The sequence below is a fragment of the Hydrogenivirga okinawensis genome (assembly GCF_055385515.1).
Genome location: NZ_AP042386.1, coordinates 596856 through 649992, shown reverse-complemented (window position 1 = coordinate 649992; position 53137 = coordinate 596856). Strand labels below are relative to the sequence as shown.

The window sequence follows — 53137 nt, the reverse complement described above, 5'->3', positions numbered from 1 at the left end:
TAAAGGAGAGTTTGCTTTTGTTCACCATCTCAACGGGAGCTATCTTCAGACCACTGACCACCTTCTCCTCCCTCTGAACCTCCTTTGCGGAGAGACGCGGGTGGAGCGCTCCCGATAACCAGACGATAACGGTGGTAACGGGCAGTATGAGAAAAACGATGTACTTGATAGCCGACCTCATCTTAGCACCTCCTTTATTACTCCCGCCTCTAAGAGGGCTCTGCCGTAGCTGAGATTACATTCATATAAGGCTCTTATGTAATCAAACCTCGCGTTCTCAAGCTGGGTCTGGGCGTCTAAGAGATCCACCATCCTCGCAAGCCCGTTGCTGTACCTCTCCTTGAGTATCCTCACCACCTCCTTCGCCTCCCTGAGCCTCTCTTCCGCAGATCTGAGGTTGCTCTTGGCTATCTCGTACTCCGAGTAAGCCTTCTCCACTCCGAAGAGGATAGCCTTCTTAAGGAGCTCCCTCCTGCTCTCCAAGGCTCTCTCCCTTTCCCTGAAGCTCTGCGCCTTTTTGAGCTCCGCAAGGGCGGTATTGAACTTAAGGCTGACGCTCAGACCGAACATGTAACCGCTCCCGTCGGAGCCGAAGGGGACATCTTTATCAAAGAGCTGATAGGAGGCGAAGGCTCCCACCTGAGGTAGCATGTCCGAGAGGGTCGCTCTGTAACCTGCCCTTACCGCTCTGATGAAGTTCTCCATAGCCTTAAGGTCTTCCCTCTCCGAGAGGGCTTTCTGAAGAAGCTCCTCCTTTGATACATCGGGGCAGGCTCTCAGTTCGGGAACTTCGTAGTCCGTGTAGTCCGTGTTGGCAACGAGGGAGAGGGCTTTCTTGGAGGTGTTGTAGTTCTCCTGCGCCTCTTTCCTTTTCTCCTCCGCCTTCTTTAGAAATACCTTAGCTCTTAGAACGTCCGAGAGTAGAGCCATACCGACCTCGTGGAGCTTCTGGGCTATTCTCAGATGCTCCTGCGCGTCCTCTATGTTCTTCTGGGCGGTCTTCAGGGCGGAACGGGAAAGGGAGGCGTTCATGTAGGCTTTGTAGGCTTTAAAGATCACCTCTTCCTCTTTCCTGCCCAACATCCTCTCCTGAGCCAACTTCTTCTCGCGGGTTACCTCTTTGAAGGCTCTTATCTTACCTCCCATCCAGATGGGTATCTCCAAACTCAGGTTGGTCTCAAAGTTGCTCACCGCGTCGGGATCGTTGAGGTTGGAGGGGGTAAAGTCGTTGGGGGTTATGCGCTCCTGATTGAGCTTTGTAAAGAGGACGTAGGCGGGTATGTCCGTCCTTGAAAATCTCTCTTCCAACTTTATCCGCGGGAAGAGGTTAGCCTTTGCGGATTCGTATTCCTTCTGCAGTGCCCTTACCTCCGCTCTGTAGGCTCTGAGCTCGAGGTTCTTGGTGAGAGTGTCATCAACCACCTTTTTTATGTCAAGCTCCTGAGAGAAGGTAACGCCGAGTATGAGGAGCGCCAACAGGAGAGCCATGTCTCACCTCCCGATTTAGAATATTAGAATATTCTAATATTCTTAAAAAGTCAAGTCCTATCCCCTTCCCTTCGGAAATTATATTGAATTCCATGTACGGATATTTGGAGAAGAGCATCCTCGACTTCTTAGCCTTCGGGTACTTCCTCGGGACGAGCCTCTTTTGGGTTCTTGCCGATCTCGAGGAGGAAGGGGCAATTCTGAAGTGGTTCATCTCCATGATAATAGCCCTTATAGCGGTCGCGGGTGTTATGGAGGGAAGGTTATAATCTGATCCATGAAGACCGAGGAGTGTCCCGACACCTTCTTCAAAGAGCATTTAGCCTTCAGGCTGAGATCCTCCGAGATAGAACCCATAAAGCATCCCTCCGTGCCCGATCCGGAGGACATAAAGAACGTGGACAGACAGAAGGAGATCCTCTTCAGGAACACCGAGCAGTTCGTCAGGAGCTTTCCCGCCAACGACGTCCTCCTCTGGGGTGAGAGGGGAACGGGCAAGTCATCGCTCGTAAGATCCCTCCTGCACACCTTCGGGAGGCAAGGGCTCAGGCTCGTTCAGGTTCACAAGTGGGACATCCCGTCTCTGACCGACCTCTACGAGGTTCTGAGAAACAGAGAGGAGAGGTTCATCCTCTTCTTTGACGATCTCTCCTTTGAGCCTGATGAGGACGCCTTCAGACTGCTCAAGTCCATCCTTGACGGGGATTTAGAGGAGAGACCTGAGAACGTCCTCGTTTACGCCACCTCCAACCGAAGGCATCTCATTCCCGACGTGGAGATAGAGGAGAAGTTCCCCTCCGAGTCCCTTCAGGAGAGGATCTCTTTAATAGACCGCTTCGGGATAAGGCTCGGCTTCTTCGCCTTTGATAAGGAGAAGTACCTTGAGATAGTCCGCCACTACGTCAGAAAGAGGGAACTGGAGGTAAGCGAGGAAGAGCTCGAAAGGGAAGCTCTTATGTGGGCTACGGAGAGGGGGAACTTCTCAGGTAGAACTGCCTACCAGTTCGTGAAGGATCTTGAGGGAAGGATCAGGCTCTCTTCCCTTTCAGATCGCCTACGGTGAGCTTCCTCATCCTCCTCATGAACTCCAAGAGTCTCTGCCTGTGGTACTCCTCCTGATTGTTTATCCACTCCAAGAGCCTCTTAAGAGAGGGATCGGAGATCTCCTTAGCCTTTGTGAGATACTCTTCCTTGGAGGACTCTTCGTAGAGTATGTGCTCCTCCACCCTCTTCGTTTTCTTGAGTTCGGGCATAGAGAGGTCGGGCGTAGCTCCCAACTCTCCTATCTTCTCTCCGAGCTCTCCCATGTGAACCATGCTCTCTATGGCAAGGTCAAGCATTATGTCCTTGTACTCGCAGTTCTTCGAGTGGAAGAAGTTGTGAAGGTAGTCAAGGATTATTTTGTACTCCTCTCTGAGAAGTTTGTTGAGGATCTCCGCCGTCTTCTCGTCCGCCTGAGCCTTCTCCTCTTCGGAGAACTCCCTGTTCTTGACCAGTTCCAAGAGTTCGGAAAACTCGTGTTTATGCTCCGTCTCGTCGTTTATAACCCTCTCTAAGAGCCTCTTCACCGAATCGTCCTTCACGATCTCCAACTGCTTCGTGTAGGTATCTATCGCAAACTGCTCCGCGTTCACGTCGCTCTCCAACATGCTCTTCCAGTCGGGACCTCCGACCTTTATCTCCTCCTCTATTCTTTTGAGTTCCACCTCACCGCCGAGCTGAACCACCTTCTGGGCGAACCACTTCATATGCCTCATCTCCTGACGGGCTATCTTCTCTATCTCCTCCGTTATCTCCGCGTTCCCTATCAGGAATATATGGTAGAGGTACTGGACTATCGCCGAGTGCTCCAAGGCAACGTCGTAGAGGAGTAGGGATATAAGTTCGGACTTTTTCATTTCATACCTCCTTTATATCCTCCTTAATAAACCTCTTATACCATCCCTCGAACTGCTCCGGAGTGGCGAAGTGAACCTCGAAGGGAGCGTAGAGGTCTCCTATGGCTCTCAGGAACTCCGTAACGATCTCACTCCGCCTGCGAACCCTTTCGGGAACGTTTTTGGAGACGACGAGGACGTCTATGTCGCTCCTGCCGACTATGTAATCTCCCCTCACCACCGAACCGAAGAGGTAAATCCTGACGTCATCACCGAGTTCCTTTTTAAGGATCTCCTTAAAAGTTCGTAGATACCTTTCCGGATCTTCGAAGTACTTCTTCTCCCTGCGGACTCTTTCCTTAAGAAGCTCAAGAAAGACACTCATATACGATCTCCCTGACCTTTAAAGCGAGTTCGAGCATCTGTTTTACTTCACACGTTGAACCTGAAGTATATGATGTCCCCGTCCTGAACCTCGTAGTCTTTCCCCTCAAGTCTCACCAGTCCCTTCTCCTTAGCCTTTGTCATGGAGCCGACCTTTATGTAGTCCTCGTAGTTTATCACCTCCGCGGCGATGAAGCCCCTCTCAAAGTCCGAGTGGATCTTACCCGCCGCCTGAGGAGCCTTGGTTCCCTTAACCACCGTCCAAGCTCTCGTCTCCTTCTCGCCCGCCGTGAAGAAGGTTATGAGGTTGAGGAGTCTGTAGCCCTCCCTTATGACCTTGTGGAGTCCCGGCTCTTTGAGTCCGTAAGCCTCTAAAAGCTCCCTCTTCTCCTCCTTCCCGAGCCCTGCCATCTGAGCCTCAAGCTCCGCGCAGACCACCACGACGGGAGCCTTCTCCCTCTCCGCTCTCTCCCTGACCCTCATGACATGGGGATTGTTTTCACCCTCAGGTAGATCCTCCTCACCTATGTTGGCTATGTACATAACGGGCTTGGTAGTCAATAGAAAGAGCTCTTTCGTGGCGTAGTTCCATGTCTCCTCCGATAAGTTTTCTTTGTGCCTCCTGAGAGGTTCGAGGTTATCCAAGAGTTCCTTTATCGTCTTAAGATGTTCGAGTTCCTCTTTAGCCCTCTTGTCCCCGCTCTTTGCGATCTTCTCCACCCTCTCAAGCCTTCTGTTTACCGTCTCTAAATCCTTCGCTATTAACTCTATGTCTATGATGTCCGCATCCCTTACGGGATCAACGTTTCCCTCAACGTGAACCACGTCGGGATTCTCAAAGCACCTGAGAACCATCGCTATGGCGTCCACCTCCCTTATGTGGGAGAGGAACTGATTTCCCAAACCCTCACCCTTGCTCGCTCCCTTGACGAGTCCCGCTATATCCACGAACTCAATAAAGGTAGGAGTTACCTTTTTAGACCTCTCAAGCTCCGCTATCCTGTAAAGCCTCTCGTCGGGCACTTCCACAACACCCACGTTGGGCTCGATAGTACAGAAGGGATAGTTCGCCGCCTGAGCCTTGGCGGTCTCCGTCAGAGCGTTGAAGAGCGTTGACTTCCCCACGTTCGGAAGACCCACTATTCCCAAGTTGAAACCCATTACGCCTCCTCTTCGTCCTTCATCAGTTTATAAACTATGGCGTCCCTCAGAGCTATCCAAGACGCCTCTATCACGTTCTCCGAGACCCCTACCGTCCCCCACTTCCTCTTCCCGTCCGCGGACTCTATCAGAACCCTCACCTTGGCGGAGGTTCCCGCAGACTCGTTTATTATCCTCACCTTGTAATCAACGAGTTGCATCTCCTTGAGGTTAGGATAGAACTCCTCCAAAGCTTTCCTCAATGCTCTGTCGAGGGCGCTCACCGGTCCGTTGCCGAGGGCGGCGGTATGCTCGTCCACCCCTTCAACCGCAAGCCGGACGGTAGCCTCCGATACGGGAATGTTGTCCCCTCCCCTCTTGGCTATCAGAACCCTGTAGGCGTCAAAGTCAAAGTAGTCCTTTACCAAGCCGAAGTGCCTCTTGCAGAGGAGTTCCAAGGAAGCGTCCGCCGCCTCGAAGTGGTAACCTTCCTTCTCAAGCTCCTTTATCTTTTCCACGAGCCGAAGTAGTTCGGGAGACCTCTCGTCCACCTCTATTCCGAACTCCCTGAGCTTGTATAGGAGGTTGCTCCTTCCCGCCAGATCGGAGACTGTTATCTTCCTCCTGTTCCCCACGAGTTCGGGATCTATGTGTTCGTAGGTCAGAGCCTTCTTCATGACCGCCGAGGCGTGGACACCCCCTTTATGGGCAAAGGCGCTCTCACCCACGTAGGGCATGTTCCTCGGGAGGGGCATGTTGGAGAGTTCCGCAACGAAGCGGGCGAGCTCCGTGAGCTTCTTCATGTTCTCAGGAGGAATGACCTCAAAACCCATCTTGAGTTGGAGGTTCGGGATTATGGAGCAGAGGTTGGCGTTCCCCGTTCTCTCGCCGATGCCGTTTATCGTCCCGTGAACCTGCCTCGCACCCGCAAGGACAGCCATTATAGAGTTAGCCACGGCGGTCTCCGAGTCGTTGTGGGCGTGTATGCCTACCTTCGCAGTAGGAAACCTCTCCCTGACCTTCTTCGTTATTTCATAGATCTCGTGGGGGAGGCTTCCCCCGTTGGTATCGCACAGGACTATCCAGTCCGCCCCTCCGCTCAGCGCAGCTTCAAGAACCGAAAGGGCGTAGTCGGGATTGGCTTTGAAACCGTCAAAGAAGTGCTCCGCGTCAAAAATTACCTCTTCCGCATACTTCTTTAGGAACTCAACGGTCTCCTGAACCATGCCCAGGTTCTCCTCAAGGGAGGTCTTCAGGGCGTCGGTAACGTGCAGATCCCAGCTCTTTCCGAATATGGTTATGACGGGAACCTCGGACTTTATAAGTGCCTCCACCTGCTTGTCCTCCTTGACGCTCTTCCCCGGCTTCCTCGTAGATCCGAAGGCTACCGGCTTGGCGTGGATAAACTTCATCTTCTTTATCTTCTGGAAGAAGAGGTTGTCCTTCGGATTGGCGTAGGGCCACCCTCCCTCTATGTAGTCTATCCCGAACTCGTCAAGCTTCTGGGCTATCCTGATCTTGTCCTCGAGGGAGAAGTTCACCCCCTCAGCCTGAGATCCGTCCCTTAAGGTCGTGTCGTAAGCGTAAACCTTTTCCATAGTTGATAATAATAGACGAACGAAAATCACTTTCAATCAGAACTTCTAAGCTCCTGAGCAGGAAAACCATGTCGTCGGGATTGTGGTAGTGGAGGTTTATTTCCAAACCCTCTAATCTATTCCTCGCCTTCTCAGGATCTATCTTGGAGAGCACGTAAGCGATGATGCTCTCGGAGACCCAGTCGCTCCTTCTCGGCTTCAGGGAAAGAACCCTCTTCAGTTCTCCCTCCATCTCAGGAAAGTGCGAGAGGGCTAAGGCAAGGTAGGCTATGTCCCTTCCGAAGTTCTCAACCCCTCTCTCCTTCCTCTCCACATCGTAGTATCGGTAGAGCTTATCCCCCTCTAACAGGTTCTTGAGAATAAACCTAAGGCATCCGAGAGCTTCCGATCTGTACCTGTCCTCTCCCGTTACCTTTGAGAGTTTCAAAAGCGCCAGAATAGCCTTCGCGTTGTCCTCCACTATGATCGCGGTGTCGGTAGGAGGCGGTTCTCTCTTTTTCCTCTCTTCGGGACTGAGGTTGTAGTAGGAAGGATCGGAGATCTGGGCGTTGAGGAAGCACCCGCTCTCGGAGTGGAGGAGCGTCTTTTTCAGATACTCGTAGGTTCCGACAGCCTTCTCCAAAAAATCCCTATTTCCAGTCCTCTCAAAGGCGGTCAGCAGGGCGGATATCATCAGGGAGTTCACGCTCAGGGACTTGGAAGTCTCAAAGTAGAAGTCAAAGGCTCTCGTCCTGTCGTAGAAGTTGAAAAAGCCTCCGTCTACGGGATCGTAGAGAAACTCTATATCTTTCTTCAGAGAGAAGAAAACCTCCTCCAAAAGTAGCCCTTTCTCCAAAAGGTACTCGTAGGTCATGGGCGTGGGCCACTTGAAGCTCGTTCCCACAAGGGAGGGGAGGGAAAAGCCTCCGAACTCCTGATCGAACCTGAGCCGAAGATCGTTAACGAAGCGGTCAAGCAGATCCGTGTAGGTCTCCCTGTCCACCCTCTCTATCCTGTAGTTTCCCTTCTCTTCGCTAACTCCAACCTTACCCTCCAACAGAAGAGTCAGGAGAGCGACCAGATCCTTTGACTTCACCGCTCCGTGGAACTTCATGAGAACCTTTCCCCTCGGATCGAGAACCACCGTGAAGGGCGTTCCCCTGCCTCCGAACTCCACGAAGAGATCCCTGTTCCTGTCGCTATCGAGGAGCAGAGGGACGAAGTTTCTCCTCAACACTTCCACCACCTCCTCCTTCTCCAAATCCTCCTCGTACTCCCTGCACCAGCTACACCAGCGCGCCGAGAAGTATAGGAAGATGGGCTTTCCAGTGCTTTTAGAGACCTCAAGGGCTTTATTTAGATCCGTCAACCACCTTATCTTAGACACCTCTAAGTATTCCCTCCTGCTCTCGCAGGAAAGGAGTATCAAGACTGCAACCAGAATCAGAGCCATACTTTTTAATTAATCCCCTTCCGTTGAAGGTCGAGTCCGAAGATCCGATATTATTACCTATGCTCAGGAGAGTCGCGATAGAAAGTTTCTTTCTTATCAGAGACTTAGAGATAGAGTTCGGTGAGGGACTGAACGTCATATCGGGGGAGACGGGGACAGGAAAGTCGATGACCATCTCCGCCGTGGAGTTCGTCATGGGAAAGCAGGGAGAGTATCCCGAAGGAACCGCCGTAGAGATAGAGGTAGGTTCGGAGGACGAGAGCTTAATCCTCAGAAGGGAGATAAAGGGAGGAAGAAGCAGATACTTCCTGAACGGGAGGGGAACCACATCTAAGGTGGTCAGGGAACTCTTGGAAGGCAGGATCTCTGTTCAGGGGCAGAACGAGTTCATAAGGCTCCTCAGGAGCGACTTCCAGAGGGAGATCTTAGACAGGTTCGCCGACCTCATTCCTCTGAGATCCGAGTTTGAAAGGCTCTACTCGAAGTTCTCCGCTAAGGAGAGGGAGCTAAGGGAACTTAAGGAGAAAAGGGAGGAGATCCTTCAGAGGAGGGACTTTTTGGAGTTCAGACTAAGGGAGATAGAGGAGATCGGTCTGAACGCCGAAGAGGTGGAGCACCTTCGGAAGGAGGCAGAGGTTCTGACGAACCTTGAGAAGATAAAAAAGTTCATCGGAGAGGCTCTTTACCATCTCTACGACTCGGAAGGCTCGGCATATTCGGATGTCTCCCTCGCCCTGAGATCCCTCTGGAAACTCAAGGAGCACGGAAAGGAGGTAGAGGATCTTATAGACGGACTGAGCGAGGTTAAGGAGAGGATACTTGACATCGTCCAATCTTTAAGGGAAGAAGACACCGAGATCTCCCCCGAGGAGGTGGACAGAATAAACGAGCTTCTATTCAAGGTTCAGAGGCTTGAGAAGAAGTATAAGAAGAGCTACGAGGAGATCTTAAAAGAGGCGGAGAAGATAAAGGAGGAACTCTCCAAATCCTACGGATACGACGATAGGATAGAGGAACTTGAGTTTGAGCTCAAAGAGCTAAGGAAGAGGCTCACAGGTCTGGCGGAGGAACTCAGCTCCGAAAGAAAGAAGGCGGCGAAGAGGTTGGAAAAGGAGATAGAGACACTTCTGAAGGAACTGAACCTTGAAAGAGCTAAGGTAAAGGTAAAGGTGGAGAAAACCGATATAGGAAGGTTCGGTCAGGACAGCGTCAGGATCCTCTTCTCCTCCTACGGAGGAGAGCCTAAACCCCTTGAAGAAAGCGCCTCCGGCGGGGAACTGATGAGGCTCTTCTTAGCCCTGTCCCTCATTCTCCCTCCCACGGAGACCTACATCTTCGACGAGGTGGACGTAGGTGTGAGCGGTGAGACCTCCGTCAAACTTGCGAAACTCCTCAAAAAGCTCGGAAGGAAGATGCAGATGATAGTGATAACCCACTCCGCTCCTATATGCGCCGCGGGGGACGTGAACTTCCTGACGGAGAAGGAGTACCTCGGAGATATTCCCTACGTTAAGGTCAGGAGACTTTCCGAAAAGGAGAAACTGAAGGAGGTCGCGAGGCTCATGGGAACTGCGACGGAGAACACGATAAGGGGAGCTAAGGAACTCGTTGATATAATAAGCTCGTGAAGAGAGAGTCCTCGGCGGGAGGAGTTCTTTTCAAAGACAAGGAAGTTCTCCTAATTCAGAACCCTTCCGGAGTCTGGACCTTTCCCAAGGGGAATATAGAGCGGGGGGAGAAACCCGAGGATACGGCGGTCAGAGAGGTCCTTGAGGAGACGGGCGTGAAAGGAGAGATATTAGACTACATCGGAGAGATCCACTACTGGTATCAGCTCCACGGGGAGAAGATCTTTAAAAGAGTCAAGTACTACCTGATGAGGTATCTGGAAGGAGAACCGAAGCCCTCATGGGAGGTCAAGGACGCCAAGTTCTTCCCTGTGGAGGAAGCCAAGAACCTTCTGAAATACAGGGGGGACAGGGAGATCTTTAAGAGAGCTTTGGATAAGATCGCTTCAGCTCCATAACCTTCCGAACTCTTCAAGGGGAATATTCGGCTCTGGATTTATATCCAACGGTGCACTGATCCCGCGCCTGAACCTCTCCATCCCGGCGTAGGCTATCATGCGGGCGTTGTCGGTGGAAAGGCTCGGATGGGGTATCCTGAGGTCTAACCCTTCCCTTTCGGCCGCTTCCCTGAACCTCTCCCTCAACCTTGAGTTGGCAGAAACCCCTCCTACTACAACGAGCCTTCTGACTCCCGTTTTTTTAACAGCTCTTATTGACTTCTCCACCAAGACATCCACCACCGCTTCCTGAAAGGAGGCGGCTACGTCCTCCACTTTGATATCTTTCTCCTTTCTGAGGAGGTTCATCACAGCGGTCTTGAGCCCACTGAAGGAGAAGTTGAGATCCTCGCTGTCCAGCAATGGTCTCGGAAGATCGAACTTAGGTTCACCTTTCTTCGCAAGCTTGTCTATTATGGGTCCTCCAGGATAGCCCAAGCCAAGCATCTTGGCGACCTTGTCGTAGCTCTCACCTGCAGCGTCGTCCAAGGTTCCCCCAAGGAAAATATACCTGCCGAACCCCTCCACTAAAAAAAGATCTGTATGTCCTCCAGAGACTATGAGGGCCAAGAAGGGATACTCAACGGGAGATTCCAAGAATACGGAGTAGATATGACCCTCTAAGTGGTGGACCGGAACTAAGGGCTTTTGAAAGGCGTAAGCTAAGGCTTTGGCAAAGGACACCCCGACGACAAGGGAGAGGATGAGTCCAGGAGTGAGGGTGAAGGAGACGAAGTCTATACTTCGAAGATCGAAACTCGTATCTTTGAGGAGTCTATCAAAAAGAGGTAGTAGGTTCCTTGTGTGCTCCCTCGCGGAAAGTTCAGGAACCACACCCCCGAAGGGAGAGTGAACCTTAGCTTGAGATAAAAGGATATCCCCTATCACTCCCTTCTTATCATCGTAAAGAGCCAGGGCAGTCTCATCGCAGGAGGTTTCGACTGCGAGAGTTATCATGCAGCCTTCTCGTGAACCTTCTCTTTTATAACCTCTATCGCCTTCCTGAGCTGGACGTCTATGTCGGGAAGGAGTATGACCTTCTTCCCGTTCCCCTCTATTCTCATCTTCCTTATCGTTTCAGCGAGCTTTTCCCAAATCTTCTCATCCATAGATACCTTTATATCTGGTTCTATCCCCTTCTTGTGTATCAGTTTTCCACTGGGAGTGTAATAATAGGCTACGGTGAGTTTGATGGCCGAGCCGTCCTCAAGGGGAATTATATTCTGGACAGAGGCCTTACCAAAGCTCTTCTCTCCAACTATGGTAGCCCTGTGATGATCCTGAAGGGCACCGGTCACGATCTCGGAGGCGCTCGCCGAACCCTTATTTATTAAGACAACAATAGGCATATACTTGGGAACTAAGGGTTTCTCCTTGGCGTAATACTTTTCCTCATCCTTCCTCCCCTTAGTGTAAACCACGAGTTTCCCTTCTGGGAGAAAGATATCCGCAACCTTAACAGCTTCAGAGAGCAGCCCTCCGGGGTTGTTTCTTAGGTCTATGATAAGACCCTCAACGTTCTCCGAGAGTAACTCCCTTATAGCCCTTTTTAGATCTCTCGAGGTGTAGTGCTGGAACTGAGTTATCTTTATGTAGCCGAGATCCTCATAGGTTGTGTACTTTACGCTCTCTATCTTTATTATCGCCCTCTCTATCTCCACGGTCATAGGCTTGTCGAGTCCTTTCCTCATGATGGTGAGCTTTACCTTAGTTCCTGGCTTACCCCTTATCTTCTTGACTATCTCCAGAAGAGACTTCCCAAATGTATCTTCACCGTCTACCGCTATTATTATGTCCCCGGCTCTAAGACCCGCCTTGAAAGCAGGAGTTCCCTCGATCGGTGCGACGACTATAGGTCTACCCTTCTCCATGCTTATCTCTATACCAACCCCTCCGAACTCACCCTCCGTCTCCTCCATAAATTCTTTGTACTTCTCAGGAGGGAAGAAGGAAGAGAACGGATCTAAGGATGAAACCATACCACTCAGGGCTCCGTATATGAGATCCTTCGTCGAAGGCTCCTCAACGTAGTTGTCTTTAACTATCTTCAGGACGTCCGAAAACAGCTTCAGATAGGAGTACTCGTCTTCCTTCGATACTGTTTTCGAAACGCCTATAAAAAAGCCCGCGAAGAAAAATATGCTTGCTAAGACCGGGAGAAAAAATCTTCTCATTTCTGCTCTCCTTCTACCTCTATACTCCTTATCTCCGAGATATAAAAGTTAACGTTGCCAACGTCGGAGACAGCGGTGCACCTCGTAGAAGAGGGCATCTCGAAGGTTTCCCTTTTTCCGTCTTTTAAGAGAAGTTCTACCTTCACCTCGCCGCCACTAACTTCGAGCACTTTTATCTTTTGCACGTCTGTGAAGGGCAGAGTGTAATCCAGGGACCCTCTCTTTAGCTTTAGATTTCCTCCTTCGTTACACTTCAGGGACGTAAGCTCGTGGACAACACCCTTAGAGTCTAAAACTTTAACCTTCAGGTTTCTAAGCTCTGGAGGTAAACTCGTCGGTTCGGACATGCTCAGACTCAAAAGCACCGGTAAGATCGCTAACATCCTTCTCTTCATATCGCTTAAATTTTATACCAAAAGTCTTTCCAGCTCTCTGCGGTTAATAATTTCTATATACCCCCTTTCTGTGTTTATTATTCCCTGCTTCTTCCATCTGCTCATGACCCTTATGGCTGTCTCCACCGTTGTGCCCGTCATCTCCGCTATGTCCTGTCTCGTCAGCGGGAGTCTTATAACTATCTTTCCTTCTTTCTCCTTACCTATCCTGTCGGCGAGCTCTAAAAGAACCTTGGCTATCCTCTCCTCAACCCTTCCCGAGGCTATGCTTTTTAATATTTCATAGGTCTGGAGGAGGTTGGCGGTTGCATCACAGGTCATCTTTATCGCAACCGCAGGATACTTTATGGCGAGTGTTATGAAGTCCTTATTGGAGATGTAAAGGACCTTCGATTTGAGGACCGCCATGGCAGTGTAGGTGCTTTTGGGAGAGGTCTTACCCCACTCTATCCAACCGAAGACGTCCCCCGGAAAGACGAGCCTCACGATAATTGTCCTCCCGTCCTGAGTCTCCTTTATGAGCTTAACGAGCCCGTCCACCAATATGAATATTCCCGGCTCGGCGTCCTCTTCGAAGAAGAGGTAATCCCCTTTCTCGTACTCCTTTATGGTCATGTACTTTACCGCTTCCCTGAGCTCGTCGGGATTGAGATCTTCGAAGAGGTGGACCTTTTTTATGAAATCAAGCTTTATATCCTCTGGAGTTTTCCTTTTAGTAGCAGCTTTTTTTCCCATCCTTTTCCTCCTAAGATTACTGTGGGCTTAAAAACCACGTAGTCGGTATGGAAACCGACCTTGTTCAGACCTCCAAAGGTGTGGTTATCGCCTATGGCGATGTGGATTGTTCCGAGTATCTTCTCCGCCTCGAGGAGGTTGTCCGGTCTCGCGGCTTTTGGGTTTGTCCCGACACCGAACTCCGCTATAAACCTCGCTTCAGGCATCTTCTTAAATACGTCCTCCACAAAGTATCTGTAATCCTCAAACCCCTCTATACTCTCAACGCCTCCATCGACGAACTTGAAGGTGAGGGGTCTCTCCAAGGGTCTATCGGGAGCGTACAAGATCACGAGTCTGCCGTAAGCTTCCTTCTCGATAGGCGCGATGAACGCTTCCCCCGCCGGCAAGTTCCCGAAATCCCCTGCCCTGTGAAAGAGTCCTGTGTCCGCTATACCTTTCCTGCCACTCACAGAGAACTCTATATCCGTCCCGTCCTCCGATACGACGTGAGCCCACTCAGCCTCACTCAGGATCTCCGCTATATCCGTGCTTAGCTTTGCCACGTACTCCCAGTCCACATTCATAGAGGTGAGGAACATGGAAGGATCAAACAAAGGCATCGAAGCGTAACGAGCACCGAATACGTCTGTCAGAAGCTTTCTGAAGAATGTATGGGTGGTGGAGAAATAGGGGAACGCCACTACGACGTTGGGAACGTCAATTGCAAGCTCCCTTATTATATCGATTACAGAGTCCTGAGGATAATTCTCCTTATTCAATATCTTCTCAAGAAAACCTTCCTCCGCAAGCTTATCGATAGCTTCGTTTCCAAAGGTTAATCTCCAGAGTTCCTCAGGAGGTTCACTGCCGTGCAACTTTCTCGATTTGTAGATTAGGTATTTAACATGAGGTGTGAACTCTCTTCCTACCTGAATAAACTCCTCCATCAGTTTTACGAGGTAGTCCTTTTCATCGTCGGTAAATATTAGCAGGCGCTCTTCGCCCTTAAGGTTTAGATTCACACGGTACAACTTTCTTATCTGATCTTTAAACATGGCACTCCTCATATAAAATTAAAATACAAATTAGGGAAAAGGTAGCCCTAATCCGCCCAAAAGATACTTCAGATACTCTTCAGAGAACTCCAGCCCTGCACCCACGAAGGCACCCCTGAACTTGTCGTTCAGCAGATCGTCGCCACCAAAGCGGGTGTAAAGAGGTCCCCTCAACCGGAGCTGTATACCTACCTGAAGGTTGGGTTTTAACCCATCCTCGTCAGGTCTATCTTTCCTGCCGGTGTCCCATATATCGGAGTATATCCTTATCCTCTCAGAGGGGCTGAAATCGAAGCCTACACCGCCCGTAGATTCTTTAAGCCCTGCCCGAATCGTAAAGTATTTATCCTCACTTATAAAGAACTTCTTAGCTATCTGAAGTGTAAACTCGGGTTTAAACTCCTTTTTAACTATCTCTTCGTTTCCTACTATCTGTTCGGTGTAAACTCTTCCCCTTGAGTCCCCCACTATCTCTGCCAGATAGTAGGTCCTTTTATCGGGTTCTATCCTGATGGACATGAAGCCTTTAGCATCTCCTCCCGAATAGGCTTCACCTCCAAAGCCAACGAATATTTTAGTCTTCGTTATAACCTCTCCCGCCTCTCCGAAGAGCTTAGCCCCCTTGGATACGCTATGGTAAAGTTCCTCATCCTTTACGAGCTTGCCTATGGTGCCTTTACCGCTTTCTATCTGTGCGAGTATATTGTCCAGTCTTTGCGAACTCACCTTTAGCTTCTCCATCATCTCAGACATGTTTTTGACGGTCTTTCTTAGATCCCTTCTGTTTTCTTGAACTACAGTGTTCAGATTCTCCGAAAGCCGATTAAGATTGTCCACCATTACGGGCAGATCGCCCTTCAGATCTTCCGAAAGACTTCTCAGGTTTGCCACGAGAGCTCTGATGTTCTCCCTGTTCTCTTGAGCTATACCGCTCAGTTCGTCGGCGAGCCTGTCCATGGAAGCTATTGCTTCCGGAAGTGTTCTGTTTAAGTTTTCCGTGAGCTGCGCCATCTGATCAAGTATAGTTTCCAGGTTCTCCTGATTTTCCTCAAGAAGCTTTCTCATCGTATCTGTCAAGGCATTGAGGTTTCCTATAGTCTTTTTCAAGTTGTCCCTGTTCTCTTCAAGGATCCTGTTAAGGTTCTGAGCCACAAGCCTAAAACCTTCCGCCGTCTTTGTCAACTCCCTTATAAGCCTGTCGGTGTCCGCCACACCTTCAGCGGTTCTTAGCTGCGAACCCTCAGGAAGCTCTCCCTCGGAAGGTGTTCCCGGGCTTATAGCAAGGTACTTATCCCCCATAAGACCTAAAGTCCCTATCGTCGCCGATGCATCTTTAAAGAGCTTTATCCTGTCCTCCACGTTGAACAGTACTCTTACCCTATCTCCCTCAAGGATTATGTCTTCTACCTTACCGGCTCTTATCCCCGCTACCCTCACCTCCGCCCCTATGGAAAGCCCACCAACGTCTTTGAAAAAGACCACGTATTTCTTAGTCTTGGGCTTAAAAAGAGGAATTTCGCCAAAGGTAAGTATAAGAAAGGCAAGGGCAAAGGAGGTTACAAGTACGAAAGCCCCCAGCTTCACCTCCGTCGTTATCTTCATCGGTATATAGTATAAACACTCAGTACAAAATAGCAGGGAACAGGTGTTTAGGATGCTGTTCTGCTCTGTTAGTATCGAGGATATGGATCACTTCGATACCTTTTCTAACCAGAGCCTTTGCTATAAACCTTCTGTGACACCCTCTCCAATCTTTTTCGGCACACATAAATGCTGTTTTCGTTTCCCCAGATAGTTTTATAAGCTCTGCAATTCCATTTCTGAACTCTTCGCTCTTCATGTACTCTCTATAGCTTACCTTCCTCATACCTCCGAGGGCCGGTATATGGATGTATGCTATACCCTCCTTTTCGAGGGCTACTTTTAGAACTTCCTTACCGAAGTGGGGAAACCGTGAACTCTTGGGATAGCTCCTGACATCAACAAGTAACTCTATTCCATAGGATCTTAGAAGATCTACGAACTCGTGGAGTTTCCTTGAGCTGTGTCCTACCGTATACAACCTCATAGCAGATCTAACACCTTCCTTAATCCCGTTGAAGCTTTCTCCCTTATAGATATATCCGCATAGGGCGTAAGCGGCGTCTCTTCTGGATTGACCTCTACGAGCCTTGCCCCTTCCCTTTTCGCTATAAGGGGAAGCTCTGCGGCAGGGTAAACTTGAGCAGAAGTTCCCACAACTATAAATAGATCTGCCCTCCTTGATACCTCGTAAGCCTTTGTTAATGCATCTGCTGGCAAGCTTTCACCAAACCACACGACTGCAGGTCTGAGCATTCCACCGCACTCTTTACACCTCGGAGGGATCTCAGGAAGCGGTGTTGTATACTCGAAATACTCGATCCCACACTCAAGGCATCTTACCTTCCAGATGTTCCCGTGTAGCTCTACGACCTTCTTGGAACCAGCCTTTTGGTGAAGACCATCGACGTTCTGAGTTATGAGCCAGAAATCCTTTACTTCCCTCTCCATAGATGCTATTATTCTGTGCCCCTCGTTGGGCTGTGCTTTGGCTATAAGCTGTCTTCTCCAGTCGTACCACTCCCAGACGAGCTTTGGATCTCTTCTAAAAGCCTCCGGTGTTGCTAACTCCATGGGATTGTACTTGTTCCATAACCCATCCTCGCCCCTGAAGGTAGGTATTCCGCTCTCCGCCGATATGCCTGCACCAGTGAGAACAACAACCATCACCTATAAAAATTATGAGCCCGTTTAAAAAATCTGTAGGAGTTGTAAGAGACAAAGCTATAGTGGTGGATATAAATACAGGCAAGCCCTACGCAGATAAGAATATGCTGCTAAGATCCATGCTCAAAGAACTTGGCTTTAGAGCGAGGTATTTTCTTGGGGATGCTTACTATGGAAAGTCTGTGGGAATTTTAAGTGAGATAAGGGAGCTAAGGATGGAAGCCATAGTTCCTGTGAGGAATACTACACATACGAGAGTTAGAAACATGTATAGTCTATGGGCTAAGAAGAACTATGAAGTAAGGAGGAAGGTCTATAGGGAGAACAGGTTTAGAGTTGAGCAGGTGATAGGGATAGTTAAGAACAGGTTTGGGGACAGGGACAATGTTTATGACTTTGGGATTGCGAGTTTATATGTTCTTGGGAGGTTTGTTCTTTACAACCTGATCCTTCTTCTGAAGCTCCTTTTATTGTGCCTTAACCTTTTGAGAGCCATACGTCTTCCGGTTGCTTGATTCTCAAAGTTGAGGCGATTTTTTCAACAGGCTCTAAAAATATTGACATAAACACTTCTTACTTTAAATTATGGAGATCAAACTATAAAGGAGTTTAAGTCATGGCACAGTCAGTTGAGAAGAACACTGTCGTCTCCTTCCATTACACTTTGAAGGACAAGGAGACGGGAAGCGTCATCGAATCCAGCAGGGAGGCTGGACAGCCTGTAACTTTCCTCGTAGGAGCCGGAGAGATAATACCCGGTCTCGAGAGCAGGATGATCGGTATGGAAGCCGGAGAGAGCAGGGAGATCGAGGTTCCTGCAGAGGAGGCCTACGGTCAGAGAGACCCCAACCTAATTCAGAAAGCTCCGAGGGAGTACTTCCAGAACGTTCCTCTCCAGAAGGGTTTACCTCTTCAGGCGCAGACTCCTGAGGGAAGGGTCATAAACATGGTAGTCGTTGACTTCGACGAGAACACCGTCACCGTTGATATGAACCATCCCTTAGCCGGAAGGGATCTGCTCTTTGAGGTTGAAGTAATCGACGTAAGGGAAGCCACCCCCGACGAGATACTCCACAGGCACGCCCACGGACCGGGCGGACATCCGCACTAAGATCTCAAGCTTTTCCTCAGGAAAGCGAGGGCAAAGATAACTATCATGCCCCCTACTATAGTCCCGCTGGGGGGCAGGTCAAAGTAAAGGGCGACAACTATCCCTCCGATCACGGAGAATGCGGCGACCAAGACCGACATAACAACCGCGCTCAGGAAGGACTTGGCCAGGAGAAGGGAGGTAAGAGCGGGGATCACTATCATCGAAGAGGCTAAGACTATACCTACCGCCTTTATAGAGAGAACTATTACGAGGGAAGCTACCGAAACGAGGAGATGGTTTATAAGAGTGAGATTGGTGTCTCTCAGCTTTGCGATCTCCTCACTGAAGGAAACCAGGACGAGCTTCCTATAAAAGAAGTAGAAGAAGAGAACCACCAAGGAAAAGGCTGTCAGAGAGAAGAGAAGCTCAGATCTTGTCACCATCAGTATGTTACCGAAGAGATAGCCGAATATATACTCTCCAAACCCTTTCACTATACCCAGCACAAGAACTGCAAGAGCCACACCACCAGAAAATATCAGCGCTATCGCAGCGTCTCCCGGAACCCTCCTGTTGGTGGTCAGGAACTGAACGAGATTCCCTGTTAGGACCGTAAAGATAGAGGTGAAGAGAAAGGGCTCGAAACCGAGGACTAAACTGAGGGCTATGCCTCCGAAAGCAGCGTGGGAAAGTCCTGCACCTAAAAAAGCCATCCTTCTGAGGATAAGAAATACGCCGGCTAAGGCGGAGGATATGGCTATAGCAAGTCCAGCTACGAGACCTCTTAGGACGAAATCGTAACTAAGGAGTTCCATCGGTGACGCTCCTCCTTATACCGAAGACCTCCTCTATTGCTTCCACCGCCTCTTCTGGACCCCCGTAGTAGCACACCGATCTGTTCAGACAGAGAACGGTGTCCACGTTCCTGAGGACCAGACCGATGTCATGGGAGATCATAAGGATCGTCTTACCCGAACTGAGGGATAGATCCCTGAGGATCTGAACGATGTGTATCTGGGAGTGGAGATCGAGACCGGCTGTAGGTTCGTCAAGGAGGAGAAGATCTGGATCTGAGGCAAGAGCCATGCCGAGCAGGACGAGCTGCTGCTGACCTCCCGAAAGCTTCAGATACTGCTTGTCTATAAACTTATCGAGATGTAAGAAGGAGGCTATCTCTTCCATTCTCTCCTTGTCCGATACGAGACTGAGGAGCTCCCTGACCGTTGCCGGAAAGTTCTGCTCCACGCTGAGCCTCTGGGGGACGTAACCTATCCTGTGCCACTCTCTGAACCCTCCCACCTCCTTGCCGAAGAGCCTGACCCTCCCTTCTAAGGGTTTCAGGAAACCGAGGATTATCTTGAAGAGAGTTGTCTTCCCAGCCCCGTTCGGTCCGATTACCCCCACGAACTCTCCCTCTTTAACTTTGAGATTCACATTCTCCAGTACCCTTACTTTGCCGTCGTAACTGAAGGAGAGCTTTTCTATCTCTATCACATACATCGGAGGGCTTCCTTTAAAATCTTGAGGTTCTCCCTCATTATGGAAAAGTAATCCTTAGAGCTTTCCGTAGGGACGATCTTAACGTTTATCTCGAATACTCTTAGCCCGTATTCCCGACTGAGAAGCTCCGCAAGTTTTGACCTGCTTCCCAATACGGTGAAGACGAAATCGATTCTCTTCCTTTTCAACTCCTTCAAAAATTCCATGAGCTCCCTTGGGGACACCCCTCCGTGGACGTCCCCTCCCGTCAGGGATATCTGCTCGAGCCCGTAATCCTTTGCCAGATAGCCCAAGGCGGGATGGACGACGGGAAGAACCCTGAGCCGGCAGGAGGAGAGTAGCCTCTTGAACTCCCAATCGAGCTCTTCGAGCCTTTTATTAACTTCCTCCAGATTCCTTTCAAAGGTTTTCCTCCCCTCAGCATCCACACTTAAAAAGCCCTCGTAGGCATTTCGGGCAACGATCTTCATTCTTTTAGGGGAGAGCCAAATATGGGAATCCTTACCGAGGTTCCTGTGTTCTTTGTAGTAGAGAAGGTCTATGCCCTTCGATAGTCTGTAAGCCCTATTCCCTGCTACCTCCTCCACCTTTCTCTCCCAACCTCCCAAAGGTATGCCGCTCACAAAGACGATCTTTGCCCTTGCAAGTTTTATCATGTCGGAGGCGGATAGCTCGTAAAAGTGGTAGTCCGCTCTCGGAGGTAAGAGAACTTCTGTCTCGAACTTCCCTTTACCCACCTCTCTGACTACGTCGTAGAAGGGATAAACGCTCACAACCGCCTTAGGGGATGAAAAGACTACGGAAATAAGAAGAAGGAGGAGGATCACTTCTGAACCTCTTCCTCTTTGATCAATTTCCTTATAACCACACTCATCATCTCAAGCATGGAATTGGGATCGGTAGCGGTTATCAAATTCTTGTGGGCTTCCACGGGCTCACCGGTGTACTCGGCTCCCGCGTTTACAAGATCGTCCTTTATAGCGTAGAAGCCTGTGACCCTCTTTCCCTCTACTATCTTTGCGGAGATGAGAACCCAAGGACCGTGACAGACGGCGCAGACGAGTTTCCCTTCTTCGTAGTGCCTTCTGACCAGAGAAAGAACTTCACTATACCTTCTGAGCCTGTCGGGGGCGTAACCTCCGGGTATGAACACGCAATCAAAGTTCTCGTGGACCACTTCCTTTATAAGGACGTCAGGCTTAAAGGTCATCCCTTTCTTTCCCCTGTACTCCCTCCTCTGGGGTGCTGCCGATATAACCTCGAATCCCTCCTCTTTGAATCTAAGGTAGGGATATATAAACTCCACATCCTCTACGAGATCCTCTAAAAGGATCAAAACCCTTTTCATGGGATTAAATTTTACTTCATGCGAAACGCGTTAATACTCCTTTTCCTTGTTACGTCCTACAACTTCATTCTATGGGCTATAACTACCTACGGATTTTCTCCTGTTCCTCTTTTTCCTGAAGATCCTTACCACACTATACTCGTTCTCGCCTACAACTCCGTCCTCTATGTGAGCTGGCTCTTCGGAGAGAGGGAGAGAACCGTTCAGTGGATAGGGTATCTATTCTTCTTTCAGATAATTGCGTTGAGTATCTACCTTGGTGATCTTGGTGTGATAGTTAGAGATCTACCCCCGGTTATACTCACCTTCGCTCTCGTCGCTCTATTTGAGTCTCCTACGGAAAGGAAAATAAGGGAGGCAGAGAAAGAGCGGGAGGAACTTTTAAAGGAACTCGACAGGATAAGGCGGGAGAGGGAGAGGGTAGAAGTTCACTTGAGGATGCTCCAAAAGGAGATTGGGGAGATAGAGAAGGAGAAACAAAAGGAAGACCTGAGCGCAGAGGCCTTAAAGGAACTGGAAGACAGGCTTACGAAACTTCAAAACGAACTTAAGGAATACAGGGAAAAGGAAACGAGGCTCTTGGAAGCAAACAGGAAGCTCTTCCAACTGCTGGAGGTCTTCCGTTCGGAAAGTGAATCGGGAACCGGTAAGGAGGAGGTGGCGAGTCTAAGAAAGGAAAGGAAGAGGCTTATCAAGGAACTCCTTCAACTTCAAGAACTCTTGGATATGTACGCCGATGAAAACGAGAGGTTGAAGGAGGAAAATGAGAGGTTAAGAAGGAAAGTAGATAAGCTTACTGTTGAATTGGGGAAACTTGAAGTGGAGAAGGAAGAAACCTGTGATGAGAAAAGTATTATAAGGGACCTCTTAAAGGAGATTTTCCAGTTAAAATTCTCCGAGAAGGCTGTTGACGAGCTCCTAAAATTGACCCCTGAAAAAAGAAGGATATTTTTGAAGGAACTCCTGAGGTTCTCTCTAAGGAACGGACAGGAGAACGTTCAACCACTCACTACCCTTCCCAACATTTACAAGCTGAGGTTTTCCGGGGGAAGAATATATCTGCGTAGGTACAACGGAAGCTGGGAGGTGGTGGGAATGCTGGGGAGCGAGGAGGATAAGGAGAAGGAGCGTTATATAAGGGACGTTTTGAGTAAAATAGTGTAAAAACAAAGGAGGAAATAGATGGCAGGTCTCAGAGAAACCTTGGAAAAGCTCGCCTCCTTCAGGCCGGAAGGGGCTTACGTTACATCCCTCTACCTTCACCTAAGACCGGAAGAGAGACAGGACAACAAGTACTTACTCATCTATAAGGACATGGTTAAGGAAAAGAAGGAAGAAATTAAGAAGAGGGGTTTACCTCAGGAGGTTGTGAACTCCCTTGAGTCGGACTTCGATAAGATAGGTGGGTTCCTGTCCGATCCTAAAAACTTGGAGAGCTGCAGGGGTATAGCTATCTTCTCCTGCTCATCTAAGGGGCTCTTCGAATACGTGAAGCTTCCTTACGTTTACAGAAGCAGGCTGATGGTAGCCCCCGATCCCCTTATAAGGGAGATAGCAGCTATAGATGAGGAGTTCGGAAGGGTAGGTGTTCTTCTCGTAGACAGAAAGCACATAAGGTACTTCACGATAGACATAGAGACGGTCGGAGAGAATTTAGACTTTCTCGAGCCTCTCGCCACGAGAGCTCACAGGTTTCACAGTGGCGGATCCGCCCTCAAGGGTGCGGAGGGGACCTTCCAGCTCAAGATGCCCGCGAGGGGAGCGGCACCGAATATGGTTCAGCACTCCTACGGAGAGTGGCGCTTTCACATGAGGATAAAGGAAGAGTGGCACAGGATCCTGAAGCTTGCAGCGGATGCCGCCTTCGAGGAGTGGAAGGCTAACAAGTTCGACAGGCTCGTGGTTGGGGGATTTATAGAGGAAGGTCTCAGGGAGATAGAGAACCACCTCCACACCTACCTTAAGGAGAGGCTCGTAGGATACATAGAGATTAATCCCTCGGAGGCCAAGCCCCACGAGGTCAGGGAGAAGGTTCTCGACCTTCTGTGGGAGAAGGACAGGGAGCAGGAGAAGGAGCTCGTAAAGGAGATGGAGGAGTTGATCGGTAGAGGTCTCGCCGTTAACGGAACCTCGAAGGTTCTCGAAATGCTCTCTATAGGAAATGTGAGAACCATCCTCGTTCCGGAGGATTTTGAAAAGAGAGGTTATCTGTGTCCCCAAAGCCATCTCGTGTTCCTCAAGCCCGAGTGTCCCATTGAAGGAGAGGAGCCTATAGAGGTGGAGGACATAGTGGATGAGGTTATAGAGGAGGCTCTCGACCAGAGGGCTACCGTTGAGGTGATAATCGATCCTGAGCTTCAGAGGAAGATAGACGGTCTTGCCGCTCTACTGAGATTCGCCTTATGAACGAAGAGAGATTGATGATCTTCATAGACGGCTCCAATCTGTTCCATGGGATAAGGTATCTGAACATAAAGATCGATTACACCAGGCTCGTTGAGTTCCTTAGGGAGAGCAGGAGGCTCGTAAGAACCTACTTTTACACCGCCGTTCCTCAGGACAGGGATGTAAAGAAGGGGACTCCAGAGTGGGAAAGCCTTATAAGGCAGAGAAGGTTCTTAGACGAACTCGCCCTGTCCGGGATAAAGGTTAAGCTCGCGAAGCTCAGGAAGCTCCCTTCGGGAGAGTTCTTAGAGAAGGAGGTGGACATAATGTTAGCCACGGATATGCTCTCCCTCGCCTATCAGGATGCTTACGATACTGCCGTGCTGGTTAGCGGAGACAGCGACTTCATATATACGGTTGAGGAGGTTCAGAGGATAGGCAAGAGGGTGGAGAACGCTACTTTCAAGAAAACGAGTTCCTACAACCTTAGAAAGACCTGCGACAGGTTCATACTCCTTGACAACTTCATAGACCGCTTCACCTATGAAGAGAAACCGGCCGTTTACGAAGAGGTGGGCTTCTGGGCTAAGATAAAGAGCCTCTGGAAGAGATGAAGGTTCTCGTAGCCACAGCCAACGAGGGAAAGCTCAGGGAGATCGAGAGGATCCTCTCACCTTTGGGGATAGAGATCGTTCCTCCTGAGAGGAAGTTGGAGGTAGAGGAAAAGGGATGCACCTTCTTAGAGAACGCTTACCTGAAGGCGAAGGCTTACTATGAAGAGTTCGGTCTGCCGGCCTTGGCGGACGACTCGGGTCTCGTTGTTGAGGCTTTAGAGGGGTATCCGGGCATCTACTCGAGCAGGTTCTACTCTATAGACTTCGGTGGGAAGGAGGAGATATCCGGAAGTGTGGACGAGACCAACGTGAGGAAGCTCCTGAGACTCCTCAAAGGTAGGGAAAACAGGAAAGCGAAATTCGTCGCCTTCGTCGTCCTCTACATCGGTGATGTGGGATTCTTCAGTTCTGGGGAGTGCGAGGGAGTTATAGCCGAAGCTCCGCGAGGAGAGGGTGGATTCGGCTACGATCCCGTCTTTGTCCCCAAAGGATTTAGCAGAACGATGGCTGAGCTGAATCCAGAAGAGAAAGATTCCATCTCTCACAGGGGAAGGGCTCTCAGAAGACTGGCGGAGCTCTTGAAAGAGTGCGGTGGACTTAGAGGATAAGATAAGGACCCTTAGGGTTCTAAAGAGCACCCTCCACGTGTGGGAAGTTCTGGCTGTAAACAGGTATAAGAAGTACAGCTCGGTGGTGGGAGCTCAGCTTCCCTACTTCCTGAGACTTCAGGAGGTTTTAGAACACCTCTTCGCCCTCTACTCTGGCTTGAGATCCGAACTACTCGAAATGAGAGAGGAGAAAAGTGTGGATATCCTCCTCCTGACCACAGACAGAGGTTACGTTGGTGATCTCGTCTCCAAAACGGTAAAGGCGCTTGAGGATTTCCTCTGGGAGAAAAGGGGAAAGAAGGTCAATCTCTTCATAGCGGGAAGGAGGGGAGCCTCCTCCGGTCTCCTGAAGATGGGTGCGGTCGTCTTCGAGGGGGTTCTCACTAAGGATATAAACTGGGAAGTGGTTACCAGAATCAACGATCTCCTTGTGGAGAGGTACAGAAGGGGCTTCTCCGACGCCTGTTACGTTATATTCCAGAGGCCCGACGTAGGAGTAAGGGAGAGCGTAGAGCTGGAGGAGAGAGAAAGGAAAGAGGCCTTTATAGAGGAGAGTCCTTTCTTCTATCCGAGATTTGAGGAGGTGCTGAGGGCTAAGTCTCTTGAAATAGTGGAGAGGGGAAGGTACAGTGCTCAGATAATTAGGTTCCTACCTCCGGACATAAGAAAGAGATACTCCAGAGAGCTCGTCCTGAACATCGAGGCTGAGGAAAAGTCTTTCGTAGACGAGCTTCTCAAACTCTATCTTAGCTTCTTCCTAAGGGAGGTCTTTCTCGAACACTTCACTTCTATAAACTTTGCCAGATACAGAACCATCAGAAGGATAAACGAGAACATAGACAGGAAGCTGATCCTCTACAGGAGACTGATAAACAGGCTAAGACAGGAGAGGATAACGAAGGAGATAGAGGATATAGTCTTCGCTTACTTAGCGACCGAGGAGGTCAAGCTCAGGGATTACAGGGAGGAAGGGTACGTTCTCGAGGTGGATGTAGGGACTTCTGAGGATATTGTCTGTCAGCTTCTCAGTGCGATGGAGAGGTTCGGGATGAAGGTCAGATCGGTCGAGAGGAGAAAACTGCTTGGAGGCTTCCGCCTTGTAAGCGATAGGGACTCGATAGATCTGAGTGTTATCGGGAAGCTGTCTTCGTTGAAGCTAAAGGTTGCGGAAAGTATATTTAAAAACTTGAGGGCTGGTAGCTCAGCCGGCAGAGCAGCGGACTCTTAATCCGCGGGTCGCGGGTTCGAATCCCGCCCAGCCCATGTTATCTTTATGGACATGAGTCTGGATAGGGTAAGGAACTTCTCGATAATAGCCCACGTAGATCACGGAAAGTCCACCCTCGCAGACCGCCTTTTAGAGTTCACGGGAGCCATTACCGAAAGGGAGAAGAGGGAACAGCTCTTGGATACCTTGGACATAGAGAGGGAAAGGGGGATAACGATAAAGATGCAGGCTGTCAGGATGTTCTACAAGGCAAAGGACGGAAATACCTATAAACTACATCTGATAGACACCCCCGGACACGTGGACTTCTCCTACGAGGTTTCGAGGGCTCTTGCAGCCTGTGAGGGAGCGCTTCTCTTAGTGGACGCCACTCAGGGAATAGAAGCTCAAACGGTAGCTAACTTCTGGAAGGCTGTGGAGCAGGATCTCGTGATCATACCTGTAATAAACAAGATAGACCTGCCCGCCGCCGAGCCGGAGAGGATTATAAGGCAGATAGAGGAGGTGCTCGGTCTTCCGAAGGAAGAAGTTATCCTTGCCTCGGCGAAGGAGGGAATAGGAATAGAGGAGATCTTGGAGGCTATCGTCCAGAGAATACCCCCTCCGAAGGGTGATCCCGAAAAACCCCTCAAGGCTCTCATATTCGACTCCTACTACGATCCCTACAGAGGTGCGGTTGCCTTCGTCAGGGTCTTTGACGGAGGGGTGAGACCGGGGGACAGGATCAGGCTCTTCTCAACTGGAAAAGAGTACGAGGTTACCGAAGTGGGAGCCCAGACGCCCAAGATGACCAAGTTCGAGGAGCTCTCCGCCGGAGACGTGGGATACATAGCTGCCTCCATAAAGGACGTCAGGGACATAAGGATAGGAGACACGATAACCTTGGCGAGAAATCCCGTCAAAGAGCCGGTTCCCGGCTTCAGACCCGCAAAGCCTATGGTCTTCGCGGGGATATACCCTACCGAGGACACCACCTTTGAAGAACTCAGGGACGCCTTAGAAAAATACTCCATAAACGACTCGGCGATAGTTTATGAACCTGAAAGCTCCCCAGCCCTCGGAATGGGGTTCAGGGTCGGCTTCTTAGGACTCCTCCACATGGAGATAGTTCAGGAGAGGCTTGAGAGAGAGTACGGAGTAAAGATAATAACAACCGCACCGAACGTTATATACAGGGTTAAGAAGAAGCACACCGGTGAGGTTATAGAGGGAAGAAACCCTTCAGAATTCCCCGACAACCTCGGTCTCGTGGAAGCCGTGGAAGAGCCCTACGTACTCGTAACTATCATCACTCCCAAAGAGTACGTGGGGAACATAATGCAGCTCTGTCAGGAGAAAAGGGGAGAGCAGAAGAAGTTCTCTTACCTCGATGAGAATACTGTCATCCTCGAGTACGAGATGCCCCTCTCGGAAGTGATCTTGGACTTCCACGACAAGATCAAGACTCTATCCAGAGGATTTGCTTCCTACGACTACGAGTTCATAGGCTACAAACCTTCCGACCTTGTGAAGCTCCACGTTCTCATAAACAAAAAGCCCGTGGACGCCCTGTCTTTCATAGTCCATAGGGAGAAGGCTTACAGGAGAGCGAGGCTCATAGTGGAAAAGCTAAAGGAGACCATACCGAGACAGCTCTTCGAGATACACATACAGGCGGCCATCGGCGGTAAAGTCATCGCCTCGGAAAGGATAAAGCCCCTAAGGGCTAACGTTACGGCGAAGTGCTACGGAGGGGACGTGACGAGGAAGAAGAAGCTCCTTGAAAAGCAGAAGGAAGGAAAGAAAAGGATGAAGCAGTTCGGAAACGTCTCCCTACCACAGGAGGCTTTCCTCAGTGTTCTTAGTGTAGAATAAGAGCACTATGAGGGAGAAGGAAAAGTATATCAACCTTCTGATCGTTGGTTATGGGGGGAAAAAGGCGAAGAGCTTCCGGATCAACCGGAGCTTCATGAAAGGAGCCCTGACCGCAACGGGAACACTCCTCTTCGGTATCCTCGCCTTTTCAATTTACTCCTTTACTGAAAACCTTTACCTTAAACAGGAGCTTGCTTCGCTCAAACAGGAGAGGGAGAAGCTCCGGATACTTCTCGCCAACGAAAAGAAGAAAAATTCCTACCTTGAACAGTTCAGAGCCAAGGTGGAAGAGCTGGAGGGGAAGCTTATAACGATAGACAAGTTCCTTAGAAATAAAGGCATAAGGAAGGTTCCCAGCGGGATCGGTGGTGGAAGCTCGAAGGTGGATATACTCGATATAGAGTACGTCGATTTTCTCCAGCAGGAAGCTGTAAGAGCTCATAAGTACCTTAGTAGAATACCCCTCGGTCCTCCAGTATGGGGAAGGATAACCTCGAGGTTCGGTTACAGGAGGGACCCTTTTACCCGGAGGTTTGAATTCCACGATGGCGTGGATATAAGGGCTCGCTGGGGAACGCCTGTTAGAGCAACGGCTGAAGGCAAGGTAATATACGCCGGCTGGAAGGCTGGTTACGGTAAGACCGTCATTATAAAGCACGCTTACGGGTTTAGAACTCTCTACGCCCACATGTCCAAGATAAAGGTTAGAGCAGGCCAGTGGGTGAAATCAGGACAGATAATTGGCTACGTAGGTTCTACGGGCAAGTCCACCGGTCCCCACGTTCACTATGAGGTGTGGAGATACTCTAAAAAAACCAATCCCATAAAATACATGTATGTGAGGTGGTGATAATGTTTAAAAAAAAGGAAAACCTTAAAGTGGTGGAGAATTCGGACGTAAACACCCTTATAGGAGAGGGATGTGTCTTTGAAGGAAACCTGAACCTTGCCACTTCTACGAGAATAGACGGGAAGGTGAAAGGAAACATAAAGAGCGAAGGCATGTTGATAATAGGTGAGTCTGGAAGCGTAGAGGGAGATATAGACTGCTCCGAGATACTCATATATGGAAATGTCAAGGGGAACGTTGATGCGGGCAGGATAGAGCTTAAGAGGGGGGCAAGCCTATCCGGCGATATAAGGGTAGACGTACTCGTAATAGAAGAGGGGGCTGTTTACAACGGACACTGTTCAATGGGAAGAACCAACGTCGCCCAATCGTCTTCCGCCGAGGGACCGGATTGACTCCTTAGCCTTTACGAGTTCGGTTATGACGAAGTTGATCGGCGTGGGAACCCCGTACTTTTTACCGAGTTTAACTATCGCTCCGTTCAGCGAGTCTATTTCCGTTTTCCCCCTTTTTATGTCCACCAGCATGGAGGGATAGTGGGCTGCGGTAGGAGGAATGAGCTTCCCGTAAAACACCTTAAGATATTCGTCGGCACTATCCCAGAAGGTTTCTATACCAGCCTTATCGATAACAGCGAAGATCTCCCTCACTACGTCGTCCATTATCTCCTTGGTATAGGGATTTCCCGCTAAGGTTCCGTAGTTTACCTCCAACAGCGCTCCAAGGGGGTTCAGGGCGCAGTTGTAGATTATTTTGTCCCAGAGGAACTTGTATACTTCCCTATCGTACCTTGTCGGTATCCCTGCTTTTGTAAAGAGAGCGGCGAGACCCCTCAGGAAGTCCTCATCCATCTTGCCCGAGGGATCTCCTATCACGACGTCGTCGGCACACACCGTTATCTTGATGTGTCCGGACTCTATAACCTCCGAGCCGAAGATAACCCTCCCCAGGATAACTCTCCCCTCTCCGAAGATCTCGACAGCCTTCTCGTAGTTCCCGTAGCCGTTCTGGGCTATCAGGATCTTTGTTCTGTCGCCCACTAAGTTTCTTATCGATCTGAGAGCCCCCTCCGTGTCGTAGGACTTGACCGAGAGAAGGATTACGTCGGGCTCGAACCAGACCTTCTCTGGATCGTCCACCGTCTTCACCTTCACCTCAAAATTTCCCCATATCCCCTCCACCCTTATCTTCTCCAAACTTCTTCCTTGCTTTAGAAGTCCTACCGCTTCGTGACCTGACCTCGTCAGAAAAGCTAAGTAAGCGCTCCCTATGGCTCCTACACCGACTATTAGAAACTTCATCTCCAGTCCTTTATTATCATCCAGAAGCTCTCAGCCCATTTCCCTGTTTCCACGTTTCTGCACTTAACACCTACTCTGTTCCATTTCCTCTTAAGCTCCACTAAGTCGTCTCTGTATACGAGAGTTCCCTCTCTCTTGGCTATCCTCCACCCGAGCTCGGTGATGTAGATTCTGCAGTTTCTGTATCTCCCAGGGAAGAGGAGAACGGCTCCTATCCTCTCAGGGGGATTCTCTATAAACCCGTAGCCCGGAACGAGCCCCTTCAAGGGGAGGGGCTCCCTACTCAGCTTCTTCCTAAAGTTTTCCATTCTGCTCCAGCTTCCTACTATAGCCTGCCTTGGAATTCTGAATGGTTCAGTGAAGGGTCCGACGTTTCCCGGATCCTGAGTAAGGACGGCGGTGTAACCTCTTTCCTTCAATATCTCCAAGACTTCCCTGTTGTAATATCCGTAAGGGAGGGCGTAGAGCTCCGGTTTCCTTCCGAAAAGCTTCATAAACCTACTCTCGCTCTTCTCAAGATCCTCTAAAAAGGCCTTTTTGTCCTTCATTAGTCCGAAAGCTCTGTGGGAGTAGGAATGGTTTTCGAAGTCCACCTTTCCATACCTCTCCATCTCCCTTATGTCTTCCAACGTGAGGAAGTCCGGATACCTCCCGATCGCCTCCATGTAAAGGAAGACCGTAAAGGGATAACCGTACTTTCTTAAGATCTTGAAGGCTTCCACCGTGCTCTTATACCCGTCGTCTATAGTTATCACTACCGTTTTTTCAGGTATATCCCTTCCGTCATGGATAAGTCTAAGGAGTTCCTTAAGGGGAACTACCCTGTAGCCGTTCTTTTTAAGGTATCTCATCTGAGCCTCGAAGTCTTCAAGCGAAACCGAGGTGGTAGGGTACCTGTCGTCTCCGAACCTGTGGTAGAGGAGAATGACTCCGTAGCCGGCTAATACCTCACCTGAGATAAGAAGGATCGAGAGCGCAAAGATCAAGCCTCTCAAGATCGTTCTCCCTGATGATCCTTCTGATCTTTCTGACATACATCTCCCTCTCTATGGAGTAAAAGTCCAAGAACCTGGAAAGGCTTAGCGGATCGAAGGTTTTCAACCTGTGCTTACGGAATCCCTCATAAGCCCATCCGACGTTCACATTGTAAATATACTCTCTCACCGCATCGAGGATAGTATCGAACTTCCTCAGGGAGGCTTTGCCCCCGAGGGAAGGTATCGAGTCTTCGTCCCTCTTGAAGGTCCATATACCGAAGGGGTTGTTCCCTTCAACGAAGAACCTCGACGTTCCCCAGCCGCTCTCTATCGCAGCTTGGGCTATGACGAGGCTCGGGGGCACAGGGTTCGCCTTCACGAGAGCCTCCTCTATGGAATCCGACCTGCACCTGTCCAAGATGCTCTCCACGAAGTTAACCTCTTCTCTCGTAAGCTTCAGTCCGCCCCTCAGCTTCTCGAGAATTCTGATCAGGTTCTCCCTCGTGTATCTTACTTCGTAGTTTACGATCAAAACCGAGGGAAGCAGGAAGTCGATGAACTTCTTTTTCCTCTCCTCTGGAGATAGAGAAGCTAAGGACACGGCTCTCCTGTAGGTAACTGGAGTAACACCGTCACACTCTATCGGAACTATATCTTCGGGAGTCTGCGGATCCACATAGATTATTCTTATCTTTGGTATCTCTATGAGCGTTACTTGGGAGGATACGATCTTCTTAACCTTATTCTCCTCCGGAAGGGACTTCTCTACGGTGTAAAAGATAGCGACCACGAAGAGGAAGAGGAGGGTGACACTGAGTATTCGTGCTCTCATGCCCTTATAATTTTAGTCATGATACTGAGCGATAGAACTATAAAGGAGCTCATAAGCAGAGGAGAGCTTGTAATAGAACCACTCGAGGAAGGACAGATCCAGTGCTCCTCCGTCGATCTGAGGCTTGGAAATGAGTTCGGAAGGTATGCCGACGAGGAGGTAATAGACGTTAGGAGAGGAGCGGGGTCTGTGAGGATAGAGAAGGTGAAGGATTACGTAGAGATAGCTCCCAAAGAGTTCCTTCTCGCCACCACTGTGGAGTACATAAAGCTACCCTCTCACGTTACCGCCTTCGTTGAGGGAAGGTCCTCCCTCGGAAGGCTCGGGCTCTTCATAGAGAACGCGGGCTGGGTAGACGCAGGTTTTGAGGGTCAGATAACCTTAGAGCTCTACAACGCCAACAGCGTTCCCATAAGGCTACACGTAGGTATGAGGATATGCCAGCTCGTCTTCGCGAAGCTCGACGGCGTTCCAGAAAAGATCTACTCGGGAAAGTATAAAGGGCAGAGGGGAGTGACTCCCTCCAGGATAGAGATGGACGGGGATATAAGATGAGGACCTTTCTCCTCTTAGCCCTTCTACTTCTTGCCTCCTGTGCTCCCAAGGTGGTAAAGGTCGAGAAACCCACCATCCCCACTTACTATAAGCCCGTTAAGGGAGAGATCCTGAAAAAGAAGAGAGGGGTTTTTATAAGGAGCAGGTGTGGTGAGTTTGTGAGGGCTGTGGAGGCTGGAGAGGTAGTTTACGCCGGGAGGGACCTAAATAACTACGGATGGGTGGTTATAATTAAGCAAAAGGACGGGCTCGTTTCCGTATATGGAAAGCTTGGTAAACCTTGGGTAAGAGCGGGAGAGAGAGTAAGGAGCAGACAGGTGATAGGCAGAGTCGCCAAGGGGAGGATGGGTTGCGGACTATACTACGAGCTGAGGAACTCGCGGGGTGAACCGGTGGAGGTGAGGATGAGATGAGATTGGTACTTTTCCTAACTATCTTTACATCCCTATCCTTCGGCGTGGAGCCACCGGACAGGTGCGAGGTGAAGTACAAGAAGTGTGTTTTCGACTGCGTACAGGAGTTCCCCTTAGATGAGGAGAAGAGAGAAGGCTGTAAGACGAGATGTAAGTTAGACAAGGGACTCTGTAAGACTCTGGAAACTATGGAGAAGCTTGGTGAGAGCGTTAAGGAATTCCTCGAAGGCTTCTTTTCAGAAAGGAAAGAAAGCATATAATTTTTTTATGCGTATTTCGGAGCTTTCAGAAAGGCAAAAAGAGTTCCTCAAGAACATCTTCGAGCTCTCGGAACTCCCTGAGGACAGACAGCTTGAGGAGTTTTTAAAAGAGAGAGGTTGTGAGCTTTACGAGTGCATAGAGTGCGGTAATATCGTTTTTCACGACAACTACGAGTTCTGGAACCTGAGCGAGTGCTGTGACGACAACTCCAAACTCACTCCTAAGGGTCTTCTCTGTGAGGTGTGCTACTCCAGGAGTCCGGAGAACATGAGGTACTGGGTGATGTTTAAGCCCAGCTGGTACAAGGACGTGGACTTCGATACGAAGAGTTGATATGCCGCACTTTAGAGACATAGAGGAGGTGAGGGAGTTTATAAAAAACTCCTCCGAAGGCAGCGCCATATACGTCGGTTGTGATTCCAGGCAGTTCAGGAGTAAGACTATATTCGTCACCGTTGTGGTAGTTCACATAAACTCCAATCACGGAGCAAAGATATTCTGGCAGGTAGACAGGGTGAGGAGGATAGACTCCATAAGACAGAGACTCCTGGAGGAGGTAAACAGGGCAGTCTACACCGCTCTGATGATCGCCGACGTGGTTGGGAACAGACCCTTCGAGGTTCATCTCGACATAAATCCAAATCCCGATCACAGGTCGAGCGTGATAGTCAAGGAGGCTGTGGGTTACGTTCTCGCCCAGGGGCTTAAACCTGTTCTCAAGCCCGACGCGATAGCTGCCTCCGCGGTGGCTGACTTCTTCGCCGGTAAATTCTGAGTTTCCTGCCGAATAATATATCTGACACCATGGGGGTGTTCTTGCTCGCTCTGATCTTTACGATTCTCTCCTGTGCGCCCAAGATTAAGCATGAACACAAGGGTCTGTCAGCGCCCTGTCCCACGAGAACCTATATGGTGGTCAGATACTGCCCAACGAAGTACGCCTACTCCGACAGGCTTCAGCACAAGAGCAGGATAAAGGTAAAGAGTTTGGAGACTGGCAAGAGCGTTACTATATCGGTTAGGCTCAATAAAAACGTAAAGGGGCTCTGTATACCTAAGAGATTCAAGTACTTTATGAGTAGAGGGAACTCCTTCAGAGCTGAGGTGAGAGTGCTCAGATGCGGGGAGAACGGGGTAAAGAGGTGCCCGAAATACATCAGAGGCTATGCCTCTTGGTACGGTCCCAAGTTCCACGGGAGGAGAACCGCCTCGGGGAGCAGGTTCAACATGCATGACTACGTAGCAGCTCACAGAACGCTTCCCTTTGGAACGATCCTTCTTGTTAAGAACCTTAAGAACGGCAGAACGGTCAAAGTTAAGGTGATGGACAGGGGTCCCTACGTGAGAGGTAGGCATCTCGATCTCTCCTACGCTGCCGCCAAGAAGTTAGGCATGACGAGGGACGGGGTAATCCCCTTCATAGCTGAGGTTCTCAGGTGCGGAGGTTAGGCTATATTAATAGCTAAAACAGGAGGGAAGGCGATGGTAAAGGAGAGGGTGGTCGGGAAGATTCTTGGGGAGATAAACTCTCGAGGGGAGGAGAGCATAGGAATAGAGCTACCTGACGGTAAGAGGATACCCGAGACCGATGTAAACCACAGGGTCATTTTCAAAAGCTGGGACGTGTTCAACAGGACCCTCAGAGATCTTGAAATGGGCTTCGGTGAGGGCTACATGAGAGGTGAGATAGAGGTTGATGGAGATCTTGAGAAGCTCTTGATAGCTGGGAGCAGGTACATAAACGATATGGAAAAAAAGAGAGGCTTCTCCGTACTATTCTTCAAGTTTTTGAACGGTATAAGCATGATAAACAGGCTGAAGGAGGCTGAGAACGTAAAGCACCACTACGATCTTGGAAACGACTTCTACAAACTCTGGCTTGACGAATCTATGACCTACTCCTGTGCCTTTTTTCCTTCGAAAGACACGACCTTAGAGGAAGCTCAGAGGGAAAAGAGGAGGATAATTTACGAGAAACTCCTCCTTCAAGACGGCGACAGGCTTCTTGATATAGGGTGTGGTTGGGGTTCGATAATCTTAGAAAGTGCCGAGCTATACGATATAAAGTGCGTTGGGATAACCCTTTCGGAGAATCAATACGAACATGTAAAGGAGGAGATAAAGAGGAGAGGGCTCGAAGATAGAGTTGAGGTTTACCTGATGCACTACGCGGATCTACCTGACTTGGGGAGAAGGTTCAACAAGATTGTTTCGGTGGGTATGTTCGAGCACGTGGGAAGAGAGCATTACAGAACCTTCTTCAAGACGGTTGAAAAGGTGATGGAGCACGGAGGACTATTCCTGCTTCACACCATAGGTAAGGTTCATCCCGGTCCACAGAGCAGGTGGATAAGGAAGTACATATTCCCCGGCGGATACCTACCCGGTATACCGGAGGTTCTGTGCGCCTTTGAGGGAACGGACTTCAACCTTATAGACATAGACGACTGGAGACTTCATTACTACCGGACTCTCAAGGAATGGAGGAGAAGGTTCTGGGAGAACGTTGATAGGATAAGGGAGATGTACGGCGAAGAGTTCATCAGGATGTGGGATCTATACCTCGTCTCTGCAGCAGTTTCTTTCTATACCGGCAGCAATCACCTCTTTCAGTACCTATTTTCTAAGGGTGTCAAGAACGATTATCCTGTTATGAGGAGATCTATATACGTAGAGACAAGCTGATCGTCTATATTAATCCTCATATGGCTCTCCCAGATATTCTTCTAAGGACGCTGAGAGAGGTTAAGGGGATAACCTCTGATTCAAGGGAGATAAAGGAGGGCTACCTATTCTTTGCTATAAAAGGAGCCAACCACGACGGGCATGACTTTGTTAAAGATGCTTTCAGAAAGGGAGCTGTGGCCGCTGTCGTAGAGAAGGATCTGCCCTTTGAGAACCTGATCAGGGTGGAAGATACGAAAAAAGCTCTCGGAGAGAGTGCAAGTATCTTCTTCGGAGAGCCGAGCAAAAAGTTAAGGATAGTTGGAGTAACTGGGACGAACGGTAAAACCACAACAACTTACCTGATAGAAAAGATATTGAACACCGCTGGCTACAAAGCCGGACTTCTCGGAACTATACACTACAGGCTCGGGAACAGGATCCTCGGTTCCGGGAGGACGACGCCGGATCAGATAACTTGGCACAGAACCTTAAGAAAGATGCTCGATCTTGGCGCGACCCACGTGATTTCCGAAGTCTCCTCCCACGCCTTAGATCAGGAGAGGGTTTGGGGAACCGAGTTCGAAGCGGTTATATTCACCAATCTGACCCAGGATCATCTTGATTACCACGGGAGCATGGAAAGCTACTTCAAGGCTAAGGAGAGATTGTTTTTAGATTACAACTACCGCTTCGCGGTGGTAAATGCGGACGATCCTTACGGGCGGAGACTTTCCAAAGAGATAGGAAACAGAGCTATAACCTACGGCAGAGAAGGAGATCTGAGAATAAGGGAGTTCGAAACGGGATTTAACGGATCGAAGCTCGTCCTCGAGTATAAAGGTAAAAACTACAAGTTCTTCTCGAATCTAATCGGGGACTTTCAGGCTTACAACCTGTCTGCCGCCGTGGGTTATGCTCTGGAGGCGGGAATAGATAGGGAGGTGCTTCAGGAAGCCCTGAAGGACATTTACGTTCCGGGGAGGTTCGAGGTTTACCGTTCTGAAAAAGGTTTTCTTGTGGTAGTGGATTACGCCCATACGCCGGACGCGATGGATAACGTGCTAAGAACGGTTAGGAAACTCGCGAAGGGAAAGGTCATAACCGTCTTCGGAGCGGGAGGGGATAGGGATAGGAGCAAAAGGCCTTCAATGGCAGCGGCAGCGGAGAAGTGGAGTGATCTCGTTGTGGTTACCTCCGACAACCCGAGGAGCGAAGATCCTCTCAGGATAATAGAGGACATTCTCGAAGGGATAAAGGACGGGAGCAGAGTAATCGTAGAACCAGACAGGCGGGAGGCCATTTATAAAGCGATACATTCAGCTGAGGAGGGTGATATAGTAGCCATTCTGGGAAAAGGGCACGAAGACTATCAGGAGATCAAAGGGGTAAAATATCCCTTCAGTGATTCCGAAGTGGTTAAAGAATTCATACAAAGGAGGTAAGAATGTCCTGTGATTTCGAGTCCCTCTACTACAACCTGAAACAGGAGCTTTTAGAGGTGTTCAGGGAAGCGGACAAGCCTATACCGCGCGTGAAGATAAGGGATCTTAAGTCGGCGAGGGTTTGTGGTCTTGTTAACCTCGCGAAGATGATCCTCTACTTCGAAACACTCGGAGTACTCGTGATAGTGAATAGGGATGAAAACTACCAAAACTGGGAGATAGACATTCAAGCGCAGGTTCTTGATGTTCTATTCGAGCAGATATGAGCAGAGAAGACCTTATTTACACTATCTGGAAAGGTGCGGCAATTGCCTTTGCTGGCGTTGTGTCCTTTCTGGCGGACTTAATGCGTAAGTATCCTAACTTTGAAAGTGTGGGAGGGAGATTTGTTTTTTATGCTTCTATCGGTGTAAGCTTTGCTCTTGCAATCTCCCCGATTATGCTGACAATTAAACTTTGGAGGAGTACCGGATGAACGCGGATACAGTTCTTATGCTGGGTGTGGTTATAGCTATTTTTATAGGAACTCTGACTTACGTTGGTTCTGTAAATCCTAAGGCTGAAAGGCATACATGAAAAGAATTTATCTCGTAAGGCACGCTCAGAGCGAGTTCAACGAGAAGGGGATCTTCCAGGGTAGGCTCGACAGCGATCTGACTCCTTTAGGTTTCGTGCAGGCTCGGATGGTGGCAAGATTCTTAGAAAATGAGGGTATAGAGGCAATCCTATCCTCCCCCCAGAGGAGAGCTTACAAGACCGCCCTCACGATAGGGGACGTTCTCGATCTCGAGGTTGAGGTGGACGAGAGGATAAGGGAGATGTCCTTTGGAATCTTGGAGGGACAGCACTTTTGGGAACTCTTCGACAGGGAGAGAGAGATGATGCTCGGTTGGCTCAAGAATCCAGTGGAGAACCCCCTTCCCACTCAGGAACCGATGGAGAACTTCGAAAAGAGGCTACTTAGCTTCATCGAGGATCTGACAAAAAGGGGAGAGGAGAGTATAGTTGTTGTTGGGCACGGCGGAACCCTTCACGGAATAGTTTGTTTAAGCCTCGGTTTAGGTCTCGACAAGCTCTGGCGGATCCACATGGATAACACGGGAGTAACGCTCTTAGAGTACGACGGCGGCTTTAGGCTCGTTTACCTCAACAAGCTTTGTCACCTACTCTGAGAAAACAGGTTCTATCCTTGTCCTTATCCACTTTGCGTCCCACCACTCTAAGGGTGTAACTTCCAAGCCATCTACCAGTATTCCGAAGTGGAGGTGGTCTCCAAACGCCAGTCCTGTCATATCCGTTACCCCTATTATCTGTCCTTTTTTCACAAAGTCCCCCTCCTTGACTCTGAAGTCGGCGAGATGGGCGTAAAGGCTCATGAGTCCGTAGCCGTGATCTATTATCACGGTGTTTCCGTATATTCCCAGGTCTCCTGCAAAGGCAACCACACCGCTGTTCGCCGCGGGCACCTTAGCGTTCTTGACCGAGGCGAGATCGTATCCTAAATGCCAACTCTTGCTTATGGTCTTCCCTCCGTAGGTGTACCTTCTGAACTCTCCGAACCTTGAAATGACCTTGCTGTTCTTCATCTGCAGGAACTTCCCCTTCCAGTATCTTTCTGACGAGGACTTCCTCCCTATCTCCTCTATCTTCTTAATGCTCTCCTTTCTGATATCTTCGTTTACCTTCTTAAAGAGAGTAACGAAGTCGATCTCCTCGTTCACCCCACCCAGTATCGTTGCGAGCTTGGGTCTTATAGCCTTCTCCTTCCCTTTAAGCTCTATTTTCAGTTTTTTAAAGTTGTTCCTCTTTATCCCGGTTCCGAGGGGTATCACCGTCCTGTTCCCGACGCCGTCAACGGCAACTACCTTTATAACGTCCCTCGTAGATACGGTCACGGGAACACCGAAGAGAGATATGTAGGTTTTTTCTCCCACTTCGTAAGATCTGAAGCGCCTTTCTCCTACTTCAACGTAAAGATCTACCGGTTCACTCACACGAGCTCTGATAGCACCGGATCCACCCTGAAGAACCGTGTAGGGTGCGTAAACTATGTGAACACGGGGTGGCTGAGTATCCACAACGGCGGAGACCTCAAAGCTGTCCCTTAGGAGAAAAAATCTTCTGAGTTCCACGACTATGTTGACATCACCGTCCCGAAGTCCCATCTTTCTGGGTTCCACCGTGAAGCGTACTTCATTGACAGCCTTAGGGAGCTTCCCCTCAAAGATGAGAACTTCCTTGCTACCTTGTCTTGCAATTACGCTAACTTTATCCACGTAAGCTCTTGGGGCTATTATCAGGCTGATTTCCTTCTTCTTAGGGAGTTTTTCAAGCTCTTTCAGGTTCTCCACCTTAGGCTTTAGAAAGAAGAGGTTGTAAACCGAAAAACCAATGATACCGAGGAGCGCAAGTATGACGAAAATTCTGATTATCTTTTTAATTCCCTGCATGGCTCACCCTCACACCGAACCAGTTCTCTTCCTCAAGTATTTTAACGATCTTCATATTCTCATCGCTCAGCATGCGCTCGAACTCCTCCATCTCTTCCTTCCCAAATATTCCGGAGAGAACTGCCTCCCTTCTGAACAACCCCTTGAGATCTTTTAGCTCCTCCCTGAATATGGGAAGCTCAAGATTAGCTACGAGTATTTCGAACTTTTCCTTTACCTCAGAAGGTCTTCCCATCCTACACTCTACCTTAACACCGTTGAGCTTGGCGTTTTCCCTGCACTCTCTTATCGCTTCTTCGCTCACGTCTATTCCAAGGACCCTTTTCGCTCCGAGGAGTTTGGAGACTATCGCGAGTATCCCGCTTCCTGTCCCGACATCCAAGAGGCTATCCCCCTTTCTGATAACCTCTTTTAGAAGTTTTATGCATAGCCTCGTCGTGGGGTGAAGTCCCGTCCCGAAAGCCATTCCGGGATTTATAAGAACCGGCTTCTTCCAGGGAGGTATTATCACGAAGTCATCGACCTCCACGGGACCAAAGCCCTTCTTCCAGTCCTTCCAGTTCTCTTTTATCTCCTCCACCCCGATCGGCTCAAGATCTCTTACAGGCTCGTAGGTTGCAAAAACAACCTCACCCTCTCGCCTTTCGATAACCTCAAGGGGGATTTCCCTCAGGCTCAGGAGGCTCCATAAGCTCTCTTCTGCAAGTCTGTATATGTATCTCTTTGCCACTTCAGAAGAACTTCCTCAGAAAGTCAAGTAAAGCCGAGTTGAATCCCTCCGGATTCTCGAAGGGTGGCAGGTGTGCAGAGTTCTCAAGCTCCACATAGGCACTCCCTTCTATACCCTCCGCTATCTTCCTGACTATTTCCGGAGGAGTTACCCTATCGTCGTCCGCACCCGCCACCACAAGGGTGGAAACGTTTATCTCCTTAAGTAGGTCGGTGTTGTTCGGTCTCTCAGCGAGAGCTTTGAGAGTCTTCACTATTCCTTCAACCGTTGCCTTTTCCATCATGCATCTGAGAGCGTTCATCTTCTTGGGATCTTTCTTCGTCGCTGGTGAGGTCTGGTTCTCAAGCATCATATCTATCAGAAAGTCTTTCCCCTCCCTCTTCACTCTTCCGATAAGGTTGTACCTCGCCTTCTTTCCCTCCTCCGTCTCTCCCTCTGCACGGGTCGCAACGAAGACAAAACCCTCCACCAGATCCCTGTACCTCCTCCATAGGTCAAACATTATGTATCCACCCATACTATCGCCAACGGGTATGACCTTTTCCACTCCGAGGGAGTCCAGTCTGCTAACTACAAAGTCCGTGAGCCTCTCTACGCTCACCTCTCCCCTCGGAGGGGGTTCCTCTCCGAAACCTGGGTAGTCAAGGGCGACGTAAGGTATCTTCTCCCCCTCGAGAGCAGAGAACTGATGAAGAAACATATCCTTGTTCAGAGGAAAAGCGTGCAGGAAGAGAACCGCCTTCGGGATGTAGCTTTTCATCTCACACCTCCTTGGAAAGGAGCTTCTCTATCATCGGTATGTCTTCCCTGTAGGTGAGCTTCACGTTCCAGTATGAACCCATTACAACCCCCACTTTGTAGCCGTATCTCTCCAAGAGGCTCGCGTCATCGGTGCCGTAAAAGCCCTCGTTTCTCGCTCTGAAGTGGCACTCCAAAAGGATCTTCCTCTTGAAACCCTGGGGAGTTTGGGAGAGCCATATATGGGAGCGGTCTATGGTTCTGAGGACGCTCTCGTGGGAAACCTCCTTCAAAGTGTCCCTCGAAGGGACCGCCACTATCTTCCCGTCGTAATCTCCCAAGTTGGAGACCTCCCTGAACATCTCTTCAGTCGCTAAGGGTCTCGCCGCATCGTGGATTACGACGATCTCCGCCTCGGTCTCGAGGATCCCGTTCAGAACCGAGTCCTGCCGTTCCTTCCCACCCTCCACCTTCTTAACCCCCTGCGGGACGGGAACCCTGTGGATGACGTCCTTAGGAAGGACGAGGATAACCTCGTCAAAGAGCTTTAGAGCCTTCTCCACCGAGTACATAAATAGGGGCTTACCGTGGATCTCTATAAACTGCTTCCTCAGTCCGAGCCTCTTACCTTCACCCGCCGCAAGTATAACGCAGGCTTTCATACTTCCTCTCTCATCCTCTCTATCCTCGAAATAATAAGATCGCTAAAGCCTTCTTCCTCTTTCGTAACTATCTTTAGACTCTCCCCCGCATCGAAGACATAGCCGTAGAGTTTGAGTCCCTTCACGTCCGCCTCGAGAGCTTCCCTCGTTGTTCTGTCGAGGAACTTCTTGACGCTCTCCTTCTCTGTAAGATCAACCTCCTGTTCAGAAACCTCCATCTCCTCCTCTTCAAACTCTCCGCTCTGAGGAACAAAAACTACGTAAACCGTAACCTCCTCATCCTTGGGAAAATCGGGATCATCTATCATCAATTTGAAGAGTTCTTCTACCTTCGCTCTCATCTGGTGTCTTATGCTCATCCTCTTACCTCCTCGACCGAGTTAATATCTTAACCCACCGACCTCTCGGAGAAGCTCCGCCTTGTTATCCTCTTATACACAAACTCAAAGATCAAGGAAAGGAGGAAGATCATCAAGGAGGTGAAGAAGGCTTTTCTCTGAGTGTTGTACTGATATATGAGAAGGCTAAGGATAACGGAGCTAACAACAACGAAGCTCAGAACTATCAAAGACCTGCTTCCCTTCGTAACCGGAGCGAGCCTGTAGTGGGAGTAGATTACGAAGAGGTATATGACGAGGAAAACGAAGCTTATAAGGGAAGCTATCCCCTCAAGGTTGAAGAAGAGAGCAAAGAGAAGTCCCAGTCCTGCGGTTATGTAGAGACCCTCTATGCCTCCGAACCAGATCTTTCTCTCGAAGTGCTGAGGGAGTTCACCCTTCTTGGCGAGGGCGTAGGCAACGTTGGCTCCTCCGTAGAGAGTGGCGTTTATGGCTGAGGCTGTCGAGAAGAGAGCTCCTACGGCTACGAAGGTGAAACCTATCTCCCCGAGAAAGGGCTTCGCTGCTTCCGCCAAAGCGTACTCCTTAGCTTCTATCAGTCCCTCCGTTCCGAGATTGCCCTGAGCCACCACGGCGATGGAGACGTAAATGACGGAAACGATAACAAGGCTGAGGTATATGGCTCTCGGAACGTTCCTCTCCGGATTCTCCATGTTCTCAGAGGCGTTGGTGATCAGACCGAAACCCATATAGGTCAGGAATATAACGGAGCTCGCGAATAAGGTGTGTCTCAGACTCACCGGATCGAGAGAGGGACATAAGAGATCCGGCTTTACACTCCACACACCGAAGACTACGAAGGTGCCTAAGACTGACAGCTTGGCGAGAACTATGAAGAACTCCGCTCTGCCGACCGCTTTGGAGCCGAAGAAGTTGAGGGCGGTAAAGAAGGTTATGACGAGCGTCTCTATAAGAGCCACCCCAAGAGCGGTTAAAGGGAGTCTCAGAAGGGCGAGAAGGTATCCCGCAAAGGCTTTGGCAAAGAGTGATATGGATATGACGTAGCTGAGCCACATTAAGATGCTGAGTGTCCCGGTAAGAACGTTGTCCCCTATCCCTCTTATGATGAACTCTATCGGTCCTGCGTTGGAGACAAAAGCGGAGCCAAGCTTCGCGTAGGAGTAGGCCACGAGGTAAGCAACGAGTCCCGCGACAATAAAAGCTAAAGGGAGGTTGCTACCTGCTATCTTCGCTCCCACCCCCAAGATGGAGAATATCCCCGCTCCTATCATGGTCCCCACGGCGATGGAGACCGCCTCCCAGAGGGAGAGCTTTCTGTCCTTCATGTGAGATCAAATATCACCGTCTTTATCTCTGTGTAGTCCTCAACGGCGAACTTGGGTCCCTCCCTCCCTATCCCGGAGTTCTTGAAGCCTCCGTAAGGCTGATGGTCAACCCTGAAGGTGGGTCCCTCGTTTATCAGAACTCCTCCCACCTCCGTCTTCCTTATGAACTCCCACGCCACCTTTATATCGTTGGTAAACACTCCGAGCTGGAGACCGTACTCCGAATCGTTCACCATACTTATCGCCTCCTCCACCTCCCTGTAGGGATCTACCACTACGACCGGAGCGAAGGCTTCCTCTTTAAAGAGCTTAGTCTCTGGAGGAACCAAGGAGACTATCGTAGGCTCGAAGAGTGCAGTCCTTTCCGCCACGGGAGTTCCTCCGAACTCCACCTTTGCGCCTTTGTTGACCGCCTCGTCTATCCACTCCCTTATTCTCAAAACGTCCCCCTCCGATATGAGGGGTCCTACGTCCGTGCTCTCGTCCATCGGGTCTCCGACTTTGAGGCCCTTAACCCTATCTTTGAGCTTTTCCACGAACTTCTCAAAGATCTCCTCGTGAACAAAGACCCTCTGAACGGAAATGCAGACCTGACCGGCTATAGCGTAGCCTCCCAGAACCGCCTTTTCCACCGCCTTCTCTATGTTCCCGTCCTTGTGAACTACGATAGCGGAGTTGGAACCGAGCTCAAGGACCACTCGCTTTATCCCTACCTGACGGGTTATTATCTCTCCCACCTTCCTGCTACCTGTGAAGGATACCACCCTCACGTCGGGGTGGGTAGTCATAGCCTTCCCCACGTCTCCGTATCCGGGGATTATGGATAGGGCTTTAGGGGGAAGGCCCGCCTCCAAGAGGATCTCACCGAGCATCAGAGGGGTCAAGGGTGTCCTCTCTGAAGGCTTGAGCACGACCGCGTTCCCGCAGGCTAAGGCGGGTGCTACTTTGTGCATGGAGAGGTTGAGGGGGAAGTTGAAGGGTGTTATAGCGGAGACTATACCGACGGGAACCCTTACGTAGAAGCCTACCTTTCCGACACCGTTGGGATGGGCGTCTACGGGGAAGGTCTCGCCGTTTATCCTCTTCGCCTCCTCGGCGGAGAATATGAGGGTCTGGATCGCCCTGGCTACCTCCGTTCTCGCCTCTCGGATTGTCTTTCCTACCTCAAGAACGAGGGTTTTTGCAAACTCCTCCGCCCTCTTTTTAAGGAGTTCCGCCGCCTTCATGAGTATCTCATACCTTTGGTAGGCTGTCAGGGAGGAGATTTCTTTAAAACCCTCCTTGGCAAGCTCTATAGCCCTGTTTACGTCCTCCTCGGTTCCCTGAGCTACTTTGCCGATCACCTCACCGGTGTAGGGATAAACGACCTCTATCTTCTGGGGGCTGTCCTTCCACTCGCCTCCTACGAGCATCCCCTTCTCAACCATGGCAAAACCTCCACGGTTACTCCTTCCCCTCCTTCTTTTTCTCATACTCGGGCTGGAAACCGATCACAGCCTCCTTGGAGAAGGTTATCTTGGTGTTGGCGTCCACCTTGAGGGTGATCGTCCTGTCCCCTATCTCCACGACTGTTCCCCAGATACCGGCGGAGGTGATGACCTTGTCCCCCTTCTTAAGGCTCTCTATTAGCTTCCTGTGCCTTTCCCTTTCCTTCTTCTGGGGTCTTATGATGAGGAAGTAGAAGATTGCGAAGATCCCCACAAGGAAGAGGATCTGAAAGAGAATGGCTCCCGTCGGGCTCGTCGGATGTTGTCCCTGAGCAAAGGCGATGTCTATCATTTCATTCCTCCTTAAAGTTTATGAGCTTGCCCTGAGATTGTAGAACTTTTGCCTCGGCTATACGCTTATTGGCAAGTTTAACATATTCTTCGTTGATCTCGTAGCCTACGAAGTGCCTTCCCGTCTTTATACAGGCTATAGCGGTCTGTCCGCTTCCCATAAAAGGGTCAAGAACGATCTCATCTTTGAAGGTATATAGCTGTATGCACCTGTAGGGCAGTTCCACAGGAAAGGGAGCTGGATGTCCTACCTTTTTGGCGGAGACTGCGGGAAAGTTCCATACGCTCTTGGTAAATTCTAAGAACTCCTCTCTGCTTATGGTGCTGATCCTGTTTTCCGGATTTTCTCTTTTAAAGGTGTCCTTTGAGAAGACAAGTATGTACTCGTGAACGTCTCTCAGTGTCGGGTTCTTTGCGGACAACCAACTTCCCCAAGCTGTAGAAGGACTCGCACTCGAACCCTTGTCCCAGATAATTTCACCCCTCATTAGAAAGCCTATCTCAAGCATGTCCTCAACTATGAAAGCGTGGAGAGGTATGTAAGGTTTTCTACCGAGGTTTGCTACGTTTATACATGCCCTACCACCAGGAACGAGAACCCTATAAACCTCCCTCCACACCCTTTTGAGAAACTCCCTGTACTCCTGAAGCGTCATATCCCGATCGTACTCCTTCCCCACGTTGTAAGGAGGAGAGGTTACCATCAGATGACCGCTGTTATCCGGGAGTTCGGACATATCCTCACTCGATTTACAGAGGATTCTGTCAAGATAAGCGGGGTCTATCTTGTTTTCTACATACTTAACCTTCCTCTCGGTCGGCAGTCCTTCGTAGAGTCTGCTTGAGTAGAATTCGGAAGAGTCGTGATTTATCTTACCCGGAGTTCCGAACCTGCTCGTCTTAGTTCCAGTTCTAATGGGATTCATCAATCCTCCTTCCAGTATTCTTCAAAGGCTATCCAAGTTCTTGGGATTATATACTCAAGGTTGTCCCAAGACTTCATATATTTTATCCTCTTGCGTGCCGCACGATTGAGGGAACTCCCGAAGAGCTCCATGCACTCCTCCCCGTAATCTTCAAGACTCCCTTCCAAGATAGCCTCTCCCGCCATTGCTCCCGTATAAACCGCATTGGCTATTCCACCTCCGGTTATTGGATGACAGAAGCCTCCCGAGTCTCCGACCAGCAGGACGTTATCCCTCACCGGATTCTTAACACCCTCGGCGGGTATCCAGCCTCCCGTCCTTCCAAGTATCCTCTCCGATACCAGACCCTCTACCACGACCTCACTAACAAATCTCTTCAGGCTCTCCATCACGTTTATCGGATATTCGGGATCTATCCCCACTCCTACGTTGGCGACATCACCCTTCGGAAAGACCCACCCGTAACCGCCGGGTATGTAATCCCTGAAGTAGATGAGTAGGTCTCCGAGCTTTACCTTCAGAGGCATAGTGAACTGGGCGGTTGTCAAAAAGCTCGTAGTGTGCTCTCCAGTGAGCTTTGATACCTTAGAGCGGGGTCCGTCAGCACCGATTATGACCTTTGCCTCCACCGAGTATCTTTCCCTTGTGTCTATGTGTTCAAGCCATACCTTACCGTCCTCAAAACCCAAGAACCTTGTCCTGAGCCTCAGTTCCGCTCCGTTTTCAACCGCCAGCTTTGTTATTCCCGCGTCGAACCTCTCCCTGTGGAGGACAAAACCCTCCGAGCTCATAGAGACCTGCTCTCCCCAAGGGGTGAAGTGAAGCATGTCCTTGACCTCTTGAGCTATCACCTCTGAAGGAAAGAATTCAGGAAACCTGTGTTTTAGTTGGAGGGGGACGAACTCCGCACACTGGACCGGGACACCTGGTGCCCTTTTTATATCAACAAGAAGAACCTTAGCCCCTTCCTTGGAGAGTGTGTAGGCGGCGGTAGAACCTCCCGGACCCGCTCCGACAACGAGAACATCGTACTTCATTTACCTTTAGAATTTAGGTGGTTCTTCAGAAGTTTGCCCATCTTGAAGGTAGGTATGTACCTCTCCTTTACAAAGATCTCAACGCCGGTTCTCGGATCCCTAACGAACCTCGAAGGCTTCTTCTTCACCTTAAAGGTTCCAAGACCTCTGATCTCCACCTTCTCTCCCCTCGTAAGAGCCTCCGCCATAGCCTGAAAGACCTGATCCACTATTAACCTCGCTTTTCTCTGAGGCAGACCTTTTCTCTTAGCGATCTCCTTGGTCAGGTCCGACTTTTTCATTCTTTTCCTCCTCTATGTATATGGTTCTGACCCTCTTATCTCCACCTTTCGCTTGGAGGGTCTGATTTCTTCTATCATACAATATCTCTTCTGCCTCTAAGACGTTTTTCTCTTCCTCTACCTTTGCCCCTCCCTTCAGGATTATGGTCTCAGTCCTAAGGTCGTACTCGGCGTAGTCGGCAGTAGCCTTTCTCTTGGGTTCGGTATAGAGAACATTGCCTTCAGCTATAAGTTTAAGGGGCTTTCCGGTCTCATCGAGCAGTATCGTGACCTTATCCGCCTGAAGAACGGACTCACCCCTCGTTAGTCTGACTTTACCCTTGTACACTATCTTATCTTTCTTAAATTCCAGCTTCTGAGCCTCCCCGGTGATAGGCTGACAGAGCGCCGAGATACAGAAGATAAGTATTGTGAGAAGAAGGAGATCAAACCTCATGCTTGGTCCTCACTCTGCCTATTATAACTCGCAAGGGCTTCAGATAAGCCTTAAAGCCTTTTCCTTCTATGTAGTTCATGCCTCTCCATACTTGAACATAACTCTTTCCAGAGAGCAAGTTTTTATTAAAGTCCACGACAGCCTCGTCCGTTCTAACAAAAAGTGCTTCCCCTCTTATCTCGACGTTACCCTTCAGTATTCCCTTGTTCTTTTCCCTCTGGAAGGTTATGGAGTCCGCCCTCACCTTATAACCGCTCTTTGAGCTGAGAAGAACATCCAGCAGGTAGAGTTCCTTTCCAAAGGAGATAAGCTCCCTTCCCTTAACTTCCCACTCTTCTCCGCCCTTCCCGAAAACCTTTATGCTTATGTTCCTCGCTATGCTCTTTTCCTGAACGTAAACCTTGGACTCTTTACGAAGCTCTTCTATGTATGCAAGGGAGCTAAGAACAAGGAGCAGAAACGATACGTGCAGGAGGAGAAACCTCATCCATTATATTTTTTCACAGGCTTCCCACCTCGGAGTGTGAGTATAAGATCCACCACCTCCCTGACCGCACCCTTTCCTCCCTCTTTCATCGTCACGTAGACGGCGTACCTCTTCACCTCCTCGGAGGCACCTCTAACTGCAACAGGGAAACCTACCCTTTTCAACACGGGTATGTCAACGAGGTCGTCACCTATGAAACCCACCTCCTCCGCCGATATCCCGTTCCTGCTAAGGATATCCTTGAGTATCCCGTCCTTCTCAAACCTCCCCATGAATATTTCATCCACACCCAGCTCAAGGAGTCTGTTTCTCAGAGCCTCAGACTCTCTACCTGAGATCACGCCGGTTTTTATCCCTGCTCTCTGTAAAAGCTTTATTCCGAGCCCGTCCTGAACGTTGAAGACCTTTATTCTCTCTCCCTCCTCCGTGTAGTAGAGCCTTCCATCGGTAAGAACTCCGTCCACGTCCATAAGAAGTAACTTTAGCCTCCTCACCCTCTCCCTTAAGCTCAAATCAGCAACTCCTCACCTTTGCCTTACTGCAAGCCTGTTTTAAGAGCTTTGCAAACTCGTCCGCCTCGTGCATTCCGAATATCTGGAATATGACCTTATCTCTCATCGGATCGTAGAAGAGGAACGAGGGAGTCCCCACCGCTCTGAACCTTCTGTCAAGATCCTCCGGTATCTCGTCCACATCTATGGGGACAACTACAAACCCTTTATCCATAAGATCCGCAATCTCCGGTTCAATAAAGACGACCTCCTCCATATACTTGCAGTAGGTACAACCCACCTCGTAGAAGTAGATCATTACAAGTTTGCCTTCCCTTTTAGCTACCTCTACACCCTTCTTAAAGTCCGGATACCACTCGGAGGAAAGGGATAGACCGAGAAATACTATGAGAAAGGCTAAAACCGCCCTCATGAATTTATAAAATAGCCTGCTATATTAAATAATGCTATGATCTTTGAACGAGCTAAGGGACTGGTAAGGAAGGTATCCTTAGAACTCGTCTATGAGGTGGTGGACGAGAGAACTAAGGAGATATTGGAGAGGATAGAAAAGCTTAAAAGGCAGGGGGAGGAGGACTTCAGGCATTTGAACCAGAAGATGGATACCCACGTCAGTCAGCTCAGACAGGAAATAAGACAGGTAGATGAGAAGATAGATAATCAGATCGGTCAGGTAAGGCAGGAGATAAACCAACTCCGTCAGGAGATCAACCAGCTAAGGCAGGAAATAGGTCAGGTAAACCAGAGACTCGACACCATTATACAAATGATGGTGGAGGTTCTTAGAGAGAAAAGATGAACGACATAACTGCCAAGATAACCGAAAACACCCACCTCTCCGGAAGGCTCTGGTTAATGAGACTGAAAGCTCCCCAAATAGCTCCGCGGGTCAAGGGAGGACACTTTTTGATGATGGAGGTTTCCAAGACATACGACCCTATGGGGAGGAGAGCCTTTGCGGTCGGCGATGTGAGGGATGATGAACTTCTGATCTTCTACGATGTGGTCGGGAGAGGGACGAAGCTAATGAGTGAGATGAAAATTGGAGAGGAGGTAAGGATCTTCGGACCTCTCGGCAAGAGGCTTTTCGACTACGAGGGGAATAAGCACCTGCTTATAGGCGGAGGGGTGGGGCTGGCGGGTCTCACCCTCTTCGGAAAGGAGCTCAGAGAGATGGGGAAGGAGGTAGTGTTCGTTTACGGAGCCCGGTCCGCCGAACATCTCGGAATGCTCGACTGGCTAAGAGAGGAAGGCTTTAACTATATCCTCTTTACCGACGACGGGAGTGCGGGGAGAAAGGGGCTTGTCACCGAGGTTCTCAAAGAGTTCGAAAGCTCTTGGAAGGTCTCCGCCTGTGGGCCCAAACCCATGTTGAAGGCTCTATTAAAACTCTCAAAGGAAACGGGACACGAGCTCTACATGTCCCTCGAGGAGAGGATGGCCTGCGGATGGGGCGTATGCCTTGGGTGCGTTGTGAAGGACACAGAGGGTAAGTTCAAGAGGGTGTGCTATGAGGGTCCCGTCTTCGAAGCCCGGGAGGTTCTACTCTGATGTTCACGGGTCTTGTAGAGGATATCGGAGAAGTTATAGATCTAAGAAGGACCTCCTCCGGAGGTGTTCTGAAGGTAAGAACTAAGCTCGGGGACATAAAGATAGGAGACAGCGTGGCAGTGAACGGAGCCTGCCTCACGGTGGTGGAGGTTAAGGGAAACGAAGTTGGCTTCGAGCTATCTCCAGAAACACTTCTGAGGACAAACCTCGGCATGTTAAAGAGGGGGGAGTTCGTGAACTTGGAGAGAGCCCTCAGAGCTGACTCGAGGCTCGGAGGTCATCTCGTCCTCGGGCACGTGGACTTTACCGCCAAGATATTGAGCTTCAGGAACTCGGGAGATCACAGGGAGCTTAAGGTTGAAATACCCTCCAACCAACGAGTTTACTTTGTTGAGAAGGGTTCTGTAGCTATTGATGGGATAAGCCTTACTGTAAACTACGTGGATAGTAACTCGATCTCCATAAACGTGATCCCGCACACTTACAAAAGCACTAATCTAAGGTTTCGCAGACCGGGAGATGAGGTGAACGTGGAGGTGGACATAATAGGAAAGTACGTTATCAACTACATGAAGAGGGGGCAGGATCTTGAAGAGAAGCTAAATGAACTTTTCTAAACCATCATCTCCTCTACAAAGCCTATGTGATGCCTGCCCTCTTTGAACTCCTTAGTCTTCAAAACCCTCTCGTGGAACTCCTTATTTGTCTTCAATCCCTCTCCGGAGATTATGAACTCCCTTAAAGCCCTGAGGCCCCTCTTGATCGCTTCGTTCCTCGTCTCGCCCCAGACTATAAGCTTAGCAAGTAGGGAGTCGTAGTAAGGCGGCACCTCGTAGCCGGCGTAGATGTGGGTATCGACCCTCACACCCATACCCCCGGGTAGAACGAGCTCCTCTATCTTCCCCGGAGCGGGTAGAAAGGTTACGGGATCCTCAGCGTTTATTCGAAACTCTATGGCGTATCCCCTCCTCTGAACCTTTCCTATTCTGAGCCTCTGTCCGTCAGCGATCTTTATCTGCCACTTCACTATGTCCACCCCCGTGATCATCTCTGTAACGGGGTGCTCTACCTGTATCCTTCCGTTCATCTCCATGAAGTAAAAGTTCCCGTCTTCGTCCATCAAAAACTCGACCGTTCCCGCTCCCTCGTAGCCTATCTCCCTGCAGAATTCAATCACCGCCTCCTCTATCTCCTTCCTCTTCCTGTCGTCCACCGACACGCTCGGAGCTTCCTCTATCAGCTTTTGGTGTCTCCTCTGGATAGAACACTCCCTTTCCCCCAAGACCGCCACGTTGCCGTGGGAGTCGGCGAGGACCTGAAACTCTATATGTTTGGGGTTTATTATGAACTTCTCCACGTAAACCCTTCCGTCTCCGAAGGAGAGTTCCGCCTCCTGAACCGCAACGGGAAACTTCTCCCTCAGCTCCTTCTCGTTCATGACTATCCTTATCCCCCTTCCTCCTCCTCCCGCAGAAGCCTTGAGAACCACGGGATAACCTATCTCGCTCGCTACCTCAAGCGCCTTCTCTAAATCGGTCGCTCCGTTGCTTCCCGGAACGAGGGGTATTCCTACCCTTCCCGCTATCTCCTTAGTCCTTATCTTGTCCCCTATCAGCTCGAGGGTCTGGGGTGAAGGTCCTATGAACTTAACACCACTCTTGGAAACTATTTCGGCAAACTTGGGGTTTTCTGCCAAGAAGCCGTATCCGGGATAGACGGCGTCAGCTCCGGAAACTTCTACCGCGGACATTATAGTGGGAACGTCCAGATAGCTCTTGGAGGGCTCCGGAGGACCTATGCAGATAGCCTCGTCCGCAAGCTTGACGTGAAGAGAGTCCTTATCCGCTTCGGAGTAAACAGCGATCGTCCTTATGCCGAGTTCACGGCAGGCTCTTATAGCCCTTACTGCTATCTCTCCCCTGTTAGCTATCAGAACCTTTCTGAACATCTAAGAGACTATCTTACCAGAGGAAACGGCGCTCAAAACGTTCTCGATGATATAGTCAACCTGCTCGTCGGTCAGGTAGGGGTGCACCGGAATGGAGAAGACCTCTTTCCTGAACCTCTCCGCACTCGGGGTGGGGAAATGCTCAGAGTTCCTGAGTTCATGCAGAAGGTAGGTGTAGTAAACTCTGCCGTCTATCCCTTTAACCTTGAGCTCTTCCACGATCCTATCCCTCTCGGAATGCCTGAGCGTGTAAAGGTGGTAAACGTGGAAGCTCTGAGGTCTCTCCCTTGGGATCTCAAAGTGTTCTCTGAAAGCCTCCGAGTATCTCTTGGCTATATCCTTCCTCCTTTCGTTCCTCTCAGGTAGCTTTCTGAGTTGAATCGTTCCGATAGCCGCCTGAAACTCCGTTATCCTCACGTTGAAAGCGGGATGATCTCCGAAGTCTATCCAGCTCCTTATTTTCTTAGCTATAACCTCGTCGTTCGTGGTGAGAGCTCCCCCCTCTCCCATGGGAACGTTCTTAGAAGCGTAGAAGCTGAAAGCTCCTATGTGTCCCCACGCTCCCGCTCTCCTTCCCTTGAGCTCCGCCCCGTGCGCCTGAGCGGCGTCCTCTACCACGTAGAAGCCGTATCTATCCGATAGATCCATTATCCCTTCCATGTCTGCCATTCCGCCGTAGAGATGGACGGGCATGACAACCTTAGGTTTGTATTTCCTCACGGCATCCTCGAGCTGGTTGAGATCCATGGTGTAGAACTCGTCCACATCGACGACGACGGGCTCCCCTCCCGCAAGATAGACGGCGTCTATGGTAGCCATAAAGCTCATCGCCGGGACTATAACTTTCTCTCCCTTTTCTATTCCGAGGGCCTTTAGGGCTATGAAGAGGGCTACAGTTCCGGAGCAGACTGTGAAG

Annotated in this window: 65 protein-coding genes, 1 tRNA gene and 1 pseudogene (2 of these 67 only partly in view); 28 read left to right on the top strand and 39 right to left on the bottom strand. The window is 49.8% G+C overall.

What is annotated here, in order from left to right; all coding sequences use genetic code 11:
* Together ACZ483_RS03845 and ACZ483_RS03840 are read right to left on the bottom strand one after the other, a co-directional pair.
* Positions 1-181 carry the beginning of an efflux RND transporter periplasmic adaptor subunit gene (locus ACZ483_RS03845; protein WP_464324854.1) on the bottom strand. The gene continues 941 nt to the left of window position 1, outside the view, so the window shows 181 of its 1122 coding nt (coding positions 1-181); it begins with the start codon at positions 179-181; its stop codon lies off the left edge, out of view.
* Positions 178-1488: a TolC family protein gene (locus ACZ483_RS03840; RefSeq protein WP_464324853.1), complete on the bottom strand. Its 1311-nt coding sequence runs from the start codon at positions 1486-1488 to the stop codon at positions 178-180. The genes ACZ483_RS03845 and ACZ483_RS03840 overlap by 4 nt, the downstream gene beginning before the upstream one ends.
* Before the next feature lie 92 nt (positions 1489-1580).
* On the opposite strand from ACZ483_RS03840, the gene ACZ483_RS03835 reads away from it, so the two are divergent.
* The gene (locus ACZ483_RS03835; protein ID WP_464324852.1) at positions 1581-1757 is read left to right on the top strand and encodes a hypothetical protein; all 177 of its coding nucleotides are present in this window, start codon (positions 1581-1583) and stop codon (positions 1755-1757) included.
* A gap of 8 nt (positions 1758-1765) precedes the next feature.
* Complete coding sequence (locus tag ACZ483_RS03830; protein ID WP_464324851.1) at positions 1766-2551, top strand: ATP-binding protein; 786 nt, start codon at positions 1766-1768, stop codon at positions 2549-2551.
* Here the strand turns inward: ACZ483_RS03830 and ACZ483_RS03825 are convergent.
* Genes ACZ483_RS03825 through ACZ483_RS03805 form a run of 5 tightly spaced genes read right to left on the bottom strand, consistent with a single transcriptional unit; the run spans position 2517 to position 7919 of the window.
* Positions 2517-3386, bottom strand: a complete 870-nt coding sequence (locus ACZ483_RS03825) for a ferritin-like domain-containing protein (RefSeq protein WP_464324850.1) — start codon at positions 3384-3386, stop codon at positions 2517-2519. The two genes, ACZ483_RS03830 and ACZ483_RS03825, sit on opposite strands and share 35 nt — an antisense overlap.
* 1 nt (position 3387) lies before the next feature.
* Positions 3388-3750, bottom strand: a complete 363-nt coding sequence (locus ACZ483_RS03820) for a nucleotidyltransferase domain-containing protein (RefSeq protein WP_464324849.1) — start codon at positions 3748-3750, stop codon at positions 3388-3390.
* 47 nt (positions 3751-3797) lie between these two features.
* Positions 3798-4910: a redox-regulated ATPase YchF gene (gene ychF / locus ACZ483_RS03815; protein WP_464324848.1), complete on the bottom strand. Its 1113-nt coding sequence runs from the start codon at positions 4908-4910 to the stop codon at positions 3798-3800.
* Positions 4910-6487 (bottom strand): citramalate synthase, encoded by a 1578-nt coding sequence (gene cimA, locus ACZ483_RS03810; protein ID WP_464324847.1) that lies wholly within the window; start codon positions 6485-6487, stop codon positions 4910-4912. Before cimA ends, ychF begins: the two co-directional genes overlap by 1 nt.
* Positions 6435-7919, bottom strand: coding sequence for a thioredoxin family protein (locus ACZ483_RS03805; protein ID WP_464324846.1), 1485 nt, complete (start codon positions 7917-7919; stop codon positions 6435-6437). The genes cimA and ACZ483_RS03805 overlap by 53 nt, the downstream gene beginning before the upstream one ends.
* A 59-nt stretch (positions 7920-7978) precedes the next feature.
* On the opposite strand from ACZ483_RS03805, the gene recN reads away from it, so the two are divergent.
* Together recN and ACZ483_RS03795 are read left to right on the top strand one after the other, a co-directional pair.
* Positions 7979-9547 (top strand): DNA repair protein RecN, encoded by a 1569-nt coding sequence (recN, locus tag ACZ483_RS03800; RefSeq protein WP_464324845.1) that lies wholly within the window; start codon positions 7979-7981, stop codon positions 9545-9547.
* Positions 9544-9945, top strand: coding sequence for an NUDIX hydrolase (locus ACZ483_RS03795; protein WP_464324844.1), 402 nt, complete (start codon positions 9544-9546; stop codon positions 9943-9945). The genes recN and ACZ483_RS03795 overlap by 4 nt, the downstream gene beginning before the upstream one ends.
* On the opposite strand, the gene tsaD is transcribed toward ACZ483_RS03795, so the two are convergent.
* The 8 genes from tsaD to ACZ483_RS03755 are packed head-to-tail and all read right to left on the bottom strand — an operon-like array spanning position 9934 to position 17073.
* The gene (gene tsaD / locus ACZ483_RS03790) at positions 9934-10941 is read right to left on the bottom strand and encodes a tRNA (adenosine(37)-N6)-threonylcarbamoyltransferase complex transferase subunit TsaD (protein ID WP_464324843.1); all 1008 of its coding nucleotides are present in this window, start codon (positions 10939-10941) and stop codon (positions 9934-9936) included. The genes ACZ483_RS03795 and tsaD overlap by 12 nt on opposite strands.
* On the bottom strand, positions 10938-12158 hold the full coding sequence (locus ACZ483_RS03785) for a S41 family peptidase (protein ID WP_464324842.1): 1221 nt from the start codon (positions 12156-12158) through the stop codon (positions 10938-10940). Before ACZ483_RS03785 ends, tsaD begins: the two co-directional genes overlap by 4 nt.
* Entirely contained in the window at positions 12155-12553 is a 399-nt protein-coding gene (locus ACZ483_RS03780) for a hypothetical protein (protein WP_464324841.1), read from the bottom strand. Before ACZ483_RS03780 ends, ACZ483_RS03785 begins: the two co-directional genes overlap by 4 nt.
* Positions 12554-12565: 12 nt before the next feature.
* Positions 12566-13288, bottom strand: coding sequence for a Crp/Fnr family transcriptional regulator (locus ACZ483_RS03775; protein ID WP_464324840.1), 723 nt, complete (start codon positions 13286-13288; stop codon positions 12566-12568).
* On the bottom strand, positions 13243-14325 hold the full coding sequence (locus ACZ483_RS03770) for an aminopeptidase (RefSeq protein ID WP_464324839.1): 1083 nt from the start codon (positions 14323-14325) through the stop codon (positions 13243-13245). The genes ACZ483_RS03775 and ACZ483_RS03770 overlap by 46 nt, the downstream gene beginning before the upstream one ends.
* Positions 14326-14355: 30 nt before the next feature.
* Complete coding sequence (locus ACZ483_RS03765) at positions 14356-15927, bottom strand: MlaD family protein (protein WP_464324838.1); 1572 nt, start codon at positions 15925-15927, stop codon at positions 14356-14358.
* Between the two features lie 19 nt (positions 15928-15946).
* On the bottom strand, positions 15947-16393 hold the full coding sequence (locus tag ACZ483_RS03760) for a DUF488 domain-containing protein (RefSeq protein ID WP_464324837.1): 447 nt from the start codon (positions 16391-16393) through the stop codon (positions 15947-15949).
* A complete protein-coding gene (locus ACZ483_RS03755; RefSeq protein ID WP_464325169.1) occupies positions 16390-17073 on the bottom strand; it encodes an SIR2 family NAD-dependent protein deacylase in 684 nt (227 codons plus the stop codon). Before ACZ483_RS03755 ends, ACZ483_RS03760 begins: the two co-directional genes overlap by 4 nt.
* A gap of 35 nt (positions 17074-17108) precedes the next feature.
* On the opposite strand from ACZ483_RS03755, the pseudogene ACZ483_RS03750 reads away from it, so the two are divergent.
* Together ACZ483_RS03750 and ACZ483_RS03745 are read left to right on the top strand one after the other, a co-directional pair.
* Positions 17109-17588, top strand: a pseudogene (locus tag ACZ483_RS03750) (transposase); the annotation flags it as partial.
* 101 nt (positions 17589-17689) lie between these two features.
* On the top strand, positions 17690-18184 hold the full coding sequence (locus ACZ483_RS03745; protein WP_464324836.1) for an FKBP-type peptidyl-prolyl cis-trans isomerase: 495 nt from the start codon (positions 17690-17692) through the stop codon (positions 18182-18184).
* Here ACZ483_RS03745 and ACZ483_RS03740 read toward each other — a convergent pair.
* The 4 genes from ACZ483_RS03740 to ACZ483_RS03725 are packed head-to-tail and all read right to left on the bottom strand — an operon-like array spanning position 18181 to position 21014.
* On the bottom strand, positions 18181-18981 hold the full coding sequence (locus ACZ483_RS03740; protein WP_464324835.1) for a metal ABC transporter permease: 801 nt from the start codon (positions 18979-18981) through the stop codon (positions 18181-18183). The genes ACZ483_RS03745 and ACZ483_RS03740 overlap by 4 nt on opposite strands.
* Entirely contained in the window at positions 18968-19666 is a 699-nt protein-coding gene (locus tag ACZ483_RS03735; RefSeq protein WP_464324834.1) for a metal ABC transporter ATP-binding protein, read from the bottom strand. Before ACZ483_RS03735 ends, ACZ483_RS03740 begins: the two co-directional genes overlap by 14 nt.
* Positions 19657-20493: a metal ABC transporter substrate-binding protein gene (locus ACZ483_RS03730; protein ID WP_464324833.1), complete on the bottom strand. Its 837-nt coding sequence runs from the start codon at positions 20491-20493 to the stop codon at positions 19657-19659. Before ACZ483_RS03730 ends, ACZ483_RS03735 begins: the two co-directional genes overlap by 10 nt.
* Positions 20490-21014 carry a type 1 glutamine amidotransferase domain-containing protein gene (locus ACZ483_RS03725; protein ID WP_464324832.1) on the bottom strand — a complete coding sequence of 175 codons (525 nt, stop codon included), beginning with the start codon at positions 21012-21014 and terminating at the stop codon, positions 20490-20492. The genes ACZ483_RS03730 and ACZ483_RS03725 overlap by 4 nt, the downstream gene beginning before the upstream one ends.
* A gap of 18 nt (positions 21015-21032) precedes the next feature.
* Here ACZ483_RS03725 and ACZ483_RS03720 point away from each other — a divergent pair, with 18 nt between their 5' ends.
* The 9 genes from ACZ483_RS03720 (at position 21033) to ACZ483_RS03680 (ending at position 28948) form a co-directional block, all read left to right on the top strand.
* Complete coding sequence (locus ACZ483_RS03720; RefSeq protein ID WP_464324831.1) at positions 21033-22178, top strand: hypothetical protein; 1146 nt, start codon at positions 21033-21035, stop codon at positions 22176-22178.
* A gap of 18 nt (positions 22179-22196) precedes the next feature.
* A complete protein-coding gene (locus ACZ483_RS03715; RefSeq protein WP_464324830.1) occupies positions 22197-23420 on the top strand; it encodes a baeRF12 domain-containing protein in 1224 nt (407 codons plus the stop codon).
* Positions 23417-24013, top strand: a complete 597-nt coding sequence (locus ACZ483_RS03710) for a LabA-like NYN domain-containing protein (RefSeq protein WP_464324829.1) — start codon at positions 23417-23419, stop codon at positions 24011-24013. Before ACZ483_RS03715 ends, ACZ483_RS03710 begins: the two co-directional genes overlap by 4 nt.
* Positions 24010-24621: an RdgB/HAM1 family non-canonical purine NTP pyrophosphatase gene (gene rdgB / locus ACZ483_RS03705; protein ID WP_464324828.1), complete on the top strand. Its 612-nt coding sequence runs from the start codon at positions 24010-24012 to the stop codon at positions 24619-24621. The genes ACZ483_RS03710 and rdgB overlap by 4 nt, the downstream gene beginning before the upstream one ends.
* On the top strand, positions 24605-25849 hold the full coding sequence (locus ACZ483_RS03700) for a F0F1 ATP synthase subunit gamma (RefSeq protein ID WP_464325168.1): 1245 nt from the start codon (positions 24605-24607) through the stop codon (positions 25847-25849). The genes rdgB and ACZ483_RS03700 overlap by 17 nt, the downstream gene beginning before the upstream one ends.
* Positions 25812-25884: transfer RNA gene (locus ACZ483_RS03695), tRNA-Lys, on the top strand. The genes ACZ483_RS03700 and ACZ483_RS03695 overlap by 38 nt, the downstream gene beginning before the upstream one ends.
* 16 nt (positions 25885-25900) lie before the next feature.
* Positions 25901-27703: a translation elongation factor 4 gene (gene lepA / locus ACZ483_RS03690; RefSeq protein WP_464325167.1), complete on the top strand. Its 1803-nt coding sequence runs from the start codon at positions 25901-25903 to the stop codon at positions 27701-27703.
* Positions 27704-27710: 7 nt separating this feature from the next.
* Complete coding sequence (locus tag ACZ483_RS03685) at positions 27711-28553, top strand: M23 family metallopeptidase (RefSeq protein ID WP_464324827.1); 843 nt, start codon at positions 27711-27713, stop codon at positions 28551-28553.
* 2 nt (positions 28554-28555) lie between these two features.
* Complete coding sequence (locus ACZ483_RS03680) at positions 28556-28948, top strand: bactofilin family protein (protein WP_464324826.1); 393 nt, start codon at positions 28556-28558, stop codon at positions 28946-28948.
* Here the strand turns inward: ACZ483_RS03680 and ACZ483_RS03675 are convergent.
* The 3 genes from ACZ483_RS03675 to ACZ483_RS03665 are packed head-to-tail and all read right to left on the bottom strand — an operon-like array spanning position 28895 to position 31663.
* On the bottom strand, positions 28895-29854 hold the full coding sequence (locus ACZ483_RS03675) for a ketopantoate reductase family protein (RefSeq protein ID WP_464324825.1): 960 nt from the start codon (positions 29852-29854) through the stop codon (positions 28895-28897). The genes ACZ483_RS03680 and ACZ483_RS03675 overlap by 54 nt on opposite strands.
* Entirely contained in the window at positions 29851-30849 is a 999-nt protein-coding gene (locus ACZ483_RS03670; RefSeq protein WP_464324824.1) for a polysaccharide deacetylase family protein, read from the bottom strand. The genes ACZ483_RS03675 and ACZ483_RS03670 overlap by 4 nt, the downstream gene beginning before the upstream one ends.
* Entirely contained in the window at positions 30803-31663 is an 861-nt protein-coding gene (locus ACZ483_RS03665; protein ID WP_464324823.1) for a glucosaminidase domain-containing protein, read from the bottom strand. Before ACZ483_RS03665 ends, ACZ483_RS03670 begins: the two co-directional genes overlap by 47 nt.
* Positions 31664-31681: 18 nt before the next feature.
* Between ACZ483_RS03665 and dcd the strand changes: the two genes are divergently transcribed.
* The 10 genes from dcd to ACZ483_RS03615 all read left to right on the top strand — a co-directional run bounded on the left by dcd (position 31682) and on the right by ACZ483_RS03615 (position 38173).
* Entirely contained in the window at positions 31682-32218 is a 537-nt protein-coding gene (gene dcd, locus ACZ483_RS03660) for a dCTP deaminase (protein ID WP_464324822.1), read from the top strand.
* Positions 32215-32631: a murein hydrolase activator EnvC family protein gene (locus tag ACZ483_RS03655; RefSeq protein WP_464324821.1), complete on the top strand. Its 417-nt coding sequence runs from the start codon at positions 32215-32217 to the stop codon at positions 32629-32631. The genes dcd and ACZ483_RS03655 overlap by 4 nt, the downstream gene beginning before the upstream one ends.
* Positions 32628-32891 carry a hypothetical protein gene (locus ACZ483_RS03650; protein ID WP_464324820.1) on the top strand — a complete coding sequence of 88 codons (264 nt, stop codon included), beginning with the start codon at positions 32628-32630 and terminating at the stop codon, positions 32889-32891. The genes ACZ483_RS03655 and ACZ483_RS03650 overlap by 4 nt, the downstream gene beginning before the upstream one ends.
* A 7-nt stretch (positions 32892-32898) precedes the next feature.
* Positions 32899-33225, top strand: coding sequence for a hypothetical protein (locus tag ACZ483_RS03645; protein ID WP_464324819.1), 327 nt, complete (start codon positions 32899-32901; stop codon positions 33223-33225).
* Position 33226: 1 nt separating this feature from the next.
* Positions 33227-33667 carry a ribonuclease H-like YkuK family protein gene (locus ACZ483_RS03640; protein WP_464324818.1) on the top strand — a complete coding sequence of 147 codons (441 nt, stop codon included), beginning with the start codon at positions 33227-33229 and terminating at the stop codon, positions 33665-33667.
* A 29-nt stretch (positions 33668-33696) separates the two neighbouring features.
* Positions 33697-34341: a septal ring lytic transglycosylase RlpA family protein gene (locus ACZ483_RS03635; protein WP_464324817.1), complete on the top strand. Its 645-nt coding sequence runs from the start codon at positions 33697-33699 to the stop codon at positions 34339-34341.
* Positions 34342-34374: 33 nt separating this feature from the next.
* Positions 34375-35577, top strand: a complete 1203-nt coding sequence (locus ACZ483_RS03630; RefSeq protein WP_464324816.1) for a class I SAM-dependent methyltransferase — start codon at positions 34375-34377, stop codon at positions 35575-35577.
* 20 nt (positions 35578-35597) lie between these two features.
* Positions 35598-37001 (top strand): UDP-N-acetylmuramoyl-L-alanyl-D-glutamate--2,6-diaminopimelate ligase, encoded by a 1404-nt coding sequence (locus tag ACZ483_RS03625; RefSeq protein ID WP_464324815.1) that lies wholly within the window; start codon positions 35598-35600, stop codon positions 36999-37001.
* 2 nt (positions 37002-37003) lie between these two features.
* On the top strand, positions 37004-37267 hold the full coding sequence (locus tag ACZ483_RS03620) for a hypothetical protein (protein WP_464324814.1): 264 nt from the start codon (positions 37004-37006) through the stop codon (positions 37265-37267).
* A 306-nt stretch (positions 37268-37573) separates the two neighbouring features.
* Positions 37574-38173 (top strand): histidine phosphatase family protein, encoded by a 600-nt coding sequence (locus tag ACZ483_RS03615; protein WP_464324813.1) that lies wholly within the window; start codon positions 37574-37576, stop codon positions 38171-38173.
* Here the strand turns inward: ACZ483_RS03615 and ACZ483_RS03610 are convergent.
* From ACZ483_RS03610 to ACZ483_RS03540, 15 genes are read right to left on the bottom strand one after another with little or no spacing between them, the layout of a single operon-like run.
* Positions 38165-39451, bottom strand: a complete 1287-nt coding sequence (locus ACZ483_RS03610; RefSeq protein WP_464324812.1) for a M23 family metallopeptidase — start codon at positions 39449-39451, stop codon at positions 38165-38167. The genes ACZ483_RS03615 and ACZ483_RS03610 overlap by 9 nt on opposite strands.
* Entirely contained in the window at positions 39438-40181 is a 744-nt protein-coding gene (locus ACZ483_RS03605; RefSeq protein ID WP_464324811.1) for a 50S ribosomal protein L11 methyltransferase, read from the bottom strand. The genes ACZ483_RS03610 and ACZ483_RS03605 overlap by 14 nt, the downstream gene beginning before the upstream one ends.
* 1 nt (position 40182) lies before the next feature.
* The gene (locus tag ACZ483_RS03600; RefSeq protein ID WP_464324810.1) at positions 40183-40941 is read right to left on the bottom strand and encodes an alpha/beta fold hydrolase; all 759 of its coding nucleotides are present in this window, start codon (positions 40939-40941) and stop codon (positions 40183-40185) included.
* Position 40942: 1 nt separating this feature from the next.
* Positions 40943-41581 carry a 2-C-methyl-D-erythritol 4-phosphate cytidylyltransferase gene (ispD, locus tag ACZ483_RS03595; protein ID WP_464324809.1) on the bottom strand — a complete coding sequence of 213 codons (639 nt, stop codon included), beginning with the start codon at positions 41579-41581 and terminating at the stop codon, positions 40943-40945.
* Entirely contained in the window at positions 41578-41940 is a 363-nt protein-coding gene (locus ACZ483_RS03590; protein WP_464324808.1) for a hypothetical protein, read from the bottom strand. The genes ispD and ACZ483_RS03590 overlap by 4 nt, the downstream gene beginning before the upstream one ends.
* A 29-nt stretch (positions 41941-41969) precedes the next feature.
* Positions 41970-43265 (bottom strand): APC family permease, encoded by a 1296-nt coding sequence (locus tag ACZ483_RS03585; protein WP_464324807.1) that lies wholly within the window; start codon positions 43263-43265, stop codon positions 41970-41972.
* On the bottom strand, positions 43262-44692 hold the full coding sequence (locus ACZ483_RS03580; protein ID WP_464324806.1) for an aldehyde dehydrogenase family protein: 1431 nt from the start codon (positions 44690-44692) through the stop codon (positions 43262-43264). The genes ACZ483_RS03585 and ACZ483_RS03580 overlap by 4 nt, the downstream gene beginning before the upstream one ends.
* A gap of 16 nt (positions 44693-44708) precedes the next feature.
* The gene (gene yajC, locus ACZ483_RS03575) at positions 44709-45044 is read right to left on the bottom strand and encodes a preprotein translocase subunit YajC (RefSeq protein WP_464324805.1); all 336 of its coding nucleotides are present in this window, start codon (positions 45042-45044) and stop codon (positions 44709-44711) included.
* Position 45045: 1 nt separating this feature from the next.
* Complete coding sequence (locus ACZ483_RS03570; RefSeq protein WP_464324804.1) at positions 45046-45969, bottom strand: DNA-methyltransferase; 924 nt, start codon at positions 45967-45969, stop codon at positions 45046-45048.
* Positions 45969-47006 carry a geranylgeranyl reductase family protein gene (locus ACZ483_RS03565; RefSeq protein WP_464324803.1) on the bottom strand — a complete coding sequence of 346 codons (1038 nt, stop codon included), beginning with the start codon at positions 47004-47006 and terminating at the stop codon, positions 45969-45971. Before ACZ483_RS03565 ends, ACZ483_RS03570 begins: the two co-directional genes overlap by 1 nt.
* Entirely contained in the window at positions 47003-47287 is a 285-nt protein-coding gene (locus tag ACZ483_RS03560) for an HU family DNA-binding protein (RefSeq protein WP_464324802.1), read from the bottom strand. Before ACZ483_RS03560 ends, ACZ483_RS03565 begins: the two co-directional genes overlap by 4 nt.
* Positions 47253-47723 (bottom strand): lipopolysaccharide transport periplasmic protein LptA, encoded by a 471-nt coding sequence (lptA, locus tag ACZ483_RS03555; protein WP_464324801.1) that lies wholly within the window; start codon positions 47721-47723, stop codon positions 47253-47255. The genes ACZ483_RS03560 and lptA overlap by 35 nt, the downstream gene beginning before the upstream one ends.
* Complete coding sequence (locus ACZ483_RS03550; protein WP_464324800.1) at positions 47713-48210, bottom strand: hypothetical protein; 498 nt, start codon at positions 48208-48210, stop codon at positions 47713-47715. Before ACZ483_RS03550 ends, lptA begins: the two co-directional genes overlap by 11 nt.
* Positions 48207-48722: a KdsC family phosphatase gene (locus ACZ483_RS03545; RefSeq protein ID WP_464324799.1), complete on the bottom strand. Its 516-nt coding sequence runs from the start codon at positions 48720-48722 to the stop codon at positions 48207-48209. The genes ACZ483_RS03550 and ACZ483_RS03545 overlap by 4 nt, the downstream gene beginning before the upstream one ends.
* Before the next feature lies 1 nt (position 48723).
* Positions 48724-49134 carry a thioredoxin family protein gene (locus ACZ483_RS03540; RefSeq protein WP_464324798.1) on the bottom strand — a complete coding sequence of 137 codons (411 nt, stop codon included), beginning with the start codon at positions 49132-49134 and terminating at the stop codon, positions 48724-48726.
* A gap of 36 nt (positions 49135-49170) precedes the next feature.
* On the opposite strand from ACZ483_RS03540, the gene ACZ483_RS03535 reads away from it, so the two are divergent.
* From ACZ483_RS03535 to ACZ483_RS03525, 3 genes are read left to right on the top strand one after another with little or no spacing between them, the layout of a single operon-like run.
* Entirely contained in the window at positions 49171-49521 is a 351-nt protein-coding gene (locus ACZ483_RS03535) for a hypothetical protein (protein ID WP_464324797.1), read from the top strand.
* On the top strand, positions 49518-50273 hold the full coding sequence (locus ACZ483_RS03530) for a dihydroorotate dehydrogenase electron transfer subunit (RefSeq protein WP_464324796.1): 756 nt from the start codon (positions 49518-49520) through the stop codon (positions 50271-50273). The genes ACZ483_RS03535 and ACZ483_RS03530 overlap by 4 nt, the downstream gene beginning before the upstream one ends.
* Entirely contained in the window at positions 50273-50890 is a 618-nt protein-coding gene (locus ACZ483_RS03525; RefSeq protein ID WP_464324795.1) for a riboflavin synthase, read from the top strand. The genes ACZ483_RS03530 and ACZ483_RS03525 overlap by 1 nt, the downstream gene beginning before the upstream one ends.
* Here the strand turns inward: ACZ483_RS03525 and accC are convergent.
* Both accC and ACZ483_RS03515 read right to left on the bottom strand, forming a co-directional pair.
* Positions 50887-52221, bottom strand: coding sequence for an acetyl-CoA carboxylase biotin carboxylase subunit (gene accC / locus ACZ483_RS03520; protein WP_464324794.1), 1335 nt, complete (start codon positions 52219-52221; stop codon positions 50887-50889). The genes ACZ483_RS03525 and accC overlap by 4 nt on opposite strands.
* Positions 52222-53137, bottom strand: partial view of a DegT/DnrJ/EryC1/StrS family aminotransferase gene (locus tag ACZ483_RS03515; protein WP_464324793.1) — the 3' portion only. 143 nt of this gene lie beyond the right edge of the window; 916 of the gene's 1059 nt are visible here — the last part of the coding sequence; the start codon falls outside the window, past its right edge; its stop codon occupies positions 52222-52224.

Excerpts from the sequence above, each read along its gene's own strand:
- ACZ483_RS03685 (WP_464324827.1), top strand. The coding sequence starts at position 27,711 with ATGAGGGAGAAGGAAAAGTATATCAACCTTCTGATCGTTGGTTATGGG.
- ACZ483_RS03650 (WP_464324820.1), top strand. The coding sequence starts at position 32,628 with ATGAGATTGGTACTTTTCCTAACTATCTTTACATCCCTATCCTTCGGC.
- ACZ483_RS03665 (WP_464324823.1), bottom strand. The coding sequence starts at position 31,663 with ATGAGAGCACGAATACTCAGTGTCACCCTCCTCTTCCTCTTCGTGGTC.
- ACZ483_RS03760 (WP_464324837.1), bottom strand. The coding sequence starts at position 16,393 with ATGAGGTTGTATACGGTAGGACACAGCTCAAGGAAACTCCACGAGTTC.
- ACZ483_RS03525 (WP_464324795.1), top strand. The coding sequence starts at position 50,273 with ATGTTCACGGGTCTTGTAGAGGATATCGGAGAAGTTATAGATCTAAGA.
- ACZ483_RS03550 (WP_464324800.1), bottom strand. The coding sequence starts at position 48,210 with ATGAGGTTTCTCCTCCTGCACGTATCGTTTCTGCTCCTTGTTCTTAGC.
- ACZ483_RS03805 (WP_464324846.1), bottom strand. The coding sequence starts at position 7,919 with ATGGCTCTGATTCTGGTTGCAGTCTTGATACTCCTTTCCTGCGAGAGC.
- lepA (WP_464325167.1), top strand. The coding sequence starts at position 25,901 with ATGAGTCTGGATAGGGTAAGGAACTTCTCGATAATAGCCCACGTAGAT.
- ACZ483_RS03745 (WP_464324836.1), top strand. The coding sequence starts at position 17,690 with ATGGCACAGTCAGTTGAGAAGAACACTGTCGTCTCCTTCCATTACACT.
- lptA (WP_464324801.1), bottom strand. The coding sequence starts at position 47,723 with ATGAGGTTTGATCTCCTTCTTCTCACAATACTTATCTTCTGTATCTCG.
- ychF (WP_464324848.1), bottom strand. The coding sequence starts at position 4,910 with ATGGGTTTCAACTTGGGAATAGTGGGTCTTCCGAACGTGGGGAAGTCA.
- recN (WP_464324845.1), top strand. The coding sequence starts at position 7,979 with ATGCTCAGGAGAGTCGCGATAGAAAGTTTCTTTCTTATCAGAGACTTA.
- ACZ483_RS03620 (WP_464324814.1), top strand. The coding sequence starts at position 37,004 with ATGTCCTGTGATTTCGAGTCCCTCTACTACAACCTGAAACAGGAGCTT.
- ACZ483_RS03780 (WP_464324841.1), bottom strand. The coding sequence starts at position 12,553 with ATGAAGAGAAGGATGTTAGCGATCTTACCGGTGCTTTTGAGTCTGAGC.
- ispD (WP_464324809.1), bottom strand. The coding sequence starts at position 41,581 with ATGAAAGCCTGCGTTATACTTGCGGCGGGTGAAGGTAAGAGGCTCGGA.
- rdgB (WP_464324828.1), top strand. The coding sequence starts at position 24,010 with ATGAAGGTTCTCGTAGCCACAGCCAACGAGGGAAAGCTCAGGGAGATC.
- ACZ483_RS03540 (WP_464324798.1), bottom strand. The coding sequence starts at position 49,134 with ATGAGGGCGGTTTTAGCCTTTCTCATAGTATTTCTCGGTCTATCCCTT.
- tsaD (WP_464324843.1), bottom strand. The coding sequence starts at position 10,941 with ATGATAACTCTCGCAGTCGAAACCTCCTGCGATGAGACTGCCCTGGCT.
- ACZ483_RS03840 (WP_464324853.1), bottom strand. The coding sequence starts at position 1,488 with ATGGCTCTCCTGTTGGCGCTCCTCATACTCGGCGTTACCTTCTCTCAG.
- ACZ483_RS03720 (WP_464324831.1), top strand. The coding sequence starts at position 21,033 with ATGCGAAACGCGTTAATACTCCTTTTCCTTGTTACGTCCTACAACTTC.
- ACZ483_RS03630 (WP_464324816.1), top strand. The coding sequence starts at position 34,375 with ATGGTAAAGGAGAGGGTGGTCGGGAAGATTCTTGGGGAGATAAACTCT.
- ACZ483_RS03775 (WP_464324840.1), bottom strand. The coding sequence starts at position 13,288 with ATGGGAAAAAAAGCTGCTACTAAAAGGAAAACTCCAGAGGATATAAAG.
- accC (WP_464324794.1), bottom strand. The coding sequence starts at position 52,221 with ATGTTCAGAAAGGTTCTGATAGCTAACAGGGGAGAGATAGCAGTAAGG.
- ACZ483_RS03820 (WP_464324849.1), bottom strand. The coding sequence starts at position 3,750 with ATGAGTGTCTTTCTTGAGCTTCTTAAGGAAAGAGTCCGCAGGGAGAAG.
- ACZ483_RS03735 (WP_464324834.1), bottom strand. The coding sequence starts at position 19,666 with ATGTATGTGATAGAGATAGAAAAGCTCTCCTTCAGTTACGACGGCAAA.
- ACZ483_RS03680 (WP_464324826.1), top strand. The coding sequence starts at position 28,556 with ATGTTTAAAAAAAAGGAAAACCTTAAAGTGGTGGAGAATTCGGACGTA.
- ACZ483_RS03535 (WP_464324797.1), top strand. The coding sequence starts at position 49,171 with ATGATCTTTGAACGAGCTAAGGGACTGGTAAGGAAGGTATCCTTAGAA.
- ACZ483_RS03710 (WP_464324829.1), top strand. The coding sequence starts at position 23,417 with ATGAACGAAGAGAGATTGATGATCTTCATAGACGGCTCCAATCTGTTC.
- ACZ483_RS03530 (WP_464324796.1), top strand. The coding sequence starts at position 49,518 with ATGAACGACATAACTGCCAAGATAACCGAAAACACCCACCTCTCCGGA.
- ACZ483_RS03785 (WP_464324842.1), bottom strand. The coding sequence starts at position 12,158 with ATGAGAAGATTTTTTCTCCCGGTCTTAGCAAGCATATTTTTCTTCGCG.
- ACZ483_RS03740 (WP_464324835.1), bottom strand. The coding sequence starts at position 18,981 with ATGGAACTCCTTAGTTACGATTTCGTCCTAAGAGGTCTCGTAGCTGGA.
- ACZ483_RS03565 (WP_464324803.1), bottom strand. The coding sequence starts at position 47,006 with ATGAAGTACGATGTTCTCGTTGTCGGAGCGGGTCCGGGAGGTTCTACC.
- ACZ483_RS03645 (WP_464324819.1), top strand. The coding sequence starts at position 32,899 with ATGCGTATTTCGGAGCTTTCAGAAAGGCAAAAAGAGTTCCTCAAGAAC.
- ACZ483_RS03610 (WP_464324812.1), bottom strand. The coding sequence starts at position 39,451 with ATGCAGGGAATTAAAAAGATAATCAGAATTTTCGTCATACTTGCGCTC.
- ACZ483_RS03770 (WP_464324839.1), bottom strand. The coding sequence starts at position 14,325 with ATGTTTAAAGATCAGATAAGAAAGTTGTACCGTGTGAATCTAAACCTT.
- ACZ483_RS03615 (WP_464324813.1), top strand. The coding sequence starts at position 37,574 with ATGAAAAGAATTTATCTCGTAAGGCACGCTCAGAGCGAGTTCAACGAG.
- ACZ483_RS03755 (WP_464325169.1), bottom strand. The coding sequence starts at position 17,073 with ATGGTTGTTGTTCTCACTGGTGCAGGCATATCGGCGGAGAGCGGAATA.
- ACZ483_RS03600 (WP_464324810.1), bottom strand. The coding sequence starts at position 40,941 with ATGAAAAGCTACATCCCGAAGGCGGTTCTCTTCCTGCACGCTTTTCCT.
- ACZ483_RS03585 (WP_464324807.1), bottom strand. The coding sequence starts at position 43,265 with ATGAAGGACAGAAAGCTCTCCCTCTGGGAGGCGGTCTCCATCGCCGTG.
- ACZ483_RS03640 (WP_464324818.1), top strand. The coding sequence starts at position 33,227 with ATGCCGCACTTTAGAGACATAGAGGAGGTGAGGGAGTTTATAAAAAAC.
- ACZ483_RS03580 (WP_464324806.1), bottom strand. The coding sequence starts at position 44,692 with ATGGTTGAGAAGGGGATGCTCGTAGGAGGCGAGTGGAAGGACAGCCCC.
- ACZ483_RS03715 (WP_464324830.1), top strand. The coding sequence starts at position 22,197 with ATGGCAGGTCTCAGAGAAACCTTGGAAAAGCTCGCCTCCTTCAGGCCG.
- ACZ483_RS03830 (WP_464324851.1), top strand. The coding sequence starts at position 1,766 with ATGAAGACCGAGGAGTGTCCCGACACCTTCTTCAAAGAGCATTTAGCC.
- ACZ483_RS03590 (WP_464324808.1), bottom strand. The coding sequence starts at position 41,940 with ATGAGCATAAGACACCAGATGAGAGCGAAGGTAGAAGAACTCTTCAAA.
- ACZ483_RS03635 (WP_464324817.1), top strand. The coding sequence starts at position 33,697 with ATGGGGGTGTTCTTGCTCGCTCTGATCTTTACGATTCTCTCCTGTGCG.
- yajC (WP_464324805.1), bottom strand. The coding sequence starts at position 45,044 with ATGATAGACATCGCCTTTGCTCAGGGACAACATCCGACGAGCCCGACG.
- ACZ483_RS03725 (WP_464324832.1), bottom strand. The coding sequence starts at position 21,014 with ATGAAAAGGGTTTTGATCCTTTTAGAGGATCTCGTAGAGGATGTGGAG.
- cimA (WP_464324847.1), bottom strand. The coding sequence starts at position 6,487 with ATGGAAAAGGTTTACGCTTACGACACGACCTTAAGGGACGGATCTCAG.
- dcd (WP_464324822.1), top strand. The coding sequence starts at position 31,682 with ATGATACTGAGCGATAGAACTATAAAGGAGCTCATAAGCAGAGGAGAG.
- ACZ483_RS03765 (WP_464324838.1), bottom strand. The coding sequence starts at position 15,927 with ATGAAGATAACGACGGAGGTGAAGCTGGGGGCTTTCGTACTTGTAACC.
- ACZ483_RS03570 (WP_464324804.1), bottom strand. The coding sequence starts at position 45,969 with ATGAATCCCATTAGAACTGGAACTAAGACGAGCAGGTTCGGAACTCCG.
- ACZ483_RS03655 (WP_464324821.1), top strand. The coding sequence starts at position 32,215 with ATGAGGACCTTTCTCCTCTTAGCCCTTCTACTTCTTGCCTCCTGTGCT.
- ACZ483_RS03825 (WP_464324850.1), bottom strand. The coding sequence starts at position 3,386 with ATGAAAAAGTCCGAACTTATATCCCTACTCCTCTACGACGTTGCCTTG.
- ACZ483_RS03675 (WP_464324825.1), bottom strand. The coding sequence starts at position 29,854 with ATGAAGTTTCTAATAGTCGGTGTAGGAGCCATAGGGAGCGCTTACTTA.
- ACZ483_RS03625 (WP_464324815.1), top strand. The coding sequence starts at position 35,598 with ATGGCTCTCCCAGATATTCTTCTAAGGACGCTGAGAGAGGTTAAGGGG.
- ACZ483_RS03560 (WP_464324802.1), bottom strand. The coding sequence starts at position 47,287 with ATGAAAAAGTCGGACCTGACCAAGGAGATCGCTAAGAGAAAAGGTCTG.
- ACZ483_RS03835 (WP_464324852.1), top strand. The coding sequence starts at position 1,581 with ATGTACGGATATTTGGAGAAGAGCATCCTCGACTTCTTAGCCTTCGGG.